The 44483-nt window shown below is 58.8% G+C and carries 46 protein-coding genes and 1 tRNA gene; 22 read left to right on the top strand and 25 right to left on the bottom strand.

Annotated features, from left to right (window positions below):
• Positions 1 to 138: 138 nt before the first annotated feature.
• Positions 139 to 828: a phytanoyl-CoA dioxygenase family protein gene (locus OE750_RS09095; RefSeq protein ID WP_263763721.1), complete on the top strand. Its 690-nt coding sequence runs from the start codon at positions 139 to 141 to the stop codon at positions 826 to 828.
• Positions 829 to 875: 47 nt separating this feature from the next.
• Here the strand turns inward: OE750_RS09095 and OE750_RS09090 are convergent, their stop codons facing one another.
• The gene (locus tag OE750_RS09090) at positions 876 to 1754 is read right to left on the bottom strand and encodes a 3-hydroxybutyryl-CoA dehydrogenase (protein WP_263763719.1); all 879 of its coding nucleotides are present in this window, start codon (positions 1752 to 1754) and stop codon (positions 876 to 878) included.
• Positions 1755 to 1917: 163 nt separating this feature from the next.
• On the opposite strand from OE750_RS09090, the gene OE750_RS09085 reads away from it, so the two are divergent.
• Positions 1918 to 2754: a DUF6473 family protein gene (locus tag OE750_RS09085; RefSeq protein WP_263763717.1), complete on the top strand. Its 837-nt coding sequence runs from the start codon at positions 1918 to 1920 to the stop codon at positions 2752 to 2754.
• On the opposite strand, the gene OE750_RS09080 is transcribed toward OE750_RS09085, so the two are convergent.
• A complete protein-coding gene (locus tag OE750_RS09080; RefSeq protein ID WP_263763715.1) occupies positions 2741 to 3502 on the bottom strand; it encodes an alpha/beta fold hydrolase in 762 nt (253 codons plus the stop codon). The two genes, OE750_RS09085 and OE750_RS09080, sit on opposite strands and share 14 nt — an antisense overlap.
• A gap of 18 nt (positions 3503 to 3520) precedes the next feature.
• Between OE750_RS09080 and OE750_RS09075 the strand changes: the two genes are divergently transcribed.
• Entirely contained in the window at positions 3521 to 3934 is a 414-nt protein-coding gene (locus tag OE750_RS09075; RefSeq protein ID WP_263763713.1) for a hypothetical protein, read from the top strand.
• 73 nt (positions 3935 to 4007) lie between these two features.
• On the opposite strand, the gene OE750_RS09070 is transcribed toward OE750_RS09075, so the two are convergent.
• The 5 genes from OE750_RS09070 to OE750_RS09050 form a co-directional block, all read right to left on the bottom strand.
• On the bottom strand, positions 4008 to 5480 hold the full coding sequence (locus OE750_RS09070; protein ID WP_263763711.1) for an SPOR domain-containing protein: 1473 nt from the start codon (positions 5478 to 5480) through the stop codon (positions 4008 to 4010).
• A 76-nt stretch (positions 5481 to 5556) separates the two neighbouring features.
• The gene (gene upp / locus OE750_RS09065) at positions 5557 to 6189 is read right to left on the bottom strand and encodes a uracil phosphoribosyltransferase (RefSeq protein WP_263763710.1); all 633 of its coding nucleotides are present in this window, start codon (positions 6187 to 6189) and stop codon (positions 5557 to 5559) included.
• 28 nt (positions 6190 to 6217) lie between these two features.
• Entirely contained in the window at positions 6218 to 7390 is a 1173-nt protein-coding gene (locus tag OE750_RS09060; protein ID WP_263763707.1) for a phosphopentomutase, read from the bottom strand.
• On the bottom strand, positions 7390 to 8694 hold the full coding sequence (locus OE750_RS09055) for a thymidine phosphorylase (protein ID WP_263763705.1): 1305 nt from the start codon (positions 8692 to 8694) through the stop codon (positions 7390 to 7392). Before OE750_RS09055 ends, OE750_RS09060 begins: the two co-directional genes overlap by 1 nt.
• Entirely contained in the window at positions 8691 to 9140 is a 450-nt protein-coding gene (locus OE750_RS09050) for a cytidine deaminase (protein ID WP_263763704.1), read from the bottom strand. Before OE750_RS09050 ends, OE750_RS09055 begins: the two co-directional genes overlap by 4 nt.
• Before the next feature lie 113 nt (positions 9141 to 9253).
• Here OE750_RS09050 and OE750_RS09045 point away from each other — a divergent pair, with 113 nt between their 5' ends.
• From OE750_RS09045 to OE750_RS09030, 4 genes are all read left to right on the top strand, one after another.
• Entirely contained in the window at positions 9254 to 11533 is a 2280-nt protein-coding gene (locus tag OE750_RS09045) for an NADP-dependent malic enzyme (protein ID WP_263763701.1), read from the top strand.
• Positions 11534 to 11734: 201 nt separating this feature from the next.
• On the top strand, positions 11735 to 13624 hold the full coding sequence (gene prpE / locus OE750_RS09040; protein WP_263763699.1) for a propionate-CoA ligase PrpE: 1890 nt from the start codon (positions 11735 to 11737) through the stop codon (positions 13622 to 13624).
• Positions 13625 to 13727: 103 nt separating this feature from the next.
• On the top strand, positions 13728 to 13907 hold the full coding sequence (locus OE750_RS09035) for a hypothetical protein (RefSeq protein WP_263763696.1): 180 nt from the start codon (positions 13728 to 13730) through the stop codon (positions 13905 to 13907).
• Positions 13904 to 14269, top strand: a complete 366-nt coding sequence (locus OE750_RS09030; RefSeq protein ID WP_263763695.1) for a hypothetical protein — start codon at positions 13904 to 13906, stop codon at positions 14267 to 14269. Before OE750_RS09035 ends, OE750_RS09030 begins: the two co-directional genes overlap by 4 nt.
• Here OE750_RS09030 and OE750_RS09025 read toward each other — a convergent pair whose 3' ends face one another.
• Entirely contained in the window at positions 14270 to 15313 is a 1044-nt protein-coding gene (locus OE750_RS09025; protein ID WP_263763693.1) for an endonuclease/exonuclease/phosphatase family protein, read from the bottom strand.
• Between the two features lie 119 nt (positions 15314 to 15432).
• Positions 15433 to 16194: an NAD kinase gene (locus tag OE750_RS09020; RefSeq protein ID WP_263763691.1), complete on the bottom strand. Its 762-nt coding sequence runs from the start codon at positions 16192 to 16194 to the stop codon at positions 15433 to 15435.
• A 176-nt stretch (positions 16195 to 16370) separates the two neighbouring features.
• On the opposite strand from OE750_RS09020, the gene glyA reads away from it, so the two are divergent.
• The 3 genes from glyA (at position 16371) to OE750_RS09005 (ending at position 20078) form a co-directional block, all read left to right on the top strand.
• Positions 16371 to 17654 carry a serine hydroxymethyltransferase gene (gene glyA / locus OE750_RS09015; protein WP_263763689.1) on the top strand — a complete coding sequence of 428 codons (1284 nt, stop codon included), beginning with the start codon at positions 16371 to 16373 and terminating at the stop codon, positions 17652 to 17654.
• Positions 17655 to 17777: 123 nt separating this feature from the next.
• Entirely contained in the window at positions 17778 to 18818 is a 1041-nt protein-coding gene (locus OE750_RS09010) for a PLP-dependent cysteine synthase family protein (protein ID WP_263763687.1), read from the top strand.
• A gap of 3 nt (positions 18819 to 18821) precedes the next feature.
• Positions 18822 to 20078, top strand: coding sequence for an aminotransferase class V-fold PLP-dependent enzyme (locus OE750_RS09005; protein WP_263763686.1), 1257 nt, complete (start codon positions 18822 to 18824; stop codon positions 20076 to 20078).
• Between the two features lie 112 nt (positions 20079 to 20190).
• Here OE750_RS09005 and OE750_RS09000 read toward each other — a convergent pair whose 3' ends face one another.
• A complete protein-coding gene (locus OE750_RS09000; RefSeq protein ID WP_263763684.1) occupies positions 20191 to 21186 on the bottom strand; it encodes an AraC family transcriptional regulator in 996 nt (331 codons plus the stop codon).
• 144 nt (positions 21187 to 21330) lie between these two features.
• Here OE750_RS09000 and OE750_RS08995 point away from each other — a divergent pair, with 144 nt between their 5' ends.
• The 3 genes from OE750_RS08995 to OE750_RS08985 all read left to right on the top strand — a co-directional run bounded on the left by OE750_RS08995 (position 21331) and on the right by OE750_RS08985 (position 24802).
• On the top strand, positions 21331 to 21789 hold the full coding sequence (locus OE750_RS08995) for a (2Fe-2S)-binding protein (RefSeq protein ID WP_263763682.1): 459 nt from the start codon (positions 21331 to 21333) through the stop codon (positions 21787 to 21789).
• Positions 21790 to 21792: 3 nt separating this feature from the next.
• Positions 21793 to 24039 carry a xanthine dehydrogenase family protein molybdopterin-binding subunit gene (locus OE750_RS08990; RefSeq protein ID WP_263763680.1) on the top strand — a complete coding sequence of 749 codons (2247 nt, stop codon included), beginning with the start codon at positions 21793 to 21795 and terminating at the stop codon, positions 24037 to 24039.
• Between the two features lie 253 nt (positions 24040 to 24292).
• The gene (locus tag OE750_RS08985) at positions 24293 to 24802 is read left to right on the top strand and encodes a flavin reductase family protein (protein ID WP_263763678.1); all 510 of its coding nucleotides are present in this window, start codon (positions 24293 to 24295) and stop codon (positions 24800 to 24802) included.
• A 23-nt stretch (positions 24803 to 24825) separates the two neighbouring features.
• Here OE750_RS08985 and OE750_RS08980 read toward each other — a convergent pair whose 3' ends face one another.
• On the bottom strand, positions 24826 to 25284 hold the full coding sequence (locus tag OE750_RS08980) for a hypothetical protein (RefSeq protein ID WP_263763676.1): 459 nt from the start codon (positions 25282 to 25284) through the stop codon (positions 24826 to 24828).
• A gap of 389 nt (positions 25285 to 25673) precedes the next feature.
• On the opposite strand from OE750_RS08980, the gene OE750_RS08975 reads away from it, so the two are divergent.
• The 4 genes from OE750_RS08975 (at position 25674) to OE750_RS08960 (ending at position 27587) form a co-directional block, all read left to right on the top strand.
• Positions 25674 to 26255, top strand: coding sequence for a thymidine kinase (locus OE750_RS08975; protein ID WP_263763674.1), 582 nt, complete (start codon positions 25674 to 25676; stop codon positions 26253 to 26255).
• The gene (locus OE750_RS08970) at positions 26248 to 26643 is read left to right on the top strand and encodes a hypothetical protein (RefSeq protein ID WP_263763672.1); all 396 of its coding nucleotides are present in this window, start codon (positions 26248 to 26250) and stop codon (positions 26641 to 26643) included. The genes OE750_RS08975 and OE750_RS08970 overlap by 8 nt, the downstream gene beginning before the upstream one ends.
• Before the next feature lie 123 nt (positions 26644 to 26766).
• Entirely contained in the window at positions 26767 to 27021 is a 255-nt protein-coding gene (locus tag OE750_RS08965; protein ID WP_263763670.1) for a hypothetical protein, read from the top strand.
• Positions 27022 to 27125: 104 nt separating this feature from the next.
• Positions 27126 to 27587, top strand: a complete 462-nt coding sequence (locus OE750_RS08960) for a hypothetical protein (RefSeq protein ID WP_263763668.1) — start codon at positions 27126 to 27128, stop codon at positions 27585 to 27587.
• Between the two features lie 58 nt (positions 27588 to 27645).
• Here OE750_RS08960 and OE750_RS08955 read toward each other — a convergent pair whose 3' ends face one another.
• The 7 genes from OE750_RS08955 to OE750_RS08925 form a co-directional block, all read right to left on the bottom strand.
• Positions 27646 to 28773, bottom strand: coding sequence for a beta-ketoacyl-ACP synthase III (locus OE750_RS08955; protein ID WP_263763666.1), 1128 nt, complete (start codon positions 28771 to 28773; stop codon positions 27646 to 27648).
• Positions 28774 to 28832: 59 nt separating this feature from the next.
• The gene (locus OE750_RS08950) at positions 28833 to 29786 is read right to left on the bottom strand and encodes a 2-hydroxyacid dehydrogenase (RefSeq protein WP_263763664.1); all 954 of its coding nucleotides are present in this window, start codon (positions 29784 to 29786) and stop codon (positions 28833 to 28835) included.
• Positions 29787 to 29789: 3 nt separating this feature from the next.
• Entirely contained in the window at positions 29790 to 30128 is a 339-nt protein-coding gene (locus tag OE750_RS08945; protein ID WP_263763662.1) for a tRNA-binding protein, read from the bottom strand.
• Complete coding sequence (proC, locus tag OE750_RS08940; RefSeq protein WP_263763660.1) at positions 30121 to 30939, bottom strand: pyrroline-5-carboxylate reductase; 819 nt, start codon at positions 30937 to 30939, stop codon at positions 30121 to 30123. The genes OE750_RS08945 and proC overlap by 8 nt, the downstream gene beginning before the upstream one ends.
• Before the next feature lie 80 nt (positions 30940 to 31019).
• Positions 31020 to 31235, bottom strand: a complete 216-nt coding sequence (locus OE750_RS08935) for a hypothetical protein (RefSeq protein WP_263763658.1) — start codon at positions 31233 to 31235, stop codon at positions 31020 to 31022.
• A 9-nt stretch (positions 31236 to 31244) separates the two neighbouring features.
• Positions 31245 to 31745 carry a YbjN domain-containing protein gene (locus OE750_RS08930; RefSeq protein ID WP_263763656.1) on the bottom strand — a complete coding sequence of 167 codons (501 nt, stop codon included), beginning with the start codon at positions 31743 to 31745 and terminating at the stop codon, positions 31245 to 31247.
• Positions 31746 to 31930: 185 nt separating this feature from the next.
• Positions 31931 to 32326 carry a diacylglycerol kinase gene (locus OE750_RS08925; RefSeq protein ID WP_263763654.1) on the bottom strand — a complete coding sequence of 132 codons (396 nt, stop codon included), beginning with the start codon at positions 32324 to 32326 and terminating at the stop codon, positions 31931 to 31933.
• A 118-nt stretch (positions 32327 to 32444) separates the two neighbouring features.
• On the opposite strand from OE750_RS08925, the gene OE750_RS08920 reads away from it, so the two are divergent.
• Positions 32445 to 33629, top strand: coding sequence for a serine hydrolase domain-containing protein (locus OE750_RS08920; protein WP_263763652.1), 1185 nt, complete (start codon positions 32445 to 32447; stop codon positions 33627 to 33629).
• A 128-nt stretch (positions 33630 to 33757) separates the two neighbouring features.
• On the opposite strand, the gene OE750_RS08915 is transcribed toward OE750_RS08920, so the two are convergent.
• The gene (locus OE750_RS08915) at positions 33758 to 34249 is read right to left on the bottom strand and encodes a PaaI family thioesterase (RefSeq protein ID WP_263763650.1); all 492 of its coding nucleotides are present in this window, start codon (positions 34247 to 34249) and stop codon (positions 33758 to 33760) included.
• 57 nt (positions 34250 to 34306) lie between these two features.
• On the bottom strand, positions 34307 to 35182 hold the full coding sequence (gene metF, locus OE750_RS08910; protein ID WP_263763648.1) for a methylenetetrahydrofolate reductase [NAD(P)H]: 876 nt from the start codon (positions 35180 to 35182) through the stop codon (positions 34307 to 34309).
• A gap of 96 nt (positions 35183 to 35278) precedes the next feature.
• Between metF and OE750_RS08905 the strand changes: the two genes are divergently transcribed.
• Positions 35279 to 36184 (top strand): LysR family transcriptional regulator, encoded by a 906-nt coding sequence (locus OE750_RS08905; protein ID WP_263763646.1) that lies wholly within the window; start codon positions 35279 to 35281, stop codon positions 36182 to 36184.
• 65 nt (positions 36185 to 36249) lie between these two features.
• Entirely contained in the window at positions 36250 to 37041 is a 792-nt protein-coding gene (locus OE750_RS08900) for an inositol monophosphatase family protein (protein WP_263763644.1), read from the top strand.
• A 3-nt stretch (positions 37042 to 37044) separates the two neighbouring features.
• Here OE750_RS08900 and OE750_RS08895 read toward each other — a convergent pair whose 3' ends face one another.
• From OE750_RS08895 to putA, 3 genes are all read right to left on the bottom strand, one after another.
• Positions 37045 to 37413 (bottom strand): GFA family protein, encoded by a 369-nt coding sequence (locus tag OE750_RS08895; RefSeq protein ID WP_263763642.1) that lies wholly within the window; start codon positions 37411 to 37413, stop codon positions 37045 to 37047.
• Positions 37410 to 38150 (bottom strand): rhomboid family intramembrane serine protease, encoded by a 741-nt coding sequence (locus tag OE750_RS08890; RefSeq protein ID WP_263763639.1) that lies wholly within the window; start codon positions 38148 to 38150, stop codon positions 37410 to 37412. The genes OE750_RS08895 and OE750_RS08890 overlap by 4 nt, the downstream gene beginning before the upstream one ends.
• Before the next feature lie 136 nt (positions 38151 to 38286).
• Complete coding sequence (gene putA / locus OE750_RS08885) at positions 38287 to 41721, bottom strand: bifunctional proline dehydrogenase/L-glutamate gamma-semialdehyde dehydrogenase PutA (RefSeq protein ID WP_263763637.1); 3435 nt, start codon at positions 41719 to 41721, stop codon at positions 38287 to 38289.
• A gap of 79 nt (positions 41722 to 41800) precedes the next feature.
• Between putA and OE750_RS08880 the strand changes: the two genes are divergently transcribed.
• Complete coding sequence (locus OE750_RS08880) at positions 41801 to 42292, top strand: Lrp/AsnC family transcriptional regulator (protein WP_263763635.1); 492 nt, start codon at positions 41801 to 41803, stop codon at positions 42290 to 42292.
• A gap of 23 nt (positions 42293 to 42315) precedes the next feature.
• Here OE750_RS08880 and OE750_RS08875 read toward each other — a convergent pair whose 3' ends face one another.
• Positions 42316 to 42666, bottom strand: a complete 351-nt coding sequence (locus OE750_RS08875) for a VOC family protein (protein ID WP_263763633.1) — start codon at positions 42664 to 42666, stop codon at positions 42316 to 42318.
• Between the two features lie 67 nt (positions 42667 to 42733).
• Between OE750_RS08875 and OE750_RS08870 the strand changes: the two genes are divergently transcribed.
• Positions 42734 to 42820 (top strand) — tRNA-Leu (locus OE750_RS08870).
• 3 nt (positions 42821 to 42823) lie between these two features.
• Here the strand turns inward: OE750_RS08870 and OE750_RS08865 are convergent.
• The gene (locus tag OE750_RS08865) at positions 42824 to 44473 is read right to left on the bottom strand and encodes an amidohydrolase (RefSeq protein ID WP_263763631.1); all 1650 of its coding nucleotides are present in this window, start codon (positions 44471 to 44473) and stop codon (positions 42824 to 42826) included.
• Between the last annotated feature and the right edge of the window lie 10 nt (positions 44474 to 44483).

Genomic DNA, 44483 nt, shown 5'->3' with positions numbered 1-44483 from the left:
GTCGCCATGCTACTTCTCCTATGTGCAGTATAGGCCAAGCCTAACCTGCTGGGTGAAGCAGCCGGTACATCCCATTAGTGACAATGTTCCGCGGCGCAGCTAATGTCAGCTTACGCGCAGGCCGAAGGGTAAACAGAGATGGTGGCGGAGCAGTCACTTAGTGACGTATTCGAAGAAAATGGCCGGGTCTGGCTTAGAAAAGCCGTTTCGGAAGAGGACCTTTCGCTTTTCGATACAGCGTGCCCTGTTTCTACGAAAGCCGGACACAGACTTGATGGTTCAAAGGCTTTGGAAGCTGCCTTGTCCGAGAATAGTTCGCTGATATGCGCTGTACGGTGCCTCGCACCAAAGACGCTGCCCGTTCGAGTTGTTGCATTTAACAAGTCGGATAATGCCAACTGGGGCGTTCCTTGGCATCAGGATCGGGTCATTGCGGTGACCGAGAAAACCGATGTTTCCGGATACAAAAATTGGTCCCATAAGTCAGGCACTTGGCACTGCGAACCGCCAGAGTCCGTCTTGGAAGAGATGTTGTTTGTACGTGTTCACCTAGACGATACCGACGAGTCTAACGGCGCGATGGAGATCGCTGTGGCAAGTCACGCGGCTGGTGTGGTTCCGTCGGCAAATGCCGAGGAAGTGGCAAAGACGTATCCGATCGAGATTTGTTCGGCCAGGCGTGGTGACGTGCTGATAATGAAGATGCTGACCTTGCACTCATCAAAGCCTGCAACAGTTAAAGCGGGACGCAGGGTGTTGCGCCTAGATTTTTCGTCATCGCAATTGCCGCCGCCTTTGTCGTGGCATCGGCCTTCTACCAGAACCTGACATTCGCAATTGAAAGACCAAGGTCCGTTCCGTCCCGCAAAGCAGCCTTACCGCGTGGGCTGAGGTGTGCCTTCGCCGCGATAGTCGTAAAAACCGCGGCCTGTTTTGCGGCCCAGCCAGCCTGCGGCGACATATTTTGCGAGCAGCGGGCAGGGGCGATACTTGGTGTCGGCCAAACCGTCGTGCAGCACGTTCATGATGGCGAGGCAGGTATCGAGGCCGATGAAATCGGCTAGCTCCAGGGGGCCCATCGGGTGATTGGCGCCGAGTTTCATGGCGTTGTCGATCGAGGCGACATTGCCGACACCTTCATAGAGTGTGTAGCAGGCCTCGTTGATCATCGGAACGAGAATGCGATTGACGATGAAGGCGGGGAAATCCTCGGCGCTGGCGGCTGTTTTGCCAAGCTTTTCAACCACGGCGAGGCAGGCCTGATAGGTGTCGTCATCGGTGGCGATGCCGCGGATAAGCTCGACCAGCTGCATGAGAGGCACGGGGTTCATGAAGTGGAAGCCCATGAACTTTTCGGGCCGGTCTGTGCGCGCGGCGAGGCGGGTTATCGAGATGGACGAGGTGTTGGAGGTGACGATGGCATGTTCGTTCAGATGCGGCACGAGGCCTTCCAGGATCTTGATTTTGATCGCTTCATTCTCGGTGGCGGATTCGATGACGAGATCAGAAGTTCCGAGAGCGGCGACATCAAGCGAGGTGTTGATGCGTGTGAGTCCGGCTTGCATATCGTCTTCGGATATCAGCGAGCGCGAGACCTGCCGCGCCATGTTTTTCTCGATTTTGGCGAGAGCGGCTTTGAGCGCATCTTCGTTCAGATCGTTGAGGATAACATCATAGCCCGCAAGCGCCATGACATGTGCGATCCCGTTGCCCATCTGGCCTGCACCGATGACGCCGACTGTTTTGATATCCATGATGCTCTCCCGCAGTGTTGCTTTCAGACAATAGGCCGCGTCCCGACAGGGCCGCAAGGCGAAAGATCAGGCGATATTTGTGGAGGATTTTATCTGTTAGCAAATTGGAAAGACCGCTCGCGCAATTCTCATTGTCGGGTGAGTTAACATAGTGGTGGGAACCATGTCTTATGAGAGAATAGGGGGCGCAGGCCTCGACTATCGCCTTTGCGCGTATGATGGATCACGGCTGGCGTTTCGCGGGCCGAAGAGGGAGCTGGACGAGCCTTACGTGGCTGTTCTGGGCGGGACGGAGACCTTCGGGAAATTTATCCCGCGGCCCTATGCCGACCGTCTGGAAGACAAGCTGGGGAGACCCTGTCTGAACTTCGGGGTGATGAGCGCCGGGCTTGATGCTTTTGCCAGTGATCTTGGCGTTTTGAGTATGGCTGCGCGCGCCGAGGTTGTGATTGTGCAGGCCATGGGTGCGCATAGGCTTTCCAACAGGTTTTATTCGGTGCACCCGCGCCGCAACGACCGCTTTTTGCGCGCCTCCGATGCGATGCAGCGGCTTTTCAAGGGGGTCGATTTTACCGAGTTTCACTTTACCAACCATATGTTGCGCGAGCTGGCGGTGCGCCAGCCCGACAGCTTTGTGTTGTTGGCGCAGGAGTTGCAGCAAGCCTGGGTCGCGCGGATGCGTCAGCTTGTCGAGCGGCTTGGAAAGCCGGTGGTGCTGCTCTGGATGGCAGACCATGCGCCCGAAGAGAAGCGTGGCTTTGCCCATGTGGCGAGTGCGCCTTTTGCGGTGACGCAGGACATGCTTGAGGCGTTGAAAGGCCAGTTGGCAGGGTGTGTGATTTGCTCTGCAAGTGCGGCGGCGCTGGCGCGGGGCGAGGAGGGGATGCTCTATGCCCCGCAAGAACGGCAGGCGGCGTTGCACCTTTTGGGGCCTGCGGTGCATGAAGAGGCGGCGGAGGCTTTGCTGCCTGTCGTAGAAGGGCTTTTTACGCGGCGTTGAGCCAAACGCGAACAGCCGTTTCAAAGGCGCGGGGGCGCTCGGCGTGGAGCCAGTGGCCCGCCTCGGGGATTTTGGCAAAGCGGGCTTCGGGGAAGAGCGCTTTGATTTTGTCACGATGCGCGCGGGTGACGTAATCGGAATTTGCGCCGGTGAGGAAGAGAGCGGGGCCGGTGAAGCGGGTCTCGACTTCGGGAAAGCCGAGGATGTTTGGCATATTGGCTTCGAGCGCCTCAAGGTTGAGCCGCCATTCACGGGCTTTCACATCAAGCGATTGGGTGAAGAATGAGGCCAGTGTCGGGTCATTCACCAGTGGCAGGAGCGCGGCTTGGGCCTCGGCGCGGGTGTCGATCTGGCCAAGGTCAAGCTTGCGCATGGCATCAATATATTGCTGCTGGGAGTGGCCATAGCTGACGGGTGCGATATCGGCCACGGTGAGGCGGTTGACCAGATCGGGGTGCGTGAGGGCAAGCAGCATGGCGGCTTTGCCGCCCATGGAATGCCCTAGCACATCGGCGCGGCCACCGTTTGCGCGGATGACTTCGGCAAGGTCATTCGCCATGGCCTCGTAGCTGTGGTCATGCGCGTGCAGTGAGCTGCCGTGGTTGCGCATATCAACGGCGATGACTTCGCGCTCGTCGGATAGTCGCTTGGCGATAACGCCCCAGTTGCGCCCCGAGCCGAAGAGGCCATGAGCGATGAGAAGCGGGGGCGCAGAGGTTTTGGAGCCATGGGTGATGGTATTTAGCATGGGGGAGTGATAAGTCATTTGCGCAACAAAAGAAAAGACCAAGTGAGCCGTGGCAACGTGATTGAGCCGAACCGTCTGAGCCTTATGGAAACCGAACTGCGCGCGCTGATGGCGTCGCATCTGGGTGTTGACAAGCCGACGCTGGCAAAGGCTTTGCACACTGCGGGGCGCCGACTGCCCAAGCGGCAGCGGGTGAACGGCGCGTTGATTGTCGATGCGCTGGAAAGGGCCGAGCACCCGGGGCTTTATGCGCAACTCGATGAAAAGCAGATCAGCCGTGCGCATACAGATATTGTGGCGCATCTGAAGCGGATTAACATCTCCGAGGAGAAGATGCGGCGGATTATTCGCATCGGTTCGGCGGTGGCGTTTAACCTGCTGTTTGTGGTTGGAGCAGTTATTGCGCTGCTGCGGTGGCGCGGGTTTGTTTAAGCTTGGCGAACGGCAAAGAAAAAGCCCGCGTGCCTGAGGCTGCGGGCTTTTTTGGCTTTCAGTGTGGGGTGGTTTAACGCGCGTAAGCGTCGGCAAAACCTGCACGGCGGGCCGTGGCCACGGCCGCCATCACCTGATTTGAGTTGAACGGGCCAGCCATGACAAGGCGGTAGGATTTGCCGCCTTTATTGAGAGTGCCCAGACGTGCAGGCAGGCCTGCGGCGGCGATGCGTTGTGCCGCGCGCTGGGCGTTGGCCGGATTGGCGAACATGCCGACCTGCACGTAACGGTTGCCTGCTGTCGCAGCGGCTTTCTGCTGCTTGCGTTGGGGCTGAACCGCTGCGGCAGGTTTGCTGCGTGACGAGGTTGTGAGGCCCATGGCGGCGTTTTGATCGGCCATGCTGGTGTAGGGGTAACGCAGCTGCGGGAAGAGGTTGTTCACCACGCGGCCCGTGTCTTTGATATAGAGCTTGCGGGGCAGCGTGCGCGTCCAGATTAGATCGGACTGGCGAATGCCATTGACCGTCATATGCGCACGGTTGGGGTTGAGGCGGTCATCATCCCATGCCTTGCGGTAGCCTTCGGGCACTTTCGCCGTGACTTTGGAGCGCTGCTGTTCGTTGTAGACATGGCGCGGCACAACGCGGGTGTTGCCCGGAGCGTTGATCTGGCCTGTTTGCGGATCGCGGGTAACGATGCGCTGGCCTGTTTGCTTCTGAGCCGAAATAACGCGCTGCTGCTGCACAGGTTGCTGCACGACACGTTTCTGGACTGTCATGCGCTGACCATTGCGGACAACTGTGACGGGCTGGCGCTGAATGGTAACCGCGCCAGCAGAGGGCGACTGGCCTTGCGGGCCGCAGCGCACACCTTCGCCCGAGCCGGCATATTGCGCGCTGATGCCTGTAAAATTGGAACAGCTTGAATTGCGCGTGACGATTTGTTGTTGGCGCTGAACCGGCCGCTGTTTGACGACGCGTTGCGGCGCAGGCTGCACGCGGCGCACTTGCGGTTGCAGAGCAGGCTGGGTGCGCACGACGCGCTGTTGCTGTGCCGCCGGGCGGATGATTTGCGGCTGAGCGGCGACCACGCGGGGCGCGGGCTTGGCCTGACGCTGCACAGGTTGTTGCTGCTTGCGCACAACAGGCTTCGTCGTTGGCGTTGCGTCGGCCACGCGAGGGGCAGGCTTGGGCGCTTGTTTTGCAATGGGAGCGGGCGCAGGTGTTGCGTCGGCCTTCGGCACGATTTGTGTAACCTTGCTTGATGAGGCGGCTTGCGTGTTGTTGGCTTCCTGCCCACTGAAGGTTGGTGCCATGCCGCAGAGCAGCTTGCGCGAGCGCGAAACCCGTGGAATCCAGTTTACGCGGCCATCAATGCCGGCGCGCACGAAGGCGCAGCCGTTGTTGTCGATGAACTGTTTGCCCTTGAAGGACGCGGGCGGGAAATTGGCCGGCCCATCGACGTTGCGCAAGGCCTGCGCGTGGGCTGAAGAGAGGCCCAGAGAAAGGATAAATGCGCTTAGCGCTGCGACTCGTTTAAAGTTCATGTCTTGCCCCCACAAGTGTCTTATGACCATGCCTTATTGGCACAGACGAGTCTAGCAGCGAATAGGGATTTATGCGCTATTTTGTGCCGAACATGCGGTCACCCGCATCCCCTAGCCCCGGAACGATGTATCCTTGCTCGTTCAGGCTTTCGTCGAGAGAGGCTGTGATGATATGAACATCGGGGTGCGCTTCGGCCATGCGCGCCACACCTTCGGGGGCTGCGAGGAGGCACAGGAAGCGGATGCGCGTGGCGCCTGCTTCTTTGAGAAGGTCAATCGCGGCGACGGAAGAATTACCTGTGGCAAGCATCGGATCAACCACGAGCACATCGCGGTTGGCGATATCCTCGGGGACTTTGAAATAGTATTGCACGGGCATCAGCGTTGCCTCGTCGCGGTAGAGGCCGACAAAGCCGACGCGGGCGGAGGGGATGAGATGCAAGAGGCTGTCGAGCATACCGTTGCCTGCGCGCAGGATCGAAACGAGCGCGAGCTTTTTACCCGCCAGATAGGGCGAGCTCATCATCTGGAGCGGTGTTTCGACATCACGCATTTCAAGCGGGAGATCACGGGTGGCCTCATAGGCGAGGAGCTGGGCGATTTCACCCAAGAGCTGACGGAAGTGCGCCGATGGTGTGGACTTATCCCGCATGAAGCTGAGTTTGTGCTGCACCAGCGGGTGATCAACGACTGTCAGGTTTTGGCTCATCTTGTGTCTCGCTTTTATGTTTTGCACATCACAGGAAGCTTTCCCCTGTGCCGCGCTCTTTCAGGCCAAGATGCTGCGCCACGGAGGCTGCAACATCGGCGAACTTGATTTGTCCTATCGCACCAGTGCCCACGCCTGCAACCAGAACCGGCACACGCTCGCGGGTGTGGTCGGTTCCTACCCAGGTCGGATCATTACCGTGATCGGCGGTTAGGATGAGCAGATCATCGGGTTTGAGGCGGGGCAAGAGTTTGCCAAGCTCCGTATCGAACCACTCAAGCTGGCGGGCGTATCCCGCAGCATCGCGGCGGTGACCGAACTCTGTATCAAACTCGACGAAATTTGCGAAGGTGAGGGAGCCTTCGGGAGCATTTGTGATGCGCTCGTGAAGGTTTTTCATGAGGTCTACATCGGGGCCTTTGATGGAGGTGTCGATGCCTTTCCTGGAAAAGATATCAACGATTTTGCCGATGGCGTGGGTTTGGCAGCCAGCGCTTTGCGCCCAGTCAAGGAGCGTGGGCGCGGGGGTGGCCATGGCATAGTCGCGGCGATTTTTGGTGCGCTTGAAGCCGCCTTCGGAGCCAACGAAGGGCCGTGCGATGACGCGGCCCACTTTGCGAGCGTGCAGGTGCGGGGCAAGGTCTTCGCAGAGTTTCAGCAAGCGGTCGAGGCCGAAGTATTCTTCATGTGCTGCGATCTGGAAGACCGAGTCGGCGGAGGTGTAGCAGATGGGCCAGCCTGTGCGGATATGCTCGGGGCCCAAGCGCTCGATGACTTCTGTGCCGGAGGCATGGGCATTGCCGAGGATATCCTCGGTTCCCGCGAGCTGTTTGACGAGATTTGTGATGTCGTCGGGAAAAGCGGGTGAGGTATCGGGGAAATAGTGCCACGCCCAAGGAACAGGGACACCTGCAAGCTCCCAATGGCCTGAGGGTGTGTCTTTGCCGAGGCTCACTTCGGTGGCGGCGGCGTAGCGGCCTTTGAGCGCTACGGTTTTTGGCAGGGGCAGGCCGGAGGCGAGCGTTATAGCCTCGCGCAGGCCGAGGCTTTCCATGTTGGGAAGGTTCGGTGCGCAGGCTTCATAGATGTGGCCCAGCGTATTTGCGCCTGTGTCGGGGGTTGTGCCGTTGAAGAACCTGTCGGCATCGGGCGCGCCGCCGATGCCTGCGGAATCAAGCACAACGAGGAAGGCACGGGGCATCAGACGAGCCTTTCAAGGATGAGCGGTTGCGCGGCGGGAGCTGTGCCGATGTGTGCGGCTTTGAGCACCGCACGCTCGGCCTCGAGTGCCGCGCTTTCGCGGCTGGCGTGGATGCGCGCGATGGGCTCGCCTTTTTGAACGCGGGTTCCGAGGGGGAGCAGATCGGAGAGACCCACGGCGTGGTCTATGCTGTCGGTCTCGACTTGCCGCCCGCCGCCGAGAGCGACCACGGCGAGGCCGAGCGCTTCGCCGTCGTAGGAGGAGATGTGGCCCGATTTCGGGGCCTTCACTTCGCGGATGATGTTGGCTTCGGGCAAAAAACGCGACCAGTTTTCAACAAAGCCGAGCGGGCCGCCTTGTGCGCGGATCATGCGGGCGAAGGCTTCGGCGGCTTGACCCGAAGTGATGGCGGTGGCGATTTTGGCTGCGCCATTATCGGGGTTTTCCGCGAGGGCGGCATCGGACAAGAGCTGGCCGCCGAGCGCGGCTGTGATCTCGAGCAAGCGGGACTGCTGGCCTGTGGTGAGGGTGTGCATGACCTCGGACACCTCAAGCGCGTTGCCAAGGCTCGGCACGAGCGGCTGGCTCATATCCGTGATGAGAGCGGAGGTTTTGCAGCCTGCGGCATTGGCTGTGCTGACGAGCGACTGCGCCAGCGCGCGGGCTTCATCAGCGGTTTTCATAAACGCACCAGAGCCGCACTTTACATCAAGAACAAGGGCTTCAAGGCCAGCGGCGAGTTTTTTGGAGAGGATGGACGCGGTGATCAGGTCGAGGCTTTCGACCGTGCTTGTGACATCGCGGATCGCGTAGAGGCGCTTGTCGGCGGGAGCCAGTGTGGGCGAGGCAGAGACGATGGCGAGGCCGTTATCGCGCACGGTTTGCCGGAACCGGGACATGCTGAGCGCTGTTTTGAAGCCGGGGATGGATTCGAGCTTGTCGAGCGTGCCGCCTGTGTGGCCGAGGCCACGGCCCGAGACCATGGGGACATAGCCGCCACAGGCTGCTAGCGCAGGCGCGAGGAGGAGCGAAACACAGTCGCCGATGCCGCCTGTGGAGTGTTTATCGATGACGGGGGCGGGAAGATCCCACTCCGTCACATCACCGCTGTCTCGCATGGCGAGGGTGAGGGCGACCGAGTCTTCATGGGTGAGTTTGGAGAGCACAACACCCATGGCAAAAGCGCCTGCCTGTGCATCGGAGACGGAGCCATCGGCCAAGCCTTGGGCGAAGGCTTGCAAGGACGCTTCACCTATCGGCTGGCCACGGCGCAGGGCGGCGAGGAGCGCACGGGTGCTGCTCATGCCTTGTCCATATGCTCGTTGGCGAAGGCTCCGGGGAGCAGCTCGGCGAGAGTGTAGCCCTTTTCAAGCCCTGCGGTGGTTGCGAGGGTCACGCGGGTGTCGGGCTGACCGAATTCCATGAGCTTCTGGCGGCAGCCGCCACAGGGGGGCACGGGCGCGGGGCTGTCAGCGATGACATAGACTTCGGTGAGCTGTGTTTGCCCGGCGGCGACCATGGCCGCTATGGCCCCCGCCTCGGCGCAGGTGCCTTCGGGGTAGGCGACATTCTCGACGTTGCAGCCGGCGAAGACCTCGCCCGAGGCGGCGCGGATGGCCGCGCCCACCTTGAAGTTGGAATAAGGCGCATAGGCGTTATCGCGCACGGCGCGAGCGGCTTCGGATAATGACATTTTGTGCCTTTCATTTTCTTTTGCGACAGTTTGGGAGAGAGTGGCGGACGAGTGCAAGGGGAGATTCTTGCCGGTACACCTCAGAAAGCGAAATTTGGCTTCACATTAATTGGTTTAATGTTAAACTACTTTGAAAACGGTTTGGCCTGCTGGGGCTGTTGGGAGACATCATGAGAGTAGACAAGAACGAAACGGCCCGCGAGGCAGCGCTGAATTACCATGAGTTTCCGCGCCCCGGGAAGCTGGAGATCCGCCCGACCAAGCCCATGGCCAACGGCCGCGACCTTGCGCGTGCATACTCTCCCGGCGTGGCGGAGGCCTGTCTCGAGATTGAGAAAAACCCGGCAGATGCAGCGCGTTATACGGCGCGCGGCAATCTTGTGGGTGTTGTGACAAACGGCACGGCTGTGCTTGGGCTTGGCAACATCGGTGCGCTGGCCTCAAAGCCCGTGATGGAGGGCAAGGCTGTGCTCTTCAAGAAATTTGCGGGAATTGATTGCTTTGATATCGAGGTGAACGAGAGCGATCCTGTGAAACTCGCCGAGATTGTCTGCGCGCTGGAGCCGACCTTTGGTGCGATCAACCTTGAGGACATCAAAGCGCCTGATTGCTTTATTGTGGAGAAGATCTGCCGTGAGCGTATGGGCATTCCTGTTTTTCACGATGACCAACACGGCACGGCTATTGTTGTGGGTGCTGCGGCGACGAATGCGCTGCATGTGGTGGGGAAGAAATTTGAAGACATCAAGCTTGTCAGCACCGGCGGCGGCGCGGCGGGGATTGCTTGTCTGAACCTTTTGCTCAAGCTCGGGCTGAAGCGTGAAAATGTCTGGCTTTGTGACATTCACGGGTTGGTTTATGAGGGTCGCGAAGAAGATATGAACCCGCAAAAGGCGGCTTTTGCCCAGAAGAGCGACAAGCGCACGCTGGATGAAGTTGTCGATGGGGCGGATATGTTCCTCGGGCTGTCCGGCCCCGGGGTTTTGAAGCCCGAGCATGTGAAAAAGATGGGCAAGCGCCCTGTGATTTTTGCGCTGGCAAACCCGACACCCGAGATTATGCCAGACGATGTGCTCGCTGTCGCGCCCGACGCGGTGATGGCGACAGGGCGGTCTGACTATCCGAACCAGGTGAACAACGTGCTGTGCTTTCCGTTTATCTTTCGGGGCGCATTGGATGTGGGCGCGACCGAGATCAACGATGCGATGCAAATTGCCTGTGTTGACGGGATTGCCGCGCTGGCCCGCGCCACCACAAGCGCGGAGGCGGCCGCGGCCTATAAGGGCGAGGCGCTGACCTTCGGGGCGGAGTATCTTATTCCGAAGCCGTTTGACCCGAGGCTCTCGGCTGTTGTGAGCTCGGCTGTGGCCAAGGCGGCGATGGAAACGGGCGTGGCGACCAAGCCTTTGGATGACATCGAGGCTTATAAGGAGCGGCTGAACGCCTCTGTCTTCAAGTCGGCGCTGCTCATGCGGCCTGTGTTTGAAGCGGCGAGCCAAGCGTCGCGGCGGATTATTTTCTCCGAGGGCGAAGACGAGCGCGTGCTGCGGGCGGCGCAGGCTATTTTGGAAGAAACCACCGAGAAGCCGATCCTGATCGGGCGTCCTGAGGTGATCGAGGCGCGCTGCGAGCGCTTCGGGATCAAGGCGCGGCCCGGTGTGGACTTCGAGTTGATCAACCCCGAGAACGACCCGCGCTACCGCGACTTTTGGGGCAGCTACCACGAGCTTATGGCACGCAAGGGGGTGACGCCTGATCTGGCCCGCGCGATTATGCGCACGAACACCACGGCGATTGGTGCGATTGCGGTGCATCGTGGCGATGCGGACAGCCTGATTTGCGGCACGTTCGGGGAATTCCGCTGGCATTTGAACTATGTGACTCAGGTTCTTGGCAGCCGTGAATTGCGCCCTCATGGTGCGCTTTCGATGATGATTATGGAAGACGGCCCACTGTTTATTGCGGATACGCAGGTGCACACCTTGCCGACGCCAGAGCAAATTGCCGAGGCGGCGATCGGGGCTGCGCGCCATGCCAAGCGCTTTGGCGTTGAGCCGAAAGTGGCGCTGTGCAGCCAGAGCCAGTTTGGCAACCAGACTTTCGGCTCGGGCGAGCGGATGCGTGCAGCGATTGAAATTCTGGACGCCGCCCCGCGTGACTTCCAGTATGAAGGCGAGATGAATGTGGACACGGCGCTTGACCCCGAGTTGCGCGAGCGGCTCTTGCCATCGAGCCGCCTTGAGGGCGCGGCGAATGTGCTGATTTTCGGCCATGCGGATGCGGCTTCGGCAGCGCGCAACATCCTGAAGGTGAAGGCAGGTGGGCTGGAAGTTGGGCCTATTCTGATGGGAATGGGTAACCGTGCGCATGTTGTGAGCCAAGGGATTACGGCGCGCGGCTTGCTGAATATGGCTGCGATTGCGGGAACGCCCGTGAAGAGCTACGGCTGAGGCGGGTTAACAGGGAGTCGGTTTGCAACTTTGCAAACGTGCGTGGTTTTCCTGTTAAGACAGGGGTAAATTCGAGTGTTTGCAAAAATTTGCAGTAATTATTGCAAAATATTTGCGCCAAACTGCCGCGCATTGTGACTCCTTGCTTGCCTAAGGGTCAGGCTGGCCTTTACCTCTGCTATCAAAGTGGAGGAGAACACTATGGGCTATAAAGAGTTGTATGCCGGCTGGAAGGCCGACCCCGAAGCCTTTTGGATGAAGGCTGCCGAGGCGATTGACTGGGATGAGAAGCCGAGCCGAGCGCTTTTTGACAAGGGCAACAACCTTTACGAATGGTTTTCCGATGCCAAGTGCAACACCTGTTGGAACGCTGTTGACCGCCATGTAGAAGCCGGACGCGGCGAGCAGACGGCGATTATTTATGACAGCCCGATCACCCACACCAAGCGTGAAATTTCTTATGTCGAACTGCGCAACCGCGTAGCCACGCTGGCGGGCGCGCTGCGCGCCAAAGGGGTCGAGAAGGGCGACCGCGTCATTATCTACATGCCGATGGTTCCCGAAGCGCTTGAGGCAATGCTCGCCTGTGCGCGGCTCGGGGCTGTGCACTCGGTTGTGTTTGGCGGATTTGCGGCCAACGAGCTTGCAGTACGGATTGATGATGCAACGCCCAAGGCTATTATCGCGGCGTCCTGCGGCCTCGAGCCGGGGCGCGTTGTGCACTACAAGCCGCTTTTGGACGGGGCCATCGAGATGGCCAAACACAAGCCCGAGTTTTGCGTGATTTACCAGCGCGAACAAGAGGTTGCCGAGCTGATACCCGGGCGAGATGTAAACTGGCACGGGTTCCAGTATGGGGTTGAGCCTGCGGAGTGTGTGCCTGTGGAGGGCAACCACCCTGCGTATATTCTTTACACCTCGGGCACGACTGGCGCGCCCAAAGGGGTGATCCGCCACACGGCGGGGCAGCTTGTTGCGTTGAACTGGACAATGAAGAATGTCTACAACGTGGACCCCGGTGATGTGTTCTGGGCGGCGTCGGATGTGGGCTGGGTTGTGGGGCACAGCTATATTGCCTATGCGCCGCTTATTCATGGCAATACGACGATTGTGTTTGAGGGCAAGCCTGTTGGCACGCCTGACGCGGGCGCATTCTGGAGGGTGATTTCGGAACATAAGGTGAAGAGCTTTTTCACCGCCCCCACGGCTTTCCGCGCGGTGAAAAGGGTGGATCCGCAGGGCGAGTTCATCAAGAAGTATGACCTGAGCTGCCTGAAAACTGTGTATCTTGCAGGTGAGCGGGCGGATCCTGACACCATTGTCTGGGCGCAGGACCAGCTTAAAGTGCCGGTGATTGACCACTGGTGGCAGACCGAGACGGGCTGGGCCATCGCGGCGAACCCTGTGGGTGTCGAGATGTTGCCTGTGAAGCTTGGCTCGCCTTCCGTGCCGATGCCCGGGTATGAGGTGCATATTCTGGATGAAGCCGGCCACGAGCTGCCTGCGGGTGAGCTTGGCGCGATTGCGGTGAAGCTACCGTTGCCCCCCGGCACGTTGCCGAACCTGTGGAACGCGGAAGAGCGGTTTCAGAAAAGCTATCTCAGCCACTTTCCCGGCTACTACGAAACGGGTGATGCGGGGATGATTGACAAGGACGGTTACCTTTACATTATGGCGCGCACCGATGATGTGATCAACGTGGCGGGCCACCGCCTCAGCACCGGCGGGATGGAAGAGGTTCTGGCCAGCCACCCTGATGTGGCAGAATGTGCGGTGATTGGTGTGAGTGATGACCTGAAGGGCCAGTTGCCTGTGGGCTTTTTGTGCCTTTCAAGTGGGGTAAACCGCCCGCATGATGAGATCGTCAAGGAATGTGTGACGCTTGTGCGCGAGAAGATCGGGCCTGTGGCGGCGTTCAAGCTTGGTTGTATTGTCGAGCGCTTGCCGAAAACCCGCTCTGGCAAGATTTTGCGCGCGACCATGGTTTCGATTGCCGATGGCAAAGCCTTCAAGATGCCGGCGACGATTGATGACCCTGATATTCTCGATGAAATCAAGGTCGCGTTGCAAGGGATTGGCTACGCCAAGTAAGCCGGTTTTACGATTTTCCGATGAACTGAGGCCCGCCGTTTTGTGCGGGCCTTAGCTTTTGAAACGCTTGCATCGCCGGGGTGGTGCGCCTAGGCTCGGGCCTATGAAACATGTACCCAAAGATACCACCGATGATGCGCTCATTCAGGAGTTTCTGAACAAGGGTGGTGAAGTGAAGGTTGGCAAGACGAAGCCTGCGAACCCAGAGCTTGGCCTGAGCAACAATCAGTGGAACAACAAGCTGACCCGCGAAGAAAAAGCGGCGCGCGACGGCAAGAAGTGAAGCTCGCGGCGGGCGTTGCGCTTGTCTTCGGGTTGCTTACCGTCTTTTCAGGCGGGCGCGCGCTGTTTGGCGGGGCCGAGGCGCGTGCGGCTGTAGGTGATGCTGTGCCGTTTGTGTTGTGGTTCAATTTTCTGGCCGGATTTGCTTATATCGTGGCAGCCGTGGGCTTGTGGCGCAGGTTGCCTTGGGCGCGCGGGCTGGCCATTGGCATTGCCGGTGCGACCTTTCTGGTGTTGCTGGCGTTCGGTGTGCATGTGCTGCTTGGCGGTGCGTACGAGATGCGCACGATGGGCGCGATGCTGTTGCGCACGGGCGTTTGGGCCGCGATTGCTTATGTGGCGCAGAGGGCGATGCGCGTTTGATCAGACTGTGAGCTGCGCGTCTGATATAGCTTGCAGATATTCGTCGGAATAATCCACTTCGATCTCGATCCAGACGGGGAGGTGATCGGACATTTCGTGGGTGCACCATTTGGGGTATTCGCGTGCCCAGTTGCCATAGGGTTTACCAGTGTCGGGGCGCTCGCGGATGCTCATTGCGGTGGCCTCATAGGCGGCTTCCTCGCTTGGTTTGAAAACCGAGGTGCGCCAGTCGAAGGCGCCGTAGCGCAAGAGGCGGGCTTCGTCTTGCGGGCCTGTGAATGTGATCTGATCGTAGGTTTTATCGCCTGTGAGGTTGGTCGCGCCGAAGAGCGGAGCGATGTAGCCCTCTTCGAGCAATATCTGGAAAGAGCGGTCTGTGACTTTGTCGATGTTCATGTCGCCAAGGAAGATGTGGACTTCTTCGGTATCCTTCGCGCGGGATTTGAGCAGGCGGGCGATGGCCCCGATTTCATCTTCACGCAAGGGGCGGCCATCGGCCTCTTCATAGACGATGTGCGAGGAGCATAGGGTGAACTTGAACCAGCCCGCCTGAAACGCGGCAAAGAACGGCGTGCGCCCGATTTGCTCACCGCCGGGCAGAAGATCATGCGGGAAAACGAGCTCGCCGATGAGGTTGCGAAAGCTGACGCGGTTGCGGTTGTAGAGGAAGGCCATGCGCTCGTGATTGCCGCGGCCAGAACCGGAACTGTCGTTGATGAAAAAGTCCCAGTTGGAGCCGAGGAGCTTGACGAGGCGCTCAACGCTTTCGATGTCTTTGACCTCTTGCACGGCGCAGATATCGAAGTGGTCGATGATTTCGGCTATGTAGTGAAAACTTTCGCGCAGACGCGGGCGGCCACCGTCAAAGTGGCGGATGTTCCATGATCCGAGAATGAGGGAATTTGGCTTGCGGGTGGCTTTGATCTGTTCGGCCAAGTCGCGGCGCAGGGCGAGGAGATGATCGGCGATCCAGCCTGCTTCTCCCGGTTTTTTGCGGCCCTCGGGGTAGAGGATATTGTTTTTCAGAAGTCCGTAATAAGCCATGACGCGCCCTCCTTTTGGGGGAAGGTAGCATAAAAATCAGGAGGGATGGGAAGTTTGGCTGAACGGCCCTTCGGGGAGGATATTTGGAGCAAGAAAAAGCAGTGAAGGCGGCGCGAATTTTAGACAAATTGTTCGCGGATCAGGCGTTCTTCCAGGCCGTGCTCGGGATCAAACAGGATGCGGTGCGTGATTTCGGGATCGGAGCGGATTTGCACTTTGGCGACATCAAGGAAGGAGTTGCTATCGGCATCGGCCATGACGGGGCGCTTGGCGGGGTCGGTCACCTCGATTTCGACGGTGGCTGACTTTGGCAAGAGTGCGCCGCGCCAGCGGCGGGGGCGGAAGGGGGCAATGGCCGTGAGGGCCAGAACATCGGAGCCGATGGGCAGGATGGGGCCGTGAGCGGAGTAGTTATAGGCGGTGGAGCCTGCGGGCGTTGCGACGAGCGCGCCGTCGCAGACCAGCTCTTCCATGCGCAGGCGGCCATCGACGGTGATGCGCAGTTTGGCGGCTTGGGGCCCCATGCGCAGGACTGAGACTTCGTTGATGGCCAGAGCTTCGTGCACCGTGCCGTCGGTGCTGGTGGCGTGCATGGCGAGGGGGTTGATTGTGGTTTCTTCGGCGGCTTCAAGGCGCTCCATCAGGTCGGCCTCGTGGTATTCGTTCATCAGGAAGCCGACTGTGCCACGGTTCATCCCGTAGACGGGGGCGGGCAGCGCTTGAGTGCGGTGCAGGGTTTGCAACATGAAGCCGTCACCGCCGAGCGCCACGATGATATCGGCCTCGGCCTCGGGGACATCGCCATAGCGGCTGACGAGGGCGGCGCGGGCGGTCTGGGCCACGGGCGCGTCCGAAGCTGTAAAGGCGATTTTCAGGGCCATGAGGGGGCTTTCTCGTTTCCTATAGGCGGCAAGGTTAGCCTATTAAATCAGCTTGTCCACCAGCGGACCGCGGATTTGGCGTAGCGATGTGGAGAATGGTCGGAATTGGTGTTCCTTTTTCGGGATGTTTCCAATAGGAAACACTGGAATCGGAAGTCATTTCATAAGGAAGCACCATGTCTGATAAAGGTTTCTTCACTGAGGCGCTGGCCTCGCGCGACCCTGAACTCTGGGGCGCGGTTGAAAGCGAGTTGGGACGCCAGCGCGACGAGATCGAGCTGATTGCCTCGGAGAATATCGTCTCTGCCGCGGTGATGGAGGCGCAGGGCACTGTGCTGACCAACAAATACGCCGAGGGCTATCCGGGACGGCGCTATTATGGCGGCTGCCAATATGTTGATGTGGCTGAAAACCTTGCTATCGAGCGCGCCAAGGAGCTGTTTGGCTGTGGCTTTGCCAATGTGCAGCCGAACTCCGGTTCGCAGGCCAACCAAGGTGTGTTTCAGGCGCTGTTGCAGCCCGGCGATACGATTTTGGGCATGAATCTTGCCTCGGGCGGACACCTCACGCATGGTGCGGCGCCGAACCAGTCAGGCAAGTGGTTTAACGCGGTGCAATACGGCGTGCGCAAGCAGGACAATCTGATTGATTATGACGAAGTCGCCGAGCTTGCGCGAGAGCATAAGCCCAAGATGATCATTGCGGGCGGCTCGGCCATTCCTCGGGTGATCGACTTTGCCAAATTCCGCGAGATTGCCGATGAGGTGGGCGCTTACCTGCATGTCGATATGGCGCATTTTGCCGGCCTCGTGGCAGCGGGCGAACACCCCTCGCCGTTCCCTTATGCCGATGTGGCAACGACGACGACTCACAAGACATTGCGCGGCCCACGCGGCGGGATGATCCTGACGAATGACGAGGCGTTGGCCAAGAAGTTCAACTCCGCGATTTTTCCGGGGATTCAGGGCGGCCCCTTGATGCATGTGATCGCGGCGAAAGCTGTGGCCTTTGGTGAGGCGCTGCGCCCCGAGTTTAAAACCTACATCAAACAGGTGCGCGCCAACGCGGTTGCGCTGTCGGACCAGCTGATGAAGGGCGGCCTCGACATTGTGACAGGTGGAACCGATACGCATGTGATGCTGGTTGATCTGCGGCCCAAGAAAGTGACGGGGAACATCACCGATGCGGCCCTTGGCCGCGCGCATATTACGACAAACAAGAACGGTATTCCGTTTGATCCTGAAAAACCCACGGTGACGAGCGGCATCCGTCTCGGAACGCCAGCAGGCACGACTCGCGGCTTCAAAGAGGCCGAGTTCCGCCAGATTGCCGACTGGATTGTTGAAGTGGTCGACGGACTGGCCGCCAACGGGCCTGACGACAACGAGGCTGTGGAAGCCAAAGTGCGTGGTGAAGTGGCCGAGATGCTGAAAAATTTCCCGCTGTATCCGAACCTCTGACGTTTGGATGGCGGGTGAGCATCCACCCTACGGAATTATGAAACCCCCGGTGGTCACATCGGGGGTTTTTGTTTGGTGTGGGCGTGGTAACTCGGGTAGGAATAACGGCGGCAGGAGAGTGCAATGAACCAGTGGATTAAAACGGCGATCGAGAAGATCGAGGCGGACAACCAGCGCTCGGCGGATACCCATCTTTTCAAGCTGCCCCTGCGGGAACTCGACGGGATCGACATTTACCTGAAAGACGAAAGCACCCATCCGACAGGTAGCCTGAAACACAGGCTGGCACGGTCGCTTTTTCTTTATGCTTTGTGCAACCGCAAGTTGGATGAAAACACGACTGTTATCGAGGCTTCATCTGGAAGCACGGCCGTGTCCGAGGCGTATTTTGCGCAGATGCTGGGTTTGCCTTTTGTGGCGGTCATGCCGCGCTCGACGGCGCAGAGCAAGATTGACCTGATCACCTTTTATGGCGGGCGCTGCCACTTTGTGGACAGTGCACCGCAGATGCACGGAGCGGCGGAGGCGCTGGCGGAGGAAACCGGCGGCTATTTTATGGACCAGTTCCTTTATGCCGAGCGCGCGACCGACTGGCGCGGTAACAACAACATTGCCGACAGTATTTTCCGGCAGATGAAGCACGAGCCACATGCAGTGCCTCATACCATTGTGATGAGCGCGGGAACCGGCGGAACTTCGGCCACGCTTGGCCGCTATATTGTTTACAAGGGGTATGACACGCAGCTTATGGTTGTGGATCCTGAAAACTCGGTGTTTTACGACAGCTTTTGTGCGCGGGATGACAGCCTGCGTGCCGAATGTTCGAGCCGCATCGAGGGGATTGGGCGGCCACTTGTTGAAAAGTCGTTTCAGCCGGATGTCATTGACGAGATGCTGCAAGTGCCTGACGCGGCGAGTGTTGCAACGATCTGGTGGCTTGAGCGTCTAATCGGGCGCAAGGCGGGGGCCTCGACGGGAACGAACCTTTGGGGTGCGCTTGCGGTTGCGCAGCGGATGCAGGAGGCGGGGGAGCGCGGCTCTATCGTGACGCTGATGTGTGACAGCGGGCAGCGCTATCTGGACACCTATTACAACGCAGATTGGGTGCATGCCAACTTCAAGGATGTGGCCCGTTACGAGGCTGAATTGAGCAAGTGGAACTGAGACATGCAGAACGGATTTTCTGACGACATTATGAATGACGTGCGCGGACGGTTTGCGCATGTGGAGAGTTGCCCGTTTGAGGGGCCGCGCGTTTTTTTTGAAAACGCGGGCGGGGCTTTGACGCTGAATTCGGTTGTAGAGACCAGCGCGAAGTTTGCCGCGATTCCAGACAATCAGGGCCGCGCCAATGCTGCGAGCCGTGCGCTTGTGGAGATAATCGAGCGTGCCAAGGCGGATATGGCTTTGATGATGAACGCGCCCGGCGGGCAGTTTTTTGTGGGCGAGAGCGGCACGGAGCTTTTGTTCCGTTTGATTATGAACGCCTGTCTGGCGCGCAAGGGACAGGGCGTTGTGGTGAGCTCGACGCTTGAGCACCCTGCCTCGCGATCCGCTGCGGCGCGCTGGGCGCGGGAGGCGGAGTTGCACCATGTTGTGATTGCGCATGATGACGCCAGCGGCACGATTGAGGCGCAGGCCTATGCAGATGTTGTGACGCCTGACACCGTTGTGGCCACGATTTTACATACCTCGCCGGTGACGGGAATGGGCGTTGATGTGGCGGCCGTTTCGCGCGCCATACGGGCCACGGCGCCGGAGTGTCTGATTATTGTCGACGGAATCCAGCACGCGGCGCACGGGGCTATTGACCTCACGGATTATGATGTCGATGGCTATGTGATCAGCCCTTACAAGATGTTTTCGCGCCACGGCTACGGGCTTGCGTGGATGTCGGAAACGCTGGAGCGCGTGGCGCACAACAGCCTTGATGGCGGGCCTGAACTGAACTGGGAGATGGGCACGCGCGACACGGGCGCTTACGCGACTTTGAGCGATGTGTGCGGGTATCTCGAGTGGCTCGGCGGCGTGGTGTCAGGTGCAGAGGGGCGCCGCGAGCGGATCGTTGCGGCGGGCGAGGCCATCCATGCGCAGGAAAAAGCGCTGACCGATGCGATGATTGACGGGGTGGGCAACCTTGCCGGCCTGCGCGAGATGGAGCGGGTGAGCATCCTTGGCGGGGCGGACAATGATGCGCGTGAGGGGCTTGTTTCGCTTGTGGTCGAAGGTGTGCCTTCAGTCGAGGTTGTCGAGCGGCTGAATGCGGCAGGGATCAGGACGCATTTGCGCAAGGCAGATCATTATTCGGGGAATATCCTTGACCCGCTTGGCCTTGACGGCTGTGTGCGGGTGTCGATGTGTCACTACAATTCGGTGCGGGATGTTGCGCAGTTTCTAGCGGTGATGAAGGATATTGCCGGTTAAGGTTTCGAATTGGCTTCGCCAATCCGACCCACCGGGGGGCAGCCCCCCTAGATTCAAAAGCCGTAGGGCTTTTGAATCCTACCCCCCGAGGTATTTTGGAACAGAAGAAGGGCTAGAGCGCGTTTTGGCGGGCTTTGTTCGGGGTTGTGCCTGTCCAGCTTTGGAAGGCGCGGAAGAAGGAATTTGTATCGCGGAAGGCGAGAAGGTAGGCGATTTCGGCTGTGGAAATGTCGGGGTGGGCGAGATAGGTTTTTGCGGCTTTCAGGCGGGCTTGTTTGAGCAGAATCTGGAAACTGAGCCCTTCGCTTGTGAGGCCGCGCTGGAGCGAGCGGGGCGACATATGCAGGCGGGAGGCGGCTTCGCTCAGTCTGGCTTCGCCTGCGGGGAGCATTTCCAGCAGGATGTTGTGAACACGCTGGCCAAGGGGGGCTGATGACGGTTTGGTCGCGAGTTCGCGGATGAGCATTGGCTCGAGTGTTTTCAGCAGGGCGGTATTGGCCGAAAGCAGGGGGCGTGCAGCATCTTCATGGCTGAGACTTATGGTGAGGTCGGGGGCCGCCGTGGGCGTGATGCCGCAGAAGTCCCGCTCTCGCGCAGAGAAGCCGTTCAGATCGGGCAGGGCGATTTCGAGCGGAATGATGGCGGCGCCCGTGCTTTGGCGGAAGGTTGTGAGAAAATATGCCAGCTCGAAGCGGGCCAGATCGGGCGGGACTGTGAGACCCTCTTGGGCGGGCGAGATGCGGACCTGAAGGCCTTTGGCCGTGTCACTGAGGGTGATCGAGAGGGGAGCGACCAAAGGCTTGAAGAGTGCAAGGCGCGTGAGCCCGTCGCGCAGGGTTGCCGAGGCGGAATAGGCCAGATGACAGGGTGTAAAGGCTTTGTTGGCGAAGGCTGTGCCAAAGTCGAGTTGCGCGTCGTGGTTGTCTATTTCGGCGGTGGCGGCAGACCAGATACTAAAGAAATGTTCTGCGTCAACTTCGGTTTTAGGCTGCGACAGGAAGCTTTCGGGAAGGCCGGCACGGCGCAGAACGCGGGCGGGTGAAACGCCTGTGAGGCTTGAGAAATAGGCCAGAGGCTCTTGAATGGCGTAGGTTTGGGGGTGTTTCATACGAAGTATTTTCACTGACGGGGGAAATTTTGCCAGTATGGTCGGCGCGATTGGCGTGATCTGCAAGTCATTTGGCGCGATTTGCGAGTTTAACTTTGGGCGCAAGTGGCTAGATTGATCCAGACAAGTAAAAAAGGACGCGATATGCAACTGACAGTGGACGGAGCGACGCACGACTTGGACGTAGAGGGCGAGATGCCGCTTCTGTGGGTCTTGCGCGACGAGCTGGGCATCAAAGGTGTGAAATATGGCTGCGGAATCGCGGCTTGCGGGGCTTGCACCGTGCATATCGACGGCGAGGCGGTGCGCTCTTGTCAGGTTCTGGCGGAGGATGTTTGGGGGGCTGTTACCACCATCAACGGGCTTGGCACACCTGATGCGATGCATGCGGTGCAAGCGGCTTGGGAGGAACATCAGGTGGCGCAATGCGGCTATTGCCAGAGTGGTCAGGTGATGCAGGCGGCGGCTTTGCTTGCAGAGAATGCGAGCCCCAGTGATAGCGATATTGACGAGGCGATGAGCGGCAATCTGTGCCGCTGCGGGACGTATCCGCGCATCAGGGCGGCTGTGAAGACAGCGGCCAAGACGCTGGCGGAGGGCTGAGACATGGGCAAGGTAAAGACGATTGCGCGACGCACGTTTCTGATTGGTTCGGCGGCTGTTGCCGGCGGTGTGGCTTTTGGGGTGTGGCGCTACAAGACGCCCTATGCAAACCCGCTTCTGGGCGGTTTGGCTGAGGGTGAGGCGGCGCTGACGCCATATGTGAAGATTGACGCCTCGGGGGTGACCCTAGTTACGCCGCGGGCGGATAAGGGGCAGGGCGCTTACCACGTGCAGGCGGCACTGATTGCCGAGGAGCTGGATGTGGACCTTGCGGCGGTGAAGGTTGATCCCGGCCCGCCGGACCGCGCCTATTGGAACACGGCTTTGGCACCTGAGGCGGCAGCGTTCAGCGCGCCGAATGAGGGCTTTGTGCAGGATGCTTTGACAGGCGTTCTCGGCACGGTGATGAAGATTATGGGAATGCAGATTACCGGCGGATCGACCACTGTTGCGGACGGGTTTGTGAAGCTGCGTGCGGCGGGTGCGAGTGCGCGCGAGACGCTGAAGCTGGCCGCCTCGGAACAATTGGGCGTGGCTGTTACGGAGCTGCGCACTGAAGCGGGCCGTGTGATTGCGCCTGACGGAACTGCGCTTGCCTATGAGGAACTGGCCGAGGCTGTTGCGGGCATGGAGCCTGTGCAGGATGTGACGCTACGTGCGCCAGAGGAATGGCGCTATATCGGCAAGCCGATGAAGCGGGTTGAAATGCTGGCGAAGGTCACCGGCACGCAGGATTACGGGATTGATTTTGAAATCGAAGACATGGTGCATGCTGCGGTGAAGCTTTCGCCGCAGCAAGGCGGCACGCTTGTGAGCTATGACGCCGGCGCGGCGCTTGAGATGCGCGGTGTGAGCGGGGCTTATGAAGTGAGTGGTGGTGTGGCTGTTGTGGCGGACAATACATGGCGCGCGTTTCAGGCGGCTGAGGCTGTTGAGGCCGAGTGGGGCGAAGCGGCGATGCCAGCGAATATGGAGGCGCATTGGGCAGCGCTTGAGGCCTCATTTGTGGCGGACAAGCAGGACAGCCGCGTGCGCGATGACGGCGATGTGGAGGCGGCGCTTGAGAGTGGCGAGGTGATTGAGGCGACATACCGTGCGCCCTATCTGGCGCATGCGCCGATGGAGCCTGTGAACGCTGTTGTGCGTGTGGGAGAAGGACGTGTGGATGTCTGGACGGGCACGCAGATCCCGCGGTTTGTGCAGGCCAGCGTTGCGAAGATTGCAGGTGTGTCAAACGAGGATGTGCATGTGCATGTGCTGATGATGGGTGGCAGCTTCGGGCATCGTCTGGAAGATGATGTTGTGCGGCAGGCAGCGGAAGTGGCCGTGCAAATGAAGGGTGTGCCTGTGAAGCTCACTTACAGCCGCGAGACCGATATGGCGCATGACTATACACGCCAGATTGCTATGGCGAAGATGCGCGGCACGGTGAAAGACGGGCGTGTGGAAGCTTATGACCTGGGCATTGCGATGCCGAGTGTGATTGTGAGCCAGATGGGGCGGCAGGGGCTGAGTATGCCCGGGCCTGACAGCCAGATTGTGGCGGGAGCATTTGAACAGGCTTTGGCCATCCCGCATCATCGGGTGACGGGATACCGCGCTGATCCGCTGGCGCCTGTGAGTTCGTGGCGCTCTGTTGGGGCGAGCAGCAACGGGTTTTTCTATAACCTCGGTTTGGAAGAGTTGATTGAAGCTGCGGGTGCGGACCCGATGGAGGAGAGGCTCAGGCTTGCCAGTGATCCGCTGGCGCGAAAGGTGCTTGAGGCGGTTGCGGAAATGTCGGGCTGGAACGGAGCGAGCCTGGGGCCGCGCAGAGGGCGTGGCGTCGCGATGACGCGTTCGTTCGGGGTCGATTGTGCCGAGGTGGTTGAGGTGACGGACACGGACGACGGCATCAGGATTGATAAGGTTTATGTGGCGGCGGAAGTGGGCCGTGTGATTGACCCTGTGAATTTCGAGAACCAGGTGCAGGGCGGTGTTGTCTTCGGGCTTGGGCACGCGATGAATTGCGAGATTACCTATGACGGCGGGATTGCCGAGCAGCAGAACTTTGACAGCTTTGAGGGTATGCGGATGAACCAGTGTCCCGATATTATTGTGCGCGGGCTTGAGAACGGTGATGTTGTGAGGGGCGTGGGTGAGCCGCCTGTACCGCCAGCAGCGCCTGCTTTGGCGGCGGCGATTTACGCGGCGACGGGTGTGAGGCTGAGGCAGATGCCATTTTCGATGTTTGTGGAGTTTGCGAGCTAAAATGCCTGCAGCGTTTAAGCCTTTATGGTCGGATTTCGCAAAGCGAAATCCGACGGTGGCGAGAGGGGCGCTGCCCCTCTCGCGCTCTCCCCGAGGTCTTTTGAACAGAAGAAGATCAGGATCGGTCGGCAATTGAGTCTGGCTTTGCCAGAATTTTGCCATAGGGGTGCTTTATCGGGCTCGGCTTGTAACCTGTTGTTTGCCGTGGCAGAGCAAGCAGGTGATTTTTGGGAAGCAGGCGAGGGTTGAGGCGATGAGCGGTGAGCAAGCAGATGATTTGCGCGGCAGGTTTTTGGAAGCCATGAGCCGTGCGGCCAATTCTATCTACATTGTTACGACCGATGGCCCTGCCGGGCGGGGCGGTGTGACTGTGACCGCGTTTTCGAGCGTGTCAGCGGATGTGAGCGAGCCAAGGCTTTTGATTTGCTTGCATCATGAAAGCAGCACGGCGCAGATGATCCGTGCCAATGGTGTGTTCTGTGTGAATATGCTGGGTGGGGCGCATGAAGACCTGTCGGAGCGCTTTGCGGGGCGCAGCGGCAAGGACGAGGACCGTTTTGCCAAAGGAAACTGGGTGCGCGCCGCGAGCGGGCTTTTACGGCTTGAAGATGCGCTGGCGAGCTATGACTGCCTTTTGAGCGAGCAAAGTCTTGTGGGCACGCATCATGTGTTGTTCGGGGCTGTGCAGGACGTCGTGCTTGGTGCGAATGCGCTGCCGCTTTTGCACAACCGCCGCGGTTACGGGGCTGTGGCCGAAGGGTAACCACGCCCCTTCGGCATTTGCGCTCAGACGGACTCGTCTTCGAGGTGCAGCTTCATATCAATCAGAACCTGCTGCAACATGAGGGTCTCTTTGAGCAGGCGTTTGGCCTCGTTGGCGGTGATGACGCCGTCTTCAATGGATTGCGAATACTCAGCCATGAGCATGGCGAAGCGCTGGCTGAGAACGATGACATCGGAGTTGATGCCGCCTTTGTCCTCAGTGTTTTTGCGGCGGTCGTCGCGTGACAGCGTAATGCCCTTCAGATCGGCCAGAGCGGCTGTGACGTGCGGGAAGCTTGCGGCTTCTTCAAGGGCTGCCACTGCGTCGATCGGCATAAAGCGATCTGCGTGTTCCTCATTGTCAGAATAGTAGCGGCCCAGAGTGGCCTTTGATTTGCCGGTCAGCACGCACGCGGGCTCGATCCCGACGTCTTTTACCAGTGCTTCCGTGTGTTTCTTAAGGTAACTTCCAACGCCTGCCATATCCTGCCTGCCTACCAACTCATTCCTGGCCCATCGCATACATCTCGCGAGGGGAATTCAAACTGTCTTTTCCCATTAAACGGTTTGGTTACAAATGTCATTGCTGAATTAACCTGTGGTTTTCAGGTTTTTTTAATGAGTGGCATGTATTTAATGCTGCCAAATAATGGGGCCTTTGCTGCGGTGTTTGCGCTCAAAAGGCCTCGCAGGGGTCGTGTGGTGCGTACAAGCTCCATCCCCAGTGGCCTGTCCTGTATGCGTAGGCTGCACGGCCCCGTCCTGGTGCGAGTTTTGCCGCTTCACTGGTAATCAGTGAAGCGGTATTTTTTTGTCTGTTTCACGTAGATTTTTCATATTGAATTGGAGTCGGGAGCGGATAGAACAGAGCCATGGCAAAACTGTATTTTAACTACTCGACGATGAACGCGGGCAAATCGGCTGTGCTTTTGCAGGCGGCGCATAACTACCGCGAGCGCGGGATGACACCCTATCTGATGATTGCTGCGTTTGATGACCGGGCCGGGCGCGGGCGGATTGCCAGCCGTATCGGGATCGGTGCGGATGCGGATGTATTTTCGCAAGGTGATGATCTGTTTGCCAAGATCGAGGCAAGGTTGGCCGAAGGGCCTGTGGCCTGTGTTTTTATCGACGAAGCGCATTTCATGGACAAGGAGCAAGTCTGGCAACTGGCGCGGGTTGTCGATGACCTTGCTGTTCCGGTGATGTGCTACGGGCTACGGGTTGATTTTCGCGGCGAATTGTTTCCGAGTTCCGCGGCGCTTCTGGCTTGGGCCGACGAGATGCGTGAAGTGCGTACGATTTGCCATTGCGGGCGCAAGGCGACGATGGTTGTGCGAAACGGGCCTGACGGCACGCCGCTGATGGACGGTGCGCAGATTCTTATCGGCGGTAACGAGACTTATGTGAGTTTGTGCCGACGCCACTGGCGAGAGGCGGTCGGAGATGCGTAGGTTTGGAGCGATTGTGAGCCTTTTACTGCTGATCGCGTTTGGCTATTTTGGCTGCAAACACATGTTTTCGGGCTGGGAAAGCAGCAGCACGGATGCACACAGCGATGCCCGCCGCGCCTTTGACGCGGCCTTGCCCGAAAGCGAGTGTTTGAGCGCTGATGAAATCCGCGATGTGGCAGAAGAGTGGGGCTGGGCTGTGCGTGACGAGGAGGGCTTTGGCTGGTGTGTTGCGCCTGCTGGGGTGAGTGCCTGGCTGCGGGTGACAGTCGAGCCGCCTTTGCCGTTTTCAACCGATGACGAGAACGCGGCGTTTTATGCCTTTGATGCAGAAGGCTGCTCTATCCCTTGGCGCTATGCATCGGGAGAGGGAACGACCTGCCCCAACTGACTCCGAACTGTTTTTGAAGCCGTAGATCATCCAAAATGCTTCCATATATCCCAGAGAAAACAAGTGGATTGGAACCTGAGGGCCCTCTTTTGCGTTTGCTCTTTAACGGAAAGGAGACATGTTATGGATAGATTGGCTTTTTATATCACAATGATGGCGGCTTGGTCGCTTTCTGGGACATTCGTTATCATTGCTCTTGTGCTCGGATACTACAACCTCTGGGCAATCGTGATTGCTGCCGGAGCAGGGCTGCTTCTGGCATACCCTGCTGGATACCTGATTTCGCGTAAAGTGAAGCGTGACGACCCCGATTGGAACCCACGCCATGAACCCGGTGATTTTGGTGTTGTTCCACCTGCGGATGCGCCTGAAGTCTAGGCGGAGTTGGCTCAGATATTTGGCCAAGACAAGAGTTCGGGAGGGAACTTTTATCAATGAGCCGCGTTTCTCATGCAAGCAACCGAACCGTTGAGGAGGTTAAAATGAATATAATCCATGTAACCGTTTTGAGCCTGTCGATGGCGACAGCGACCACTGCGCAGCAGGTTTCGGAGAATGCGCTTCTTGCGGCTGATGAGCTTGCACCATTTCATGACATAGGTTTTCAGGCCGAAGATAACGGATTGATAAGCTGGCAAAAAATGAAGGGCGGCACCGTGTATACGATCCCTGATCTGGATGAATCCTACTGGGACAGCACGCGCGTGTATAATTTTGTTGGAGCGAGCTGGAATGGCGTTGCCAAAATCGAGGATGTTTTGCTGAACGAGCATGGCGTGATGTCTGGTGTGGTTGTGGACATTGGTGGCCTGACAGGAAAGGATGTCGTTATTCCTGCGGAATATGTGAGCCTTATTCAGGTTGAAGATGGCGAGCTTTCAATTGTCACACTTCTTGAAAGGGCAGAGCTGAAGCGGCTTGGCCCGGTAGGTGCCGGGGCCTGATTTATTTGCAGAAACCGATGGGAAAAAGGGGCTTTGAGGCCCCTTTTTTGTGCGCGGCTTATAGCCGCTCGACGATGACGGAGCCGACGGAGTAGCCAGCGCCGAAGGAGCAGATGACGCCGATATCGCCTTTTGCAAGATCTGACTGGTGCTTTGAGAAAGCAATGATGCTGCCCGCTGAAGAGGTATTGGCGTAATCTTGCAGGATATTGGGTTGCTCTCCAGACTCCGGGACGCGGCCGAGAACTTTGCGGCCGACAAAATCATTCATGGTTTTGTTGGCTTGGTGGAGCCACATGCGCTTGAGGCTTTCGGGCGCGATGTCTTCGGCCTCAAGATGTGCGAGGATATGGGCGGAGACCATTGGCACGACCTCTTTGAAGACGCGGCGGCCTTCTTGCATGAACTGCATGTCGCGGCGGTCTTCCAGATTTTGGCCACTTGTCAGGGCGCGTCGCAAAAAGCCGTTGTTGTTGCGGATGTTGTTGGAAAACTCGGTGGCGCAGCTTGTGGAACGGATTTTGAAGAGCGGGTTTTGCGCCTCGTCTTCACGCTCGATCAGGGTGGCTGTGCAGACATCTCCAAAGATGAAGTGGCAGTCGCGGTCACGCCATTCAAGGTGACCCGAGCAGATTTCGGGATTGACGACGATTGCCTTGCGCACTGATCCTGCGCGGATCATATCGGAGGCGGCCTGAATGCCGAAGGTGGCAGAAGAGCAGGCGACATTCATATCAAAGGCAAAACCGCCAGCGCCCAAGAGCTGCTGGATTTCAACCGCGATGGCAGGGTAGGCGCGCTCGTGATTGGAGGCGGCGCAGATGACGAGATCAACTTCGGAGGCGTCGACGCCTGCTTGAGCGAGGGCTTTTGTGCAGGCATCAAGCGCCATTTCGGCCATGATGCCGGGTTCGTCATCGCTGCGTTCGCGCAGGACGGGGTGCATGATGGCGGGGTCGAGCACGCCTGATTTGTTCATCACATAGCGCTGCTCGATGCCCGAGGCCTTGAAGATAAACTCTTCCGAAGAGGAGGCTTTGGCCTCGATCTCGCCTGCGGCGATGGCTTCGGCATGTTCTGCATTATAGGATTCGGCGTAGGCATTGAAGGCTTTGACCAGCTCGGCGTTTGTGATCGTTTCTTCGGGCGTGAAAACGCCTGTTCCTGTGATAACGGGCTGATGCATCGGGTCTCTTTCTATCGGGTTTTACCTTGATCACCCAAGCGATGCACCAACGTCAAGCTTTAGAGCGCATTAGGAGGGGTTTCGCCTGCAAAGAATGCGTCGAGGTTATCAAGGCTCATCATGCCCATTGCAGTGCGTACCTCTTCGGTTGCGGTGCCGAGGTGGGGCAGGAGCGTTACATTTTCCAGTGCTTTGAGCGTGTCCGGCACGGTGGGTTCGTTCTCGTAGACATCAAGGCCGGCACCCGCGATACTGCGGTTTTGCAGCGCGGTGACGAGAGCAGCTTCATCGACGACTTCGCCGCGCGAGATGTTGATGAAATGCGCCGTGGGCTTCATGGCGGCAAAGGCGGCTTCGCCGATGAGGTGGGTTGTATCCGCTCCGCCCGGGGTGGCGGCGACGAGATAGTCGGCCTCGGCGGCGAGGGCTTCAAGGCTTTCAACCTGTGTGGCGGGAAAATCAACCTCTTTGGGCGAGCGGTTTACGAACAGGACTTTCATGCCAAAGCCGAAGTGACAGCGCCGGGCGATGGCTTGGCCGATGCGGCCCATGCCGATGATGCCGACGGTTTTGCCTGTGACATGGCTGCCAAGCATCTGGGTGGGCGTCCAGCCTGTCCATTTGCCAGTGCGCACGAGACGGTCGCCTTCGCCCGCGCGGCGGGCCGACATGAGCAGAAGGGTCATGCCGATATCGGCGGTGGCATCGGTGACGGCGCCGGGTGTGTTGGTGACGGTGATGCCATGGTCGCGCGCGGCGGCGACATCAATGTGGTTATAGCCAACCCCGAAGTTGGCGAGGATCTTGCACTTTGGTCTGCCAAACTCGGCAAAGATGTCGGCAGAGAACATATCGCCCAGAGTTGGGATCATCCCGTCATACAGCACGAGCGACGAGCGCATTTCTGCGGGCTTCATCGGGGCGGTGCTTTCGCGCAGAGTCACGTCATAGGTGGCGTTTGCGCGCTCCATGACAGCTTCGGTCATGGCGCGGGAGATCAGGATTTTCTTCATCGTTCAGCTCATTCTTTCGCCGTTTTGCACGGGGGTATCCGGGCGCAAAAGCACCACGCCTCCATCGCTATCATGGAGCCCCAGCACAAGCACCTCGGACATGAATTTGCCGATCTGTCTCGGCGGAAAATTGACCACGGCGATGACTTGTTTGCCGATGAGTGCTTCGGGTGTGTAGTGATCGGTTATCTGGGCGGAAGATTTTTTCCGGCCGATCTCCTCGCCGAAATCGACAATCAGCTTTATCGCGGGCTTGCGCGCCTCGGGGTAGGGGGCGGCCTCAACTACAGTGCCGACGCGGATATCGACTTTTAGGAAGTCGTCAAAGCTAATGTCAGGCATCCCGGGCAAGTTCCTTTGAGCGGTGGGTCGCTGCCGCGACAGTGTGGCGGATGAGCGGGGGCAAGCCTTTTTCGCTGTCCATGAGCACATCAAGGCCAGCTTGGGTTGTTCCGTTGGGGCTTGTCACGTTGACGCGCAGTTGGCTGGGCGTCTCTTCGGCCTGCATGGCGAGAGCACCTGCGCCTGCCACGGTGGCTTTGGCCAGTTGCATGGCCAGCTCGGGCCCGAGGCCCTGACCCTCGCCCGCGGCGGCGAGACATTCGATGAGGTGGAAGACATAGGCGGGGCCGGAGCCCGAAACGCCTGTGACCGCATCAATCTGGCTTTCGGATTTGAGCCGCACGACAGCGCCGATGGCTTCAAGCAGGGCTTCGGCTGCATCGAGATGTGCTGTGGTGCTGCGTTTGTTGCCGACAATGGCAGTGATGCCTTGGGCCACGGCGGCGGGGGTGTTGGGCATGGCGCGAATGATCGGGGTATCCGAGCCAAGCACTGCTTCGAAATGTTTGATAGGTGTGCCGGCGGCAACCGAAATGAAGAGCGTGGGCCCGCCGCCCATGGCCTGAAGCGTGGGCAGAGCTGCGCCCATCATCTGCGGCTTGACCGCGACAAGCACTATGGCGGGCGCTTCGGGCAGCTTGCTGTTGATGTGAACGCCCGTGCCTTGCAGCCAGTCGGAGGGCTTGGGATCAATCACATTGACAGAGGTGGCGGGCAGCCCGCCTTTGATCCAGCCTTCCAGCATGGCGGAGCCCATTTTGCCACAGCCCAGCAGGACGAGGCCTTTGTTTGCGATGTCATCGTAGGTCATGGCGGTTTCCTTCAGGCTTTTCCGGTATGAGTAAGCCAGCAAGGCGCAGGTGCAAGTGTTTTAGTTGTTTTTAAGTGCTTTTAACGGCGACGCAGGAATATGATCAGCTCGATCAGCCCCCAGAAAGCGTTGCCTGCAAGCCAGAAAACCGAGATGAGCATCAGCACGAAGTTTTTACCCATAGGGAAGTGGCCGGGCGCGGGGCCGAACCTGCCGGCGACAACCATTGTCTCGTAAAAAAACCACAGGATCATGGCGATATTGAACGCCAAAGCGATGATGCGCAATGGGGTCATTTTGTGAGCTTACGCGTGGCCATAGGCCTCGGCGATGGCAACTTGCATGGCTTCGCGCGGGGTGCGGTTGCCCCAAACCACTAGCTGGAACGCAGGGTAATAGCGCTCGGCCGAGTGAACGGCTGACGAGATCAGGGTGTCGATCTGTCCGGACGAGGCCATTTGCCCGCCTGTCAGCAGAAGACCGTATTTGTAGACCATCATCTTTTGTTCGGCCCAGTATGAAAACGCCCCTGTCCAGCACTGGTCATTCACCTCGTTGAGCGAGGCGTAAAGATCAGGCAGGCGCTCTTCTGGGGGTTCCATTTCGAAGGTGCAGATCATACGCAGGGTTTCGTCGTAATCCGACCATGCGAGCGTCACGCCGTATGTGCGCCACTGGCCTTCTACCGACATGGAAATCTGGTTGTCGGCAGTGCGGTCAAACTCCCAGTCATTGTGCGAGGCGAGGCTCTCCACAATGTCGATGGGATGAATTTCATCGTCCAGATATTGTTCTGAAAGAGCCATTTCGCCACCTCGTTTTTTACTCAGGGCGCTTGCTTTTGGCAGCGCAGGCGCCTTGATTTGCTCGACAGGATGGGGTTTAGCCCCCTTGTCCTACCAAATATGGTAAGCGTGTGGTGGAAGGCCTGTAAAGCTAATTGTTGGGGATAACCACAATAAGTTGTGGATAGCTTGGGATGGCGCACTAATTATATGCTGAGCGCCGCCCAAACTCCTGCCGCGAAGGCGAGCCCTGTTGCAAACAGAAGCGCCATGACTGCGAAGGAGCCCATGTCTTTTGCGTGCTTGGCGGGCAGAGACCACTCGGGCGAGACGTGATCCACCAGCTCTTCGACGGCGGTATTGAGCGCCTCGACAGCCAAAGTGACAAGCGAGAGGATTGCCACACTCAGGATCGCCAAGGCAGGCGCTCCGATCACACCAAGCACAATCAGCAAGCCCGAAGCGGCTAGAAGTTCGTGGCGAAAGGCCGTCTCGCCCCAAAGCCGGAGGAAGCCTGCCGCAGAGTAGCGCGTGGCGGCGAAGATGTGTTTCACACCAGTAACTTTATCGGGGGCAACGGGGGGTTCTATTGGGGTTTGCATGGCGAGCCTTTCGGGCAATCTGCCCTAAAGTTTCGCAAATTGCCGAGCGTGGCAAGGGGTGACTTGCACAGGTCGCGCAGCACAAGCAGTATGGTGCAGCAAAATGGGAGGTGGCCGGATGGACAAAGCACGGCTTGAGCGGATCGAAAACTGGATGCGCGGCTATCGTGAGGCGGGGCGCTATTCGGGTTCCTCTTTGCTGGTCTATCGCCACGGTGAAGAGGCGTTTTTTGCCGCCGATGGCTTGGCCTCGCTGGCGCGCGAACAAGCTTATAAGCGTGACACCATCGTGCGAATTTATTCGATGACCAAACTGGTCACAACAACGCTTTTCATGATGCTTGTCGAGCGCGGGCAAGTAGTGCTTGATGCGCCTGTCTCGCAATATTTACCCGAGTTCGGCCAGATGCGGGCGCTGCGCCACGGAGCGGGAAGCCTTGATCAGACAGAGCCTGCCCGCGCGCCAACCCTGCATGAACTTCTCACCCACACCAGTGGTATGACCTATGGTTTCAATGAAGGCATCGTACCGCAAGCGTATGCGAAGGCGTTTTCGGAGCTTGGCTTGCAATTCAGCACGCTTGAAGCGTGGTGCAAGGTGCTCGCGGAACTGCCGCTCTGCTTCCAGCCGGGGGCCGCGTGGGAGTATTCTGTCGGGATTGATGTGATCGGTCGCGTGATCGAGGTGATCATGGGGGAGCCGCTGGCCGAAGCAATGCAGCGCGAGATATTTGACCCGCTTGAGATGCAGGACACGGGCTTTGATGTCCCTGCGTCCAAACTTGCGCGCTTTGCCGACTGTTATCAAAAGAAGGAAAACGATCTGCTCGCGCTTTTTGACTGTGCGGATGCAAGCAGTCGCTTTGCCGAGGGCCGTGTGAGTATGCATTCGGGCGGTGGAGGGCTTGTGAGCACGCTGGATGATTATATGCGCTTTGGCGAGATGATCCGCCTTGGTGGTGCGCTTGGTGACGTGCGCCTGCTTAGCCCGCGCACACTGCGCTTCATGGCGAGCAACCACCTTGCAGGCGATATTGCCTCGATGGGGGCGGCCAGCTTTGCCGAAATGCCGATGACCGGCATGGGCTTTGGCCTCGGCGGCGCCGTTGTGCTTGACCCTGCGCGTGTGCGCGTTCCCGGCTCTGTAGGCGATTTCGGGTGGGGCGGCTTGGCCAGCACTTACTTCTGGACAGACCCTGTCGAGCAAATGAGCGTGGTCTACTTTACCCAGCTTATCCCTTCTTCAAGCTACACCAACCGTGCCGAACTGAAGGCGCTTATCCACGGCGCGTTGCTCGACTAAACTCCCTCTTTTTCTTGCCGCAAATATCCTGGGCCGACTCCGCGCAGCAAGTGCGCTCTGTCGGTTTCGCGTTCGCTTCGCGAACTGCTTAGGTCTGGGGCCGACGCGCGAAGCGCGGCGCAATTCCTCTACTTCATTTTCATAATGATGCAGGTGGTCGAACCCGTGGCATAGAGCTTGCCATCTTCAACGCCCCTGATCTCGCCATTGGCAATGCCTGTCGAGCGGCCTGCGTGCTGGCACACTCCGATGGCTTCCACCTCTGTGCCCAGCGGAATGGGTCGCAAGATGTTCACCTTGAATTCCAGCGTGGTATAGACCGAGCCTTTGGGAACAAGTGTCATCACAGCGCAGGCCATGCAACTGTCAAGGATTGTCCCGTACCAGCCACCATGAACCGTGCCCATCGGGTTTGTTGCTGAAAATTCGGGTGAACCTGTGAAGACGGTTTTGCCCTTTTCCACAAGTGTCGGCCAAAAGCCCATAAGCGCCCCGATGGGCGGTCCGGCAAGCTTGCCGTCGCGCACGTCTTGCATAAATTCAAGCCCCGAGCGGGAGAGTGTGGCTTCCAGATCGGGGAGGTCTTCAGGGCTTTGGGCTATGGTGCGTTGCTGGCTCATGGGGGCTCCGTGTCTGATCTCTCAAACGCTAGAGCGGCCATGAGCCATTCGCAATCTTTACGCCACGTTGCGCAGGGCTGCGCGGGGCTCGACGCCGAGCGCCATGCAGATATCGCGGGTGAGCGAGGGGCGGTTGAGCGTGTAGAAGTGGAAGCGCTCGACGCCTTCGCCCATCAGAGTATCGCAAAGTTCTGTGGCTTGGGCCGTGGCGAGCAGATCTTCGCGCCCGTCGCGTGCGGCTTTGGCAAAAGCATCGTCGAGCTCGGAAGGCACAGACGCGCCGCAGCTCTGGGCAAAGCGCTTGGCGCCATTCCAGTTTTCAATCGGCATGATACCGGGTGTGATCATTCCGTCGATGCCAGCTTTGGCGCAGGCATCACGGAAGCGCAGGAAAGGCTCTGGTGTGAAGAAAAACTGGGTGATGGCTTCGTCGGCGCCTGCTTCGAACTTGCGTTTGAGGTGGTCGATGTCCGCTCCCGCATAGGCTGCATCGGGGTGTGGCTCAGGGTAAGCGCCCACACGGATGTTGAAGCCGCCTTCCGCTTTGAGCGCTTTGATAAGCTCAACAGAATCGGCAAATCCTTCAGGGTGCGCTTTGAAGCCGCCTGCGCCTTTGGGCGCATCGCCGCGCAGGGCGACAATGTCTTTGATACCTGCTTTGGCGTAGCCACGGACAATTTCCAGCGTTTCGCTACGGGTCGCATCAACACAGGTAAGGTGGGCTGCCACGCGCAGGCCAGCCGTTTTGTGCAGTGTTTCAGCCGCTTCGCGCGTGAGTGCGCGGGTTGTGCCGCCTGCACCGTAGGTGACCGAGACAAACTTGGGCGCGAGCGGTGCAAGGGATTGCACGGCCTCATGCAGCTTGAAGGCCGCTTCAAGGTTTTTGGGCGGGAAGAACTCGAAGGAAACTTCAGGTGCTTTAGAGCGTGTCATAAATCTAGCCTTTCATGGCGGTTGGAACCTTGTAGCAGAGGTGTGGATGTGAGAAAAACTCATAACTTTCATTCTGATTATGAGGTGTGTTCACATATGCATATCGAGTTCCGCCATTTACGCACCATCCAGGCGATTCATGAGGAAGGCGGACTCGCGCGTGCGGCCGACCGCCTCAATATCACGCAATCGGCGTTGTCCCATCAGATCAAGGGCATCGAGGATCAGGCGGGGGTCGAGCTTTTTGTACGCCGTAGCAAGCCGATGAAGCTGTCTTCTGCGGGCTTTCGCCTGCTGCGGGTGGCCGAAAAAGTTCTGCCCGAAATTGCCGCGCTTGAGGCCGAGTTCATGGGCCTGCGCCAAGGCAGCGCAGGGCGGCTCCATATCGCCATTGAATGTCACGCTTGTTTCGAGTGGCTCTTTCCTGTGCTGGAACAGTTCCGTGCGCCTTGGCCCGAGGTGGATGTAGATATCCGCCCCGGCCTTGCTTTTGAGGCCCTGCCCGCGCTCATGCGCGAGGAGGTTGATGTGGTGATCTCTTCGGATCCGGAAAAGCTGACGGGCGTTGTATTTGTACCGCTGTTTGATTACGCGCCTGTCTTTGTGGCTTCTGCCAAACACAGGCTGGCGGAGAAGCCCTATGTGGAGGCCGAGGATTTCAGAGGCGAAACGCTGATCACCTATCCCGTGGAGCGCGCGCGGCTCGATATTTTCTCCGAGTTGTTAACTCCAGCCAAAGTCGAGCCGCTGGCTGTGCGACAAGTTGAACTGACAGCCGTGATCCTCATGCTGGTTGCGGCGGGGCGTGGTGTTTCTGTTTTGCCGGATTGGGTCTTGCGAGAGGTGAAAAGCTCGGCAGATTACATCACCCGCCCGCTCACGGAAAAGGGCGTGACCAAAAGGCTTTACGCCGCCGTGCGCGAAGATGATACGAGCCTTCCGTTTATGGCGCATTTCCTCAAGCTGGCGCGGGAAATCCCCATTCGCCTGCAAAGAGGCTGAGGCGGGTTGCACCAAACGCGGCCAAGGCGTATAGCCGCGGTTTGAACCCCGAAGGAGCTTGAGCCATGCAAGGCAGCGCGAATCTTAACGTGATGATCAAAGCCGCCCGTAAAGCGGGCCGCAGCCTTGTGAAGGATTTTCGCGAGGTCGAGGCACTTCAGGTTTCCATGAAGGGTGCGGGCGATTTTGTCAGCAAAGCTGATTTGCGCTCCGAGGCGATCATCAAGGAAGAACTGATGGGCGCGCGACCGACCTATGGCTGGGTCGCGGAAGAAGGCGGTGTGGAAGAGGGCCAGGACCCGACGCGCCGCTGGATCGTAGATCCGCTTGACGGCACAACAAACTTTTTGCACGGCATGCCGCATTGGGCGGTTTCTATCGCGCTGGAGCATAAGGGCGAGGTGATTTCGGCGGTCATATATGACCCTGCCAAAGACGAGATGTTTTACTCTGAAAAAGGCTCCGGTGCATGGCAGGACCATGCCCGCCGTCTGCGCGTCTCTGGGCGCCGCCGTATGAACGAATGTGTGTTTGCAACGGGCCTGCCTTTTTCGGGCAACGGCGATTTGCCGGCTACATTGAAAGATCTCGCCCGCGTGCTGCCCGGCTGTGCCGGTGTGCGCCGTTGGGGCGCGGCCTCGCTTGACATGGCCTATGTCGCCGCTGGCCGCTACGATGGTTTCTGGGAGCGCGGTTTGAGCGAATGGGATTTGGCCGCTGGTATGCTTATCGTGCGCGAAGCGGGCGGTTTTGCCGAGGCGATCGACTCCGAGACAAGCATTCTTGAGTCAGGTGAGATCATCTGCGCCAATGAAGGCATGTTCGAGCCGCTCTGCAAGCTCATCCGCAACACCTGAGGGTTAACGGTCTGACGGGTGGTTCACGCCGTCGGCCCACTCGATAGGCTCGTATTCGGCAGGGTTTACCCCCTCGAGCGCACCCATGTTTACACCGTATTCATTAGGGTTCGAGCGGCGCTGATGGTGCGTGTAGTTGCCACAGGTTTTGCAGAAATAATGCTTCGCCGTCATCGTGCCCCATTGGTAAAGCGTGAGGTTGTCCTCGCCCTTGATGATCTTGATCCCGTCAAGTGGAGCGCTCACGGCCACAGCGCCACGGCGGCGGCAAAAAGAACAGTCACAGCGCCGCGCGGTGTTTAGCCCGTCTGAGAGAGTGACCAGCATTTCGACAGCGCCACAATGGCAGGTGAGCTTGTGGGATTCGTTCATTTGCGTCGCCTTATGGTTGGGATGCGGGAAGGGTCATACTGCGCCTCGGGGTGGGGCGGCTTAAAGTCGTTCTTATGCCAGAAGTGCGGCCCGCCAAGGCGCATGAACAGAGGAAAGGTCAGCGCTATTCCTGCGATAAACCCGCCGGCATGGGCCCAATAGGCCACGCCGCCTGTGTCGGGGTTTGTTGTGAGGCCGCCGAAGGCCTGCATGCCAAACCAGATCGCAAGCATGATCCAGGCCGGCAATGTGAAAACGCGGAAAAAGATCACGATGATGAGGAGAATATCGACCTTGGCGCGCGGGAAGAGCAGCAAGTAGCCCCCCATCACGCCCGCAATCGCGCCGGACGCACCCACAGTCGGCACCGCTGATCCTGGCGCAAACACAACGTGCGACAGGCCCGCCAGAAGCCCTGACATGAGATAAAAAGCGAGGAAGCCCATATGGCCCATCTCGTCTTCCATATTGTCGCCAAATATCCATAAAAACAGCATGTTCCCGCCAAGATGCATTAGCCCGCCGTGTAAAAACATCGAGGTAAACAAGCCTTCAAAACCCTGCCCCGTGGTGATGGCGGCGGGGATGAGCGCATACTGAAAATAAAAATCATTGAGTGCGCGGGGGTCTGCGAACAAATGCCAATAGCTTAGAAACACGGCAATATTCACGGCAATCAGCGCGTAGGTCACATAGGGCGTGCGCCCGCTCGGGTTATGGTCGCGAAATGGAAACATGACATGACGCTAAGGCCAAAGCTGCAGAGGGGAAAGCGCAAATTTTGCCCCGCTTCTTCTGTTTAAAAATACCTTGGGGGTGCGGGGGCAAAGCCCCCGCCATGATCGGATTGCGCGAAGCGCAATTCGAAAACAGTTACCCTTGGCCTGCCAAAAGCGCAGCATTCCCGCCCGAAGCTGTCGTATCCACACAAACATGCCGCTCACCCATCACCCGCGCTACATCCGGAACGGCTGTGATCAGAGGCAAGATCGCTCCTGTGCGTTTGGACAAAGCTCGTTCATAGCTGCGCGCCTCAGCCTCGTTGCCCCAGAAGAGCACACCCGAAAAGCCTGTGAGTGTTTCCAAGGCGTCTGCTTGCAGAGTGCCCGTGGCTTTTACAGCAACCCCGCCCAAAGCGCGTACCATATCGGCTTGCGCCGCGGCGGTTTCGGCGCTTGGGCCGAGGCACAAAAGCGGTGCGCGGGGTTCCATCGTGAGTTTGTTGGATTCCCCCGTAGGACCGGGCATCACCAGAGTTTGCGCAGTTTTTGCAGCGGGTGCTGCCAGAATGGCCGAGTGCATCGCCTCCGAACTCATAGCGCTGCTCCATGTGCCTTGTGCCGCTTGCGTGGCAGGTTGCACAAAGCGCGGCAGATAGTTTGGCCCACCCGCTTTTGGCCCTGTGCCGGAAAGGCCTTCGCCGCCAAAAGGCTGGCTGCCGACAATCGCTCCGATCTGGTTGCGGTTTACATAGATATTGCCCGCATGAATACGCTCGCAAATATGCTGCACGCGGTCGTCGATACGGGTTTGCAGGCCAAAAGTGAGGCCATAGCCCGTGGCATTGATCGCCTCGACAACGCGGTCGATTTCGTTTGATTTGAACGTGGCCAAGTGCAGCACGGGGCCGAAGATTTCGCGTCCCATGTCCGCGATGCCGCTCACTTTGATCAGAGTTGGCGCGATGAAGGTGCCCGAGTTCGGTGTGCGCAACTCGTGCATGAGCCGTCCCTCGGCGCGTGCAGTCTCGATGTGCTCGGCAATGCTGGCGCGGGCCTCTTCGTCAATGACGGGCCCGACATCAGTGCTCAGAAGCCAAGGTGCGCCCATGGAAAGCTCCTCCATCGCGCCTTTGAGCATATGGGTGAAGCCTTCGGCGATATCATCCTGCACATAAAGGCAGCGTAGGGCCGAGCAGCGCTGGCCAGCGGATTGAAAGGCGCTTTCAACGATGGCTTGCACGGCCTGTTCGGGCAGCGCGGTGCTGTCTACGATCATGGCGTTCAGCCCGCCGGTTTCGGCAATCAGCGGCGCGCCGGGAGCGAGGTTTTCGGCCATGGATTTTCGGATGAGCAGCGCTGTATCTGTGCCGCCTGTAAAGGCCACGCCGCCGATGCGCGGATCAGACGTGAGCGCTGCTCCGACATCGCCGGCACCGGGGAGAAGCTGAAGCGCTGTGACAGGCACGCCCGCTTCGTGCAACAGTTGCGTCGCGCGGTAGGCGATGAGTGAGGTTTGCTCGGCCGGTTTGGCGAGAACGGCATTGCCAGCCGCCAAAGCGGCGGCGATTTGCCCTGTGAAGATTGCCAGCGGGAAGTTCCATGGCGAAATGCAGGTGAAGGTTCCGATTGGCGTTTCATGGGGCGCATTGGCGGCGTAGTAGCGCAGGAAGTCGACGGCTTCGCGCAGCTCGCCCACCTGGTCGGACATTATCTTGCCCGCTTCGCGCGCGAGCTGTGCAAAGAGTTCTCCGAAGTGCTTTTCATAAAGATCTGCGGCTTTGTTGAGCACCTTGGCGCGCTCGGCTGGTGCGGCGTCCCATACCTTCGCGGCCTTCAGCGCAGTTTCGACATCGGTCTTCGAGGCGAAGGCAACTTTACCCACGGTATCGGCCGGGTTTGCAGGGTTAAGCGCCGTATGGGTTTTCTGCGGTTTGGCCTTGCCTGCGAGCAGGGGGGCCGCCTCCCAGACATGCACGGCATAGGGTTTGCGTGCCTTCTCGATGCGCGCAAGTGTTGGCTCGTGAGTGATGTCAAAGCCCTTCGAGTTGGCCCGCTCGGGCGCAAACAAGTCGGGCGCTTCGGTGATGTTGGGCTGAGCGGTTGCCAGCGCGTCAAACGGGCAGGCCGCGACTTCTTCGGCGGGGACATCCTCGTCTACGATCTGGTTCACAAAGCTTGAGTTGGCTCCGTTTTCGAGCAGGCGGCGCACGAGATAGGCGAGCAGATCGCGGTGCGCCCCTACAGGAGCATAGATACGGCAATGCGAACCACGGCCTTTGAGCACGATATCATGCAGCGCCTCGCCCATGCCGTGAAGGCGCTGGAACTCGTAGGCGTCATTGCTCACGCCCATGTCCTTGGCCATGTCGAGAACGGCGGCAACCGTGTGGGCATTGTGCGTGGCGAACTGCGGATAGATGCGGCTTGTCATGCCCAGCAGCTTCTTCGCATTGGCGATGTAGCTCACATCGGTCGCGGGTTTGGCTGTGAATACAGGGAAGCCCACAACACCTTCAACCTGCGCGCGCTTCACTTCGGTGTCCCAGTACGCGCCTTTCACAAGGCGGACCATGATACGGCGGTCAAGCCGCGTTGCCAGTGCGTTGAGATAGTCGATCGCATCGCCTGCGCGTTGCCCGTAGGCTTGCACAACAACGCCGAAGCCGTCCCAGTTTGCAAGTGACGGCTCTGAGAGGACTTCCTCGATCACATCCATCGACAGCGCGAGGCGATCGGCTTCTTCGGCGTCGACATTGAGGCCCATACCAGCGGATTTGGCGAGCAGGGCAAGCGAGCGCAGGCGCGGGGCCAGTTCATCCATCACGCGGGCGCGCTGGGCTTCTTCATAGCGCGGATGCAGAGCGGAGAGTTTGACCGAAATTCCCGGATTTTCCCGGATTTCACTGCGGGTGCAGGCTTGCGCGATGGCCGTGATCGCACGGCTGTACGCGAGGTGATAACGCTTCGCATCACCTTCGGTGCGCGCGGCCTCGCCAAGCATGTCGTAGCTGTAGGTATAGCCCTTGGCTTCCATCTTCGCGGCGCGCTCCATTGCGCTTGTGATGGTTTCTCCGAGCACGAACTGACGGCCCATTTCTTTCATGGCGCGGCCCACGGCTGTGCGGATGACGGGCTCGCCCAAGCGCTTTACAGCACTTCTGAGCGTACCAATGAGGCCGGGGGCGGGCTCGTCGAGCACCTTGCCTGTTAGCATGAGCGCCCAAGTGGACGCATTGACCAGCGGTGAGGTGCTTTCGCCCATGTGGCTGGCCCAATCGGACTGCGCGATTTTGTCCTCGATCAGCGCGTCGATCGTTTCGGCATCGGGCACGCGCAGCAAGGCTTCGGCAAGGCACATGAGGGCGATGCCTTCGTCGGTAGAAAGGCCGTATTCCGCGAGGAAGACTTCCATCATCCCAGGATTGGAGCTTTTGCGAATGCCATGCACGAGAGTTGCAGCGTCTGCCGAAATCCGTGTGCGGGTTTCCTTAGAGAGGCCGGCCTCGACAATGAGGCGCTGAAGCGTTTTGGCTTCATTGGCATACATATTGGTGCTGATTGCAGAACGAAGTGGATTCTTAGGCATGGCAAACTCCTCCATTTCGTCCTATGTAATCTTGTTTAATCGGGTGATATTCCTGATCTTATGGAGAAAGCGGGTCAAAATGGCTGTCAATGTCGGAATTAAAGGTCAAGTAGATCTGGATTGGTTTGATCGTAAGATTCTCTCTGTGCTTGCGTCAGACGGGCGAATCCCCGTTACCGAGCTTGCGCAGCGCATTGGTCTCTCCAAATCACCCACGCAAGCGCGGCTTAAACGGCTGGAGCAGACGGGGGTTATCACCGGCTATAAAGCGCTGTTTGACCCGATCCGCTTGGGGTTGGATCACGTTTCTTTTGTTGAAGTGCGCCTATCGGACACCCGAGAAAAGGCGCTGGCGGCGTTTAATGCAGCTGTTTCCAAGATCCCGCAGATCGAGCAGGTGCATCTCATGGCCGCGAATTTTGACTACCTACTCAAGGTCCGCACCCAGAACATGAACGACTACCGCATTGTTATGGCCGAGCAGATTTCAACGCTGCCTTATGTCTCTTCAACCTCGACTTATGTGGCGATGCAGGCGGTGAAAGAAACAACTCTCGCGGATGTTATGTGACCAATGGGGCAGGGCGGCCCGCTTTAGATGTGCATCAGCACGTTGATGAGGTTGTCTGACGGGTCGTGCAGCATGAAGCGGCGCACGCCCCAGCTTTCGGTTTCCGGGCCGTAAAGAATATCGTGCTCAAGCGCGCGGGCTTTTGCGAGCACTTCATCAAGATCGTCCACCTCGATCGAAATTTCCGGCACGGGGGTACCTTCGCCACCTTCTGTTGCGATGCTTAATTGGACGGGCGCATCAGACCGTGTTCCGAGTGTGGCCATCCAGCCGTGATCCATTAGCACATCAAGTCCGAAAAGAGCGTTATAAAAGCTGCGCATCTCGCTCACAGAGCGGGTGTTCAAGTTGGCAGTGATGCGTTTAACAGTCATGTTGCGGCTTTCTGATGAAAGAAGCGGATTGTTTTTATCCGCTGCTCGGTTTAGGCAAGCTGCGCTGGCCTGCGTGGTGGAATGGTAGACACAGGAGACTTAAAATCTCTAGGCCGTATAGGCCGTGCCGGTTCGAGTCCGGCCGCGGGTACCAGCATTAATCCTCATAAACAATGCGGCCCTTCCAGCGGGTTTGCAATGGTGCGCAAGCACCGATTTCTTCGGGTGTCATCTCGGAAAGCAATTTTGGCAGGGTGATAAAGTCCGCCCATTTTCCTGCGGTGAGAGAGCCTGTTTCGGCTTCCATGCGCAAACTGCGCGCACCTTGGAGTGTGAACAGGGGCAGCGCTTGGGCAAGGCTGATGGCCTGCGCAGGGCCGACCGTGCCGCCGAACTGCCCCGTTACATCGCGCCGCGTTAACATACCTGCAAGCCCTGTCCACGGGTTTGCATCCGGGGCCGAGGCCGGCCAGTCGGAAGCATATGTCATCTCGGCTTTGGCGGCGAGCAGGTCGGCAAAGCGGTGACATTTCTCGAGCCGTTTTTTGCCCAAAACAGCGGTTTGCGCGGGTGTTGCGGCGTTTGGATACCAGAGCTTGGGTGACATTTCGGCCACCGCACCAAGAGCGGCAAAGCGTGCCAAGTCGGCATCGGAGACAAAGGTGCAATGGGCAATCTCGTGGCGCAGCCCACTTGGCCCGTTGGCCGCGCGTGCGGCGGCAATAGCATCAAGCCCCTTGGCGATGGCGTTGTCGCCGACGGCGTGCATCTTCACGGTGAAGCCGCGCGCATCAAGCTCGGTCACGATGGCTGCGTGCTCGGCCGGGTCAATCAGTAAGGTGGCATCGGGGGTGTGGTTGGCCACGTCATAGCCCGAACTGGCAAGGTAGGGTTCGGCAAAAGACGCGGTGAAGCCGGGGGCAACGCCATCAAGGAAGAGCTTGGCGTAATCCGTGCGGAGGTTTTCACTGCGGAAGGTTGTGCGCAGGCGTTCCATTTCGGTGTAGCTCACGTGACCTGCCGCGATACCTGCCTTGACGATATGCGCGGCGGCGTGAAGCGTCATCTCTCCGCGCTGATCGGCGGCATGATAAGCGCGCAATTCCGGTTCGTAGGCCATCGGCTCTTTGAAGGCGGTGAAGCCGAGGGCATTGAAATAACGGGTGAATTTGCGCGCGGCCTCGGCCATTTGCACATCGGTATAGGCTGTGAGTGCACGCAGTGGACTTGTGGCGGCTTCGGCGAAAATGCCGCTGGCAGTGCCATCTTCGTTGCGCTCGATTACGCCGCCTTTGATATCGTCTGGCACGCCGCCAAGGCCCGCCTTCTCGATCGCCAGAGAGTTGGCCCAAGCCAGATGTTGCGAGGTGTCAAACAGCACGATCGGGTGTGCACGGCTCACATCATCCAGCAGATTACGCGGGCGCGCGCCCATTTCGGTCCGCATTTCATGGCGCCATGGACCACCGCTGACAGGCGTGCCCTCTGGCAGGCTTGCTGCACGGGTGCGGGTGGCCTTGATAAGCTCTGCGAGGCTCGCGCTATAACCGACATAAACATCAAACAAATCACGGCACGCGCCCCACAGCGCATGGGTGTGGCTTTCGACAAGCCCAGGCATAATATGCCGCCCGTGAAGCCGCGTGTGCTTTGTGCCAGCGCCTGTCAGCGCTTCGATTTCGGCGTCCGTGCCTACGGCCAGAATGCGGCCGCCGGCAAGTGCCATTGCGCTGGCGAGGGGCTGGTGCGGATCCATTGTCAGAAGCCTTCCACCTGTGAGAATTTCGTCGGGGATCGGATGGGGCATTGGGGACTCC

Source organism: Lentibacter sp. XHP0401, assembly GCF_025751535.1.
Taxonomy (GTDB): domain Bacteria; phylum Pseudomonadota; class Alphaproteobacteria; order Rhodobacterales; family Rhodobacteraceae; genus Lentibacter.
Note: the sequence above shows the minus strand (reverse complement) of the source record. Positions and strands in the feature narration are given on the sequence as shown.

Excerpts from the sequence above, each read along its gene's own strand:
- metF (WP_263763648.1), bottom strand. The coding sequence starts at position 35,182 with ATGACACGCTCTAAAGCACCTGAAGTTTCCTTCGAGTTCTTCCCGCCC.
- OE750_RS08995 (WP_263763682.1), top strand. The coding sequence starts at position 21,331 with ATGCAACTGACAGTGGACGGAGCGACGCACGACTTGGACGTAGAGGGC.
- OE750_RS08975 (WP_263763674.1), top strand. The coding sequence starts at position 25,674 with ATGGCAAAACTGTATTTTAACTACTCGACGATGAACGCGGGCAAATCG.
- OE750_RS09085 (WP_263763717.1), top strand. The coding sequence starts at position 1,918 with ATGTCTTATGAGAGAATAGGGGGCGCAGGCCTCGACTATCGCCTTTGC.
- OE750_RS09020 (WP_263763691.1), bottom strand. The coding sequence starts at position 16,194 with ATGGCCCTGAAAATCGCCTTTACAGCTTCGGACGCGCCCGTGGCCCAG.
- OE750_RS08965 (WP_263763670.1), top strand. The coding sequence starts at position 26,767 with ATGGATAGATTGGCTTTTTATATCACAATGATGGCGGCTTGGTCGCTT.
- OE750_RS09060 (WP_263763707.1), bottom strand. The coding sequence starts at position 7,390 with ATGCCCCGTGCCTTCCTCGTTGTGCTTGATTCCGCAGGCATCGGCGGC.
- OE750_RS09000 (WP_263763684.1), bottom strand. The coding sequence starts at position 21,186 with ATGAAACACCCCCAAACCTACGCCATTCAAGAGCCTCTGGCCTATTTC.
- OE750_RS09035 (WP_263763696.1), top strand. The coding sequence starts at position 13,728 with ATGAAACATGTACCCAAAGATACCACCGATGATGCGCTCATTCAGGAG.
- OE750_RS09025 (WP_263763693.1), bottom strand. The coding sequence starts at position 15,313 with ATGGCTTATTACGGACTTCTGAAAAACAATATCCTCTACCCCGAGGGC.
- OE750_RS08960 (WP_263763668.1), top strand. The coding sequence starts at position 27,126 with ATGAATATAATCCATGTAACCGTTTTGAGCCTGTCGATGGCGACAGCG.
- OE750_RS08980 (WP_263763676.1), bottom strand. The coding sequence starts at position 25,284 with ATGGCAGGCGTTGGAAGTTACCTTAAGAAACACACGGAAGCACTGGTA.
- putA (WP_263763637.1), bottom strand. The coding sequence starts at position 41,721 with ATGCCTAAGAATCCACTTCGTTCTGCAATCAGCACCAATATGTATGCC.
- OE750_RS08950 (WP_263763664.1), bottom strand. The coding sequence starts at position 29,786 with ATGAAGAAAATCCTGATCTCCCGCGCCATGACCGAAGCTGTCATGGAG.
- OE750_RS08985 (WP_263763678.1), top strand. The coding sequence starts at position 24,293 with ATGAGCGGTGAGCAAGCAGATGATTTGCGCGGCAGGTTTTTGGAAGCC.
- OE750_RS09045 (WP_263763701.1), top strand. The coding sequence starts at position 9,254 with ATGAGAGTAGACAAGAACGAAACGGCCCGCGAGGCAGCGCTGAATTAC.
- OE750_RS08945 (WP_263763662.1), bottom strand. The coding sequence starts at position 30,128 with ATGCCTGACATTAGCTTTGACGACTTCCTAAAAGTCGATATCCGCGTC.
- OE750_RS08915 (WP_263763650.1), bottom strand. The coding sequence starts at position 34,249 with ATGAGCCAGCAACGCACCATAGCCCAAAGCCCTGAAGACCTCCCCGAT.
- OE750_RS08905 (WP_263763646.1), top strand. The coding sequence starts at position 35,279 with ATGCATATCGAGTTCCGCCATTTACGCACCATCCAGGCGATTCATGAG.
- OE750_RS09095 (WP_263763721.1), top strand. The coding sequence starts at position 139 with ATGGTGGCGGAGCAGTCACTTAGTGACGTATTCGAAGAAAATGGCCGG.
- OE750_RS08900 (WP_263763644.1), top strand. The coding sequence starts at position 36,250 with ATGCAAGGCAGCGCGAATCTTAACGTGATGATCAAAGCCGCCCGTAAA.
- OE750_RS08930 (WP_263763656.1), bottom strand. The coding sequence starts at position 31,745 with ATGGCTCTTTCAGAACAATATCTGGACGATGAAATTCATCCCATCGAC.
- OE750_RS09090 (WP_263763719.1), bottom strand. The coding sequence starts at position 1,754 with ATGGATATCAAAACAGTCGGCGTCATCGGTGCAGGCCAGATGGGCAAC.
- OE750_RS08890 (WP_263763639.1), bottom strand. The coding sequence starts at position 38,150 with ATGTTTCCATTTCGCGACCATAACCCGAGCGGGCGCACGCCCTATGTG.
- glyA (WP_263763689.1), top strand. The coding sequence starts at position 16,371 with ATGTCTGATAAAGGTTTCTTCACTGAGGCGCTGGCCTCGCGCGACCCT.
- OE750_RS09010 (WP_263763687.1), top strand. The coding sequence starts at position 17,778 with ATGAACCAGTGGATTAAAACGGCGATCGAGAAGATCGAGGCGGACAAC.
- OE750_RS08875 (WP_263763633.1), bottom strand. The coding sequence starts at position 42,666 with ATGACTGTTAAACGCATCACTGCCAACTTGAACACCCGCTCTGTGAGC.
- OE750_RS08895 (WP_263763642.1), bottom strand. The coding sequence starts at position 37,413 with ATGAACGAATCCCACAAGCTCACCTGCCATTGTGGCGCTGTCGAAATG.
- OE750_RS09005 (WP_263763686.1), top strand. The coding sequence starts at position 18,822 with ATGCAGAACGGATTTTCTGACGACATTATGAATGACGTGCGCGGACGG.
- OE750_RS08865 (WP_263763631.1), bottom strand. The coding sequence starts at position 44,473 with ATGCCCCATCCGATCCCCGACGAAATTCTCACAGGTGGAAGGCTTCTG.
- OE750_RS08970 (WP_263763672.1), top strand. The coding sequence starts at position 26,248 with ATGCGTAGGTTTGGAGCGATTGTGAGCCTTTTACTGCTGATCGCGTTT.
- OE750_RS09080 (WP_263763715.1), bottom strand. The coding sequence starts at position 3,502 with ATGCTAAATACCATCACCCATGGCTCCAAAACCTCTGCGCCCCCGCTT.
- OE750_RS09070 (WP_263763711.1), bottom strand. The coding sequence starts at position 5,480 with ATGAACTTTAAACGAGTCGCAGCGCTAAGCGCATTTATCCTTTCTCTG.
- proC (WP_263763660.1), bottom strand. The coding sequence starts at position 30,939 with ATGACCTACGATGACATCGCAAACAAAGGCCTCGTCCTGCTGGGCTGT.
- upp (WP_263763710.1), bottom strand. The coding sequence starts at position 6,189 with ATGAGCCAAAACCTGACAGTCGTTGATCACCCGCTGGTGCAGCACAAA.
- OE750_RS08920 (WP_263763652.1), top strand. The coding sequence starts at position 32,445 with ATGGACAAAGCACGGCTTGAGCGGATCGAAAACTGGATGCGCGGCTAT.
- OE750_RS08925 (WP_263763654.1), bottom strand. The coding sequence starts at position 32,326 with ATGCAAACCCCAATAGAACCCCCCGTTGCCCCCGATAAAGTTACTGGT.
- OE750_RS08935 (WP_263763658.1), bottom strand. The coding sequence starts at position 31,235 with ATGACCCCATTGCGCATCATCGCTTTGGCGTTCAATATCGCCATGATC.
- OE750_RS08990 (WP_263763680.1), top strand. The coding sequence starts at position 21,793 with ATGGGCAAGGTAAAGACGATTGCGCGACGCACGTTTCTGATTGGTTCG.
- OE750_RS09055 (WP_263763705.1), bottom strand. The coding sequence starts at position 8,694 with ATGAGCAGCACCCGTGCGCTCCTCGCCGCCCTGCGCCGTGGCCAGCCG.
- OE750_RS08880 (WP_263763635.1), top strand. The coding sequence starts at position 41,801 with ATGGCTGTCAATGTCGGAATTAAAGGTCAAGTAGATCTGGATTGGTTT.
- OE750_RS08955 (WP_263763666.1), bottom strand. The coding sequence starts at position 28,773 with ATGCATCAGCCCGTTATCACAGGAACAGGCGTTTTCACGCCCGAAGAA.
- prpE (WP_263763699.1), top strand. The coding sequence starts at position 11,735 with ATGGGCTATAAAGAGTTGTATGCCGGCTGGAAGGCCGACCCCGAAGCC.